At 52.2% G+C, this 56629-nt stretch carries 39 protein-coding genes, 1 tRNA gene and 2 CRISPR repeat arrays; of the genes, 3 read left to right on the forward strand and 37 right to left on the reverse strand.

Annotated features, from left to right (window positions below; translation table 11 throughout):
- Window positions 1-280 precede the first annotated feature (280 nt).
- From Q0482_RS03640 to Q0482_RS03715, 17 genes are all read right to left on the reverse strand, one after another.
- Window positions 281-1339, reverse strand: a complete 1059-nt coding sequence (locus Q0482_RS03640; RefSeq protein ID WP_299143503.1) for a tetratricopeptide repeat protein — start codon at window positions 1337-1339, stop codon at window positions 281-283.
- 75 nt (window positions 1340-1414) lie between these two features.
- Window positions 1415-2281: a 2-oxoacid:ferredoxin oxidoreductase subunit beta gene (locus tag Q0482_RS03645; RefSeq protein WP_299143506.1), complete on the reverse strand. Its 867-nt coding sequence runs from the start codon at window positions 2279-2281 to the stop codon at window positions 1415-1417.
- Between the two features lie 2 nt (window positions 2282-2283).
- Complete coding sequence (locus Q0482_RS03650) at window positions 2284-4032, reverse strand: 2-oxoacid:acceptor oxidoreductase subunit alpha (protein ID WP_299143508.1); 1749 nt, start codon at window positions 4030-4032, stop codon at window positions 2284-2286.
- 1028 nt (window positions 4033-5060) lie between these two features.
- A complete protein-coding gene (locus Q0482_RS10000) occupies window positions 5061-5132 on the reverse strand; it encodes a putative holin-like toxin (protein WP_366517982.1) in 72 nt (23 codons plus the stop codon).
- Window positions 5133-5348: 216 nt separating this feature from the next.
- Window positions 5349-5855, reverse strand: coding sequence for a pyridoxamine 5'-phosphate oxidase family protein (locus tag Q0482_RS03655; RefSeq protein ID WP_299143511.1), 507 nt, complete (start codon window positions 5853-5855; stop codon window positions 5349-5351).
- Window positions 5856-6382: 527 nt separating this feature from the next.
- Window positions 6383-7726: an MATE family efflux transporter gene (locus Q0482_RS03660; RefSeq protein WP_299143514.1), complete on the reverse strand. Its 1344-nt coding sequence runs from the start codon at window positions 7724-7726 to the stop codon at window positions 6383-6385.
- A gap of 201 nt (window positions 7727-7927) precedes the next feature.
- Window positions 7928-8263: a carboxymuconolactone decarboxylase family protein gene (locus Q0482_RS03665; RefSeq protein ID WP_299143517.1), complete on the reverse strand. Its 336-nt coding sequence runs from the start codon at window positions 8261-8263 to the stop codon at window positions 7928-7930.
- On the reverse strand, window positions 8260-8685 hold the full coding sequence (locus Q0482_RS03670; RefSeq protein WP_299143521.1) for a cupin domain-containing protein: 426 nt from the start codon (window positions 8683-8685) through the stop codon (window positions 8260-8262). Before Q0482_RS03670 ends, Q0482_RS03665 begins: the two co-directional genes overlap by 4 nt.
- A gap of 14 nt (window positions 8686-8699) precedes the next feature.
- Window positions 8700-9293, reverse strand: coding sequence for a flavodoxin (locus Q0482_RS03675; protein ID WP_299143524.1), 594 nt, complete (start codon window positions 9291-9293; stop codon window positions 8700-8702).
- A 65-nt stretch (window positions 9294-9358) separates the two neighbouring features.
- Entirely contained in the window at window positions 9359-9571 is a 213-nt protein-coding gene (locus Q0482_RS03680) for a hypothetical protein (protein WP_299143526.1), read from the reverse strand.
- Between the two features lie 633 nt (window positions 9572-10204).
- The gene (locus Q0482_RS03685; RefSeq protein WP_299143529.1) at window positions 10205-11980 is read right to left on the reverse strand and encodes a diguanylate cyclase; all 1776 of its coding nucleotides are present in this window, start codon (window positions 11978-11980) and stop codon (window positions 10205-10207) included.
- A gap of 148 nt (window positions 11981-12128) precedes the next feature.
- A tRNA-Gly gene (locus tag Q0482_RS03690) sits at window positions 12129-12202 on the reverse strand.
- Between the two features lie 654 nt (window positions 12203-12856).
- Window positions 12857-13690, reverse strand: coding sequence for a pyruvate, water dikinase regulatory protein (locus Q0482_RS03695; RefSeq protein ID WP_299143532.1), 834 nt, complete (start codon window positions 13688-13690; stop codon window positions 12857-12859).
- A gap of 15 nt (window positions 13691-13705) precedes the next feature.
- Entirely contained in the window at window positions 13706-14338 is a 633-nt protein-coding gene (locus Q0482_RS03700) for a helix-turn-helix transcriptional regulator (protein ID WP_291055081.1), read from the reverse strand.
- 106 nt (window positions 14339-14444) lie between these two features.
- The gene (gene ppsA / locus Q0482_RS03705; RefSeq protein ID WP_299143599.1) at window positions 14445-16844 is read right to left on the reverse strand and encodes a phosphoenolpyruvate synthase; all 2400 of its coding nucleotides are present in this window, start codon (window positions 16842-16844) and stop codon (window positions 14445-14447) included.
- A gap of 1080 nt (window positions 16845-17924) precedes the next feature.
- The gene (locus Q0482_RS03710; protein ID WP_296981699.1) at window positions 17925-18368 is read right to left on the reverse strand and encodes a universal stress protein; all 444 of its coding nucleotides are present in this window, start codon (window positions 18366-18368) and stop codon (window positions 17925-17927) included.
- Window positions 18369-18427: 59 nt separating this feature from the next.
- Window positions 18428-18856: a universal stress protein gene (locus tag Q0482_RS03715; RefSeq protein WP_299143536.1), complete on the reverse strand. Its 429-nt coding sequence runs from the start codon at window positions 18854-18856 to the stop codon at window positions 18428-18430.
- Between the two features lie 909 nt (window positions 18857-19765).
- On the opposite strand from Q0482_RS03715, the gene Q0482_RS03720 reads away from it, so the two are divergent.
- A complete protein-coding gene (locus tag Q0482_RS03720) occupies window positions 19766-20401 on the forward strand; it encodes a nitroreductase family protein (protein WP_299143538.1) in 636 nt (211 codons plus the stop codon).
- A 771-nt stretch (window positions 20402-21172) separates the two neighbouring features.
- On the opposite strand, the gene Q0482_RS10005 is transcribed toward Q0482_RS03720, so the two are convergent.
- Complete coding sequence (locus tag Q0482_RS10005; RefSeq protein ID WP_363316337.1) at window positions 21173-21259, reverse strand: putative holin-like toxin; 87 nt, start codon at window positions 21257-21259, stop codon at window positions 21173-21175.
- A 1046-nt stretch (window positions 21260-22305) separates the two neighbouring features.
- On the opposite strand from Q0482_RS10005, the gene Q0482_RS03725 reads away from it, so the two are divergent.
- Entirely contained in the window at window positions 22306-22545 is a 240-nt protein-coding gene (locus Q0482_RS03725) for a hypothetical protein (protein WP_299143541.1), read from the forward strand.
- 79 nt (window positions 22546-22624) lie between these two features.
- A CRISPR array of direct repeats spans window positions 22625-28237; the repeat unit is 28 nt; unit sequence TTTCTAAACTGCCTATGCGGCAGTGAAC.
- A gap of 133 nt (window positions 28238-28370) precedes the next feature.
- Here Q0482_RS03725 and cas6f read toward each other — a convergent pair.
- Genes cas6f through cas1f form a run of 6 tightly spaced genes read right to left on the reverse strand, consistent with a single transcriptional unit; the run spans window position 28371 to window position 36319 of the window.
- Window positions 28371-28949, reverse strand: a complete 579-nt coding sequence (cas6f, locus tag Q0482_RS03730) for a type I-F CRISPR-associated endoribonuclease Cas6/Csy4 (protein WP_299143544.1) — start codon at window positions 28947-28949, stop codon at window positions 28371-28373.
- Window positions 28949-29974: a type I-F CRISPR-associated protein Csy3 gene (csy3, locus tag Q0482_RS03735; RefSeq protein ID WP_299143547.1), complete on the reverse strand. Its 1026-nt coding sequence runs from the start codon at window positions 29972-29974 to the stop codon at window positions 28949-28951. The genes cas6f and csy3 overlap by 1 nt, the downstream gene beginning before the upstream one ends.
- 10 nt (window positions 29975-29984) lie before the next feature.
- Window positions 29985-30875, reverse strand: coding sequence for a type I-F CRISPR-associated protein Csy2 (gene csy2 / locus Q0482_RS03740; RefSeq protein ID WP_299143550.1), 891 nt, complete (start codon window positions 30873-30875; stop codon window positions 29985-29987).
- Window positions 30872-32035, reverse strand: coding sequence for a type I-F CRISPR-associated protein Csy1 (locus tag Q0482_RS03745; protein ID WP_299143555.1), 1164 nt, complete (start codon window positions 32033-32035; stop codon window positions 30872-30874). The genes csy2 and Q0482_RS03745 overlap by 4 nt, the downstream gene beginning before the upstream one ends.
- Window positions 32019-35363 carry a type I-F CRISPR-associated helicase Cas3f gene (gene cas3f / locus Q0482_RS03750; protein ID WP_299143558.1) on the reverse strand — a complete coding sequence of 1115 codons (3345 nt, stop codon included), beginning with the start codon at window positions 35361-35363 and terminating at the stop codon, window positions 32019-32021. The genes Q0482_RS03745 and cas3f overlap by 17 nt, the downstream gene beginning before the upstream one ends.
- Complete coding sequence (gene cas1f / locus Q0482_RS03755; protein WP_299143561.1) at window positions 35360-36319, reverse strand: type I-F CRISPR-associated endonuclease Cas1f; 960 nt, start codon at window positions 36317-36319, stop codon at window positions 35360-35362. The genes cas3f and cas1f overlap by 4 nt, the downstream gene beginning before the upstream one ends.
- A 173-nt stretch (window positions 36320-36492) precedes the next feature.
- Window positions 36493-37721: a CRISPR direct-repeat array (repeat unit 28 nt; unit sequence TTTCTAAACTGCCTATGCGGCAGTGAAC).
- Window positions 37722-38585: 864 nt separating this feature from the next.
- On the opposite strand from cas1f, the gene Q0482_RS03760 reads away from it, so the two are divergent.
- Window positions 38586-39503 carry an alpha/beta hydrolase domain-containing protein gene (locus tag Q0482_RS03760; protein WP_299143564.1) on the forward strand — a complete coding sequence of 306 codons (918 nt, stop codon included), beginning with the start codon at window positions 38586-38588 and terminating at the stop codon, window positions 39501-39503.
- A 502-nt stretch (window positions 39504-40005) separates the two neighbouring features.
- Here Q0482_RS03760 and Q0482_RS03765 read toward each other — a convergent pair.
- From Q0482_RS03765 to Q0482_RS03825, 13 genes are all read right to left on the reverse strand, one after another.
- The gene (locus Q0482_RS03765; protein ID WP_299143566.1) at window positions 40006-41364 is read right to left on the reverse strand and encodes an aminotransferase class III-fold pyridoxal phosphate-dependent enzyme; all 1359 of its coding nucleotides are present in this window, start codon (window positions 41362-41364) and stop codon (window positions 40006-40008) included.
- 924 nt (window positions 41365-42288) lie between these two features.
- Window positions 42289-43272: a hydrogenase expression/formation protein HypE gene (gene hypE, locus Q0482_RS03770; RefSeq protein WP_299143568.1), complete on the reverse strand. Its 984-nt coding sequence runs from the start codon at window positions 43270-43272 to the stop codon at window positions 42289-42291.
- Window position 43273: 1 nt separating this feature from the next.
- A complete protein-coding gene (hypD, locus tag Q0482_RS03775; protein WP_299143571.1) occupies window positions 43274-44308 on the reverse strand; it encodes a hydrogenase formation protein HypD in 1035 nt (344 codons plus the stop codon).
- Entirely contained in the window at window positions 44305-44526 is a 222-nt protein-coding gene (locus Q0482_RS03780; protein ID WP_299143574.1) for a HypC/HybG/HupF family hydrogenase formation chaperone, read from the reverse strand. The genes hypD and Q0482_RS03780 overlap by 4 nt, the downstream gene beginning before the upstream one ends.
- A gap of 9 nt (window positions 44527-44535) precedes the next feature.
- On the reverse strand, window positions 44536-46758 hold the full coding sequence (gene hypF, locus Q0482_RS03785) for a carbamoyltransferase HypF (RefSeq protein ID WP_299143577.1): 2223 nt from the start codon (window positions 46756-46758) through the stop codon (window positions 44536-44538).
- Between the two features lie 1603 nt (window positions 46759-48361).
- Window positions 48362-49012: a hydrogenase nickel incorporation protein HypB gene (gene hypB, locus Q0482_RS03790; protein ID WP_299143580.1), complete on the reverse strand. Its 651-nt coding sequence runs from the start codon at window positions 49010-49012 to the stop codon at window positions 48362-48364.
- Window positions 49013-49366, reverse strand: a complete 354-nt coding sequence (locus Q0482_RS03795) for a hydrogenase maturation nickel metallochaperone HypA (protein ID WP_299143583.1) — start codon at window positions 49364-49366, stop codon at window positions 49013-49015.
- Window positions 49350-51143, reverse strand: coding sequence for a 4Fe-4S binding protein (locus tag Q0482_RS03800; RefSeq protein ID WP_299143586.1), 1794 nt, complete (start codon window positions 51141-51143; stop codon window positions 49350-49352). The genes Q0482_RS03795 and Q0482_RS03800 overlap by 17 nt, the downstream gene beginning before the upstream one ends.
- A gap of 11 nt (window positions 51144-51154) precedes the next feature.
- Complete coding sequence (locus tag Q0482_RS03805; protein WP_299143589.1) at window positions 51155-52240, reverse strand: nickel-dependent hydrogenase large subunit; 1086 nt, start codon at window positions 52238-52240, stop codon at window positions 51155-51157.
- Between the two features lie 6 nt (window positions 52241-52246).
- A complete protein-coding gene (locus tag Q0482_RS03810; RefSeq protein ID WP_299143592.1) occupies window positions 52247-52684 on the reverse strand; it encodes a hydrogenase in 438 nt (145 codons plus the stop codon).
- A complete protein-coding gene (nuoB, locus tag Q0482_RS03815; RefSeq protein ID WP_299143593.1) occupies window positions 52665-53177 on the reverse strand; it encodes an NADH-quinone oxidoreductase subunit NuoB in 513 nt (170 codons plus the stop codon). Before nuoB ends, Q0482_RS03810 begins: the two co-directional genes overlap by 20 nt.
- Window positions 53178-53189: 12 nt before the next feature.
- Window positions 53190-54065 (reverse strand): complex I subunit 1 family protein, encoded by an 876-nt coding sequence (locus Q0482_RS03820; RefSeq protein ID WP_299143595.1) that lies wholly within the window; start codon window positions 54063-54065, stop codon window positions 53190-53192.
- A complete protein-coding gene (locus tag Q0482_RS03825) occupies window positions 54058-55965 on the reverse strand; it encodes a proton-conducting transporter membrane subunit (RefSeq protein ID WP_299143597.1) in 1908 nt (635 codons plus the stop codon). The genes Q0482_RS03820 and Q0482_RS03825 overlap by 8 nt, the downstream gene beginning before the upstream one ends.
- Between the last annotated feature and the right edge of the window lie 664 nt (window positions 55966-56629).

Genomic DNA, 56629 nt, shown 5'->3' on the forward strand with positions numbered 1-56629 from the left:
TATGTCTCATCTCTCCCTGTAACAACCCCTTCCACCACTATCGTGGTCCCCCTCCGCCCCGGTGGGAAGCGTCTCACTTGGTTCTCAGGTCGCTTTGTTCCCCTACGAACCAAGTTCGCTTGCCACCTGCAAGCAGGGGGAGGCAAGTTTAAGGTGCATAGTGGTCCCCCCCTTCCCCTGCAGGCAGGAGGCAAGTTTTTTGGTTTCCTTTTACAGGCATGACATAACATCATATTTCCCACGCAAAAAGACCGGCCCGGGGCCGGTCTTTTTTGACGCTTTATCTCAGTTCGTAGTTATAGTCTTCTTTGAGGATGTGGATGGCGCCCAGGTCGCCTTTCATGGCTGCTTTGATGAGCCACTGCATGGCGGCTTTTTCGTCTTTTTCTACGCCTTCGCCGCTGGAGAGGGCATAGCCGTAGTGGGCCATGCCGAAGGGGTCTCCTTTTTCGGCGGCTTTTTTGTAGAGTTTCACTGCCTCTTCGATGTCTTCGTCCACGCCGATGCCTGCTTCGTAGCAGAGGCCCAGGGCGGACCAGGCTGCGGGAATTTCATTTCTGGCGGCCCGTTTGTAGCATTCGAAGGCTTTGGCTGCGTGGTCTTTGCCGGTGCTGTGAGTAAAGGCGAGGCCCAGGCGGAGGAAGGCTTCTTTGTCTCCCAGGGTTTCGGCTTCTTCTGCCATGTGCCAGGCTTTTCCGGGGTCTGTGCTGCCGGCGGCGCCGGTGATGTATTCTCCGCAGGCCACGGAGAGGAAGCCCCGGAGGGTCATGTCACCGTCGGGGTCGCCGGCGTCTCTTCCTTTCCGTATCCACATTTCGGCGGCGGAGAGGTCTTTCTGGGTGCTGGTGCCCTGGGCATAGAACATGCCTGTCATGAGCATGGCACCGCTGTCGCCGCGTTCTGCGGCGAGGAGGTAGTAGCGGAAGGCTTTGTCGTAGTTGACTTTGCCCATGATGCCTTCGTCGTAGATTTTTCCCAGAAGGGAGGCGGCTTCGGCGCTGCCGTCGTCGGAGCAGTGCTCCAGCATTCTCCTGGCTTTTCTCGGGTTCGGTTTGTTCCCGTTAATGCCGCGGAGGTAGAGTTTACCCAGCTCTAGGCCTGCGTCTTCGATGCCGTATTCTACGCTGATTTTGTAGCAGTTTTCCGCTTTGTTTTCGTCTTTGTCCACGCCGTCGCCTTTTTCCCATTGGCGGCCCAGGACGTAGATTTCATAGGCTGCTTCTCTGGCGCCCATATTGGCTGCCTTTCTGAAGTATGCTACTGCCTCGTCCATATCCCCCATATGAAGGCAGTCCTGCCCCATGGAGTAGTAATATTCCATCATTCGATCAGATGCCATAATAGTCCTGCTCCTTTTTGGCGGCCAAGTCAGCCGCCGGAAATCTCTTCAGAAAGGCTGGCCCTTTCATGAAGATTATCTGAATTCTTTGCAGAGGTCTTCGAAGAGTGCTTCGGAGGGCTTTTCTACGTGGTCAATGAGCCGTACGTCTTTGGATGGAACGATGTCTCCGAAGGGGACGCCGTCCTTTTCTTCGTAGATGACGCCGGTGACAAGGCTGTCTGTTTCCGCCAGGAGGTGGAAGGCTTCGGCTTTGCTGGTGGGGTCATAGTTTTCGCGAAGGTCGGAAATCTTTTTCAGGTGTTCGTTGTACCACTGGACGGTGTTCATGTGGTTGAAGGTGACGCAGGGGGTGAAGATGTTCACGTAGGAGAATCCTTTGTGGTCCACTGCTTTTTCGATGATGTCCACCAGGTTCCTGCCGTCGATGGCGTAGGCCTGGGCCACGAAGGTGGCGCCGGCGGCAATGGCCATGGCGGGAACTGCCAGCGGGGTCAGTGGGTTTCCATCGGGGGTTGTCTTGGTGACGAAGCCCTTGGAAGAAGCCGGTGATGTCTGTCCTTTGGTGAGTCCATAGACCTGGTTGTCGAAGACCAGGTAGGTGATGTCCATATTTCTCTTCATAGCATGCATGGCGTGGCCGAGGCCGATGGCGTAGGAGTCGCCGTCGCCGGAGCATACGATGAGGTGGGTGTCTTTGTTGGCGCATTTGATGCCCTGAGCGAAGGGAAGAGCCCTGCCGTGGGTGGTGTGGGCGCCGTAGCAGTACTGGTAGCCGCCGATACGGGAGGAGCAGCCGATGCCGGAAATCAGGGTAATGTCTTCATTGGCCCATCCTTTTTTGGCGCAGACGGCGGAAATAGCGTTCTGGATGCCGTAGTCGCCGCAGCCGGGGCACCAGTTCGGTACGATTGTATTTTTATAGTCTCTCGGTGAAGCCATAATCAGAAGACCTCCTTGGCTTTGTTCACAATGGTAGAAGTGGTAAATGGTGTGCCGTCGTACTGGAGGAGCGACAGCAGTTTGTCATGGCAGTCGAAGTGGATGGCGAAGAGTTCGCGGAGCTGGGCTGTCAGGTCTTCTTCTACGATGAGAACTTTCTTGGCGCCTTCGATGTAGGGACGGAGGGCTTCTGTGGGGAACGGAGAAAGGAGACGGAGCTGGAGGTGGTTGACTTTCTTTCCTTCTGCTTCCAGTTCTTCCACCGCTTCTTCCAGGGCTCCGTTGGTGGAGGTAATGCCTACGAGGAGAAGGTCGGTGTCCGTTTCTTCATGGGTCACATAGAATGGTTTCATAGCATTGGGTACGGCTGCAAATTTCCGGTGCCGTTTTTCCATTTCCATGACGCGGTCGGCCTGGCCTTCAGCGGGCTTGCCGAATACGTTGTGTTCCAGGCCGGTGGAGAGAAACATGCCGTTCTTCACGCCGGGGATGGTTCTCGGGGAAATGCCGTCTTCGCTGTCTTCAAAGCGGTGGAAGTAGGCTTTTTTCTTTGTATCCAGTTCCGGAAGGCCGTCGGTTAAAAGTTTGCCGCGGTTAATGCCCACGCGGTTCAGGTCGAAAGCCGGTACGGACTGTTTGCACATGCCGAACTGGAGGTCAGAGAGGACGATGACGGGGGTCTGGAATTCTTCGGCCAGGTTGAAGGCTTCCTGGGTGATGTAGTAGCAGTCTTCAATGGAGGAAGCAGCCAGCACGATTTTTTCCGCATCGCCATGGCCGGAGGCAATGGCGTAGCGGATGTCGCTCTGTTCTACTTTCGTAGCCATGCCGGTGGATGGGCCTGCACGCATGACATCGATGATGACCACCGGGATTTCAGCCATGGCTGCCATGGAAATGGATTCAGCCATAAGGGAGAGCCCGGGGCCGGAGGTGGCGGTGAAGGCGCGCACCCCTGCATAGCCGGCGCCCATGGCCATCATGCAGGAGGACAGTTCATCTTCCGTCTGCACCACGGTGCCGTGGATTTTATGAACCACTTTAATCATGTATTCCATGATTTCAGAGGCCGGGGTAATGGGGTAGGAAGCCATGAAGCGGGAGCCGGCGGAAATAGCGCCCAAAGCGGCGGCTTCGTTGCCCAGAAGATAGAGCTGGTCTTTCTTCGGCGGAGTCGCCAGATGGCCCAGTTCCACGCCGTGCATGGCAGCAATGGCGGTGTCATAGCCTTCCTTGAAAATTTCCTTGTTCTTGGTAATGATTTCTTCGCCCTTCTTAGCGAAACGGTCTGCAATGAAGCCGTAGAAGGGATTTTCCGGGAATCCTAAAACGCCGGCGCTCATGCCCAGGGCTGCAATGTTCTTCATCTGCAGGCTGCCGTATTTCTTTGCCAGTTCCGTAATCGGAAGGGCCAGCATAATGCGGCCGCTGTGGGCTTCAAACTTCGGATGGAAAGCGTCATCGGCAATGATGACGCCCCCTTCCGGCACTTCTTTGCCGTGGAGATCAATGGTCTCCTGGTCCAGGGCTACCAGGCAGTCTACATGCTCGCCGATGGTAGCCACTTCCTTCGTGGCAATGCGAAGGGCAATGGTAGTATGGCCGCCTTTAATGCGGGATGCAAAAAGGCGCTGGCTGAACAGGGAATACCCTTCCTGCGCCAGTACACGGCCCAGAATCTCGCCGCAGGACTCTACGCCCTGCCCCTGCTGGCCGCCCATTTTCCAGATAAAATCACGTTTCGTTTCCACTCCATCTGCCTCCTTGGTGATGAATTACGGGAAATGTAAAAAGTAAGAAATATATATAGGTGAATCGCTTTTACACATACTCACACATTTTTATTATACCACCTTGGAGCTGTGAAATCTTGGGAAAATATTAATATTGATAAGTGGTGGGGCTTCGCCTCAGTGGGGAAAAGGTTCTTAAGATGGACCGGCCTTACGGCCGGAGGGTTCGGAAGTTTGACAGCCCTTACGGGGCTGAGGGTGGTGGATTGCCCTGCGGGCAATGAAGTTTTATATGCCGCTTCGCGGGACTTCTCCTCCCTATTCAGGGGCAGAATAAGCCGTGCTCCACTTAGCGCCACATTTGAAAGCACTGCTTCGCGGAGCTTTATTGTCCCACCGCCTGCGGGGTGGCAAAGGAACTGGATTCGTAGGGAGCCGAAGGTGCGTATTCTGCATAGAATACGCAAGGCCGGATAAGTAGGCGCCTAGCCTGCCCATAAAGGCGCCTACCTTTGGCTATCCGGCCCGATGTCTGAGAATCCAGTGACATGCTTCCCTTTGGGGGAAGGTGGTGCCGCAGGCACCAAAGGGGGAAAGCACCGGTATGGCTTGCAGCATTTATGTCTCATCTCTCCATGTACCATTCCGCCGAATTGGCCACCGCAGGTGGCCACCCCCTATCCGGCTGCGCCGGACTTACCCAAAGGGAAGCGTCTCACTTGGTTCTCAGGTCGCTACCGCTCCCCTACGAACCAAGTTCGCTTGCCACCCCTATTCAGGGGGCAGAATAAACCGCTCTACGCTTTCCTTCTGTGTCATATGCAGCACACTGTCCGGCGTCCATAGTGCCCGAAATGTGCGAAGTCAAAAAAAACAAAGCCCCTTTTCATTTGCAGTGCTTTGTTTTCTCTTGCTTTCCTATGTTATAATAATGGCAGTGAGACAGCCGTTTATATGATTTCCTTGACCGGGAAACGGCTCCCTCAATAGTTAAATATTTGAAGAAAGCCTCCTCAAGCCTTGGGTAGGCTTTTTTCATGTGCTAATTACTTAGACATGATTGTGGCAATTAAAATGCCGAATCCGATCATTAATGATAATGCTTCGTAAACGTTCATTTTGCCACCCCCTCTCAGAATCGATGAAGAGGGGAAAAGCCGTCACATATAAAAAGCTACCTCACCAGTTTTATTATACTATAAAAATTTTCCCTTTCCATATCATTTACAAAGCCCGGTAATTTTTTCTTATTTACCAAATCCCCTGCCCCACAGTCAGCAGATAAAACACAATCAAAAGGACGCCCGGCGCGGGGCGTCCTTTTGATTTCTTTTTCAATTTCTTACTTTCGGGCTGTTTTTCTTGGCCTGGAATTCTTCTGCTTCCAGTTTGTACACGAGGCAGCCTTCCAGCATGTTGTTGGTGATGGTCCAGTCTTTGCCGGAGATCTGTTTCATGAAGCCGGTCATGATGTCTTTGGCTTCTTCTTTGTCCCGGATGATGGTAATGCGTCCGCTGCCGATGATGCTCATGTAGGCGGTGGTGAAGAGGGCGGGGTTTGTTTTGTGGGGTACCACGTGATCTCCTGTGTCCATTTCAAAGCCGGCTCTTCCGTCTTTTTCGATGAGTTCTTTTTTAAGGCCCGCCTTCGCTCCATGGAAGTAAAGGGTGAGTTTTCCTTCTTCATAGGTGTAGGAATAGTTGACGGGCACTATGTAAATCCTGCCTTCGTCGTAGAGGCCTAGGCGTAGGATGCCGCAGGCGTCCAGGATGGCCCGGATTTCTTTTTCATCGGTGACAAGCCGGTCTTTCCGCCGCATGGGCCGTCTTGTTATATCCATGGCCGTTTTCCTCCTTTTTTGGATTTATTATAGCACGAGGGGAAATGAAAAGATTCTTAAGATTGACCGGCCTGTCGGCCGGAGGGTTCTTAGGTTTGACAGCCCTTACGGGCTGAGGGTTGTGGTGGCCTTGGGACACGCCTTGGCAGGCGTGAGGGTTCAGAGGGTTCAGAGGGTTCAGAGGGTTCATAGGGTTCATAGGGTGTGGTGGCGCCCTGCGGGCGCAAATTTATAGGCCGCCTTTCGGCGGGCAGTTTTGACGTTTGTGTCATTTTCGATACCTACTGTTTCGGTGATTGGCCACCTGCGGTGGCCCCCCTTGCCCGCTACGCGGGACTTCTCCACGGGAAAGCGTCTCACACGATTCTCAGGTCGCTACCGCTCCCCTATGAATCGTGTTCGCTTGCCACCCCGCAAGCGGGGGCAGAACAACCCGTGCTGTGCTTTGTGACCCTTATGAGATAATAGGCTTACAGAGCTTTGTTGTTCCCCATTCAAAAAGGCGCCCCTTCTGAGGGTGCCTTTTTCTATTTCCCATCTTCTGCCATATATATTTTCCTGTAGTAGAGGAGGACGGCGGCCATGCCCAGGTCGGTGAGGAGCCAGCTTAAGGGGTAGACGGCCATGAGTGTGTCGAAGTCGGGGCTCCAGCGGAAGATGGTGGCTACGTAAATCACTCGGGAAATACAGATACCGGCGGTGACGGTGATGGCGGGGATGAGGGATTTACCGAATCCCCGAAGAAAGCCGGATATCATTTCAATGATGAGGTTCAGGACTTCGGCGCCCAGGATATATTCCAGACGGATATAGCCGTAGTCGATGACGTCCCTGTCTGTGCTGAAGAGGGAGAGAAGGGATGTGCCGAAGAGGAGGATGAGTCCGCACACAAGAATCATGGCGCCAAGGCTCTGGCCGAAGGTAATGAGGAAGATTTTCCGGCAGCGGCTGATGAGGCCGGCGCCGTAGTTCTGTCCGGTGAAGGTGGTGCAGGCCTGGCCGAAAGCATTGATGACGTAGTACGCAATGATTTCCAGGTTGAAGGCCGCCGCCGAAGCTGCCATCACTTCTTCGCCAAGGCTGTTGATGGCGGACTGGATGACGATGTTGGAGAGGCTGAAGACGGCGCCCTGAAGGCCTGCAGGCACGCCTACGGAGAGGATTTCTTTCAGCATGGACAGGTCAAGCACCGCTTCTTTCAGGGAAATATGGACGGCAAGGGAGGTATGGGAGAGAAGGGCAAGGAGCATGAGGCTGCTCAAAAGGGTGGCACAGAGGGTGGAGACTGCCACGCCGCTTACGCCCATGTCCAGTACCAGTACGAGGAAAAGGCTGGCTGCCACTTTCACCACGCCGGAGATAATAAGGCAGAGGAAGGGGGTTCTGGTATCCCCCTGGCTCCGGAAGATGGCGGAGGTAAAGTTGTAGAGGAGGATGCCCGGCAGGGCCAGGAACATGATGCGAAGGTAGGTGAGGGACAGGGGCTGTACTTCTTTCGGCACGGAAAGAATGTGCATGAGGGGCGCCGCCAGCAGTTCTCCCAGAAGGGCCATAAGGATTCCGCCGGAAAAGGCGGCAATGATGGCTGTATGAACCGCCCTTTTCACCCCTTTTCGGTCTTTCCTGCCGGTGAGCTGGGAAATCACCACATTGGCGCCCAGGGATATGCCGATGAAGAAGGTAACTACGATGCCCACCACCGGCGCATTGCTTCCTACGGCAGCCATGGCGGTCTTCCCCGCGAAGCGGCCCATGATGAGGATGTCCACTGCGTTAAAAAGCTGCTGGCAGATACCGGTGGCCGCCAGCAGGAGGGCAAAGGTCCAAGTCTTATCTGCAATGGATCCGTGCAGCATGTCCATTTTCTTCATTCTATTTCCCCTTTCACCAGAATTTCACAGGAAAGCATTATAAAGCCGGATTTCCTGTACATAAAAGGAAATCCGGCATGTCTGTATGATGAAAGAATCATACTCCTCTGTATCGGCATTTGTCAATAGATTTTAAAATCAAAATGCAATGATTGATATAGAACAAAAAGCGGCATTCTGCCCCTCTGCCGCTTTTTGCTTTTATTCTGTTACTTCATACACTTCCTTCACCAGGCGGAAGGCTGCCCAGGCCTTGGGCCAGCCGGCATAGAAGGCCACCTGGGTGATGGTGTCTGCCATTTCTCCCAGGGTGACGCTGTTGTTTCTGGCGTTCTGGATGTGGTATTTCAGGGAGGAGTCGGTAATGCCCTGGCTTACCAGGGATACCACGGTAATCATGGAGCGCTGCTTCACAGACAGGGCGTCCTGTTTGTTCCACACTTCTCCAAAGAGGATGTCATCATTGTAACGGGCAAAGTCGGGAGCTGTCTTTCCCAGTATGTCCCGGCCTGCGGTCTGTACTATTTTCTTTGTCATAATTTTTCAAATTCCTTTTCGTCCACCGGTTCCAGCCATTCGTTGGATACGCCTTCTCCGCTTTTGGAAAGGGAAATGTGCTGGAAATTGCATCCCGGAGCGGCGCCGTGCCAGTGCTTGGCTTCCGGCGGAATGGTGACCACGTCGCCGGGAAGGAGGAGCTGAGGCTCTTTCCCTTCGTACTGGAGATAGCCCCTTCCCGACTCCACGATAAGCACCTGGCTGGTGCCGTGGTGGATGTGCCAGAAGGTATGGGCGCCGTTTTCAAAGGTCACGTTGTACACAGGAATGTCCTTGTCCTCAGACAGATTGATAAGCCAGCTTCTACCGGTGAAATATTTGGCATAGGCATCGTTGGGGCTCCCTACTTCCATGACAGCGCCCCTGCCTTCCAGGGATTTTTTGATTTCTTCTGCGTTCATTTACATGTCCTTTCTTACTTTTTCATAGAACGAATCCACTGCAGTACGTCGTCCGTTTTCCCGCCGCCGGTGAAGCATTCACCGGCAAGCCAGGTGCCGGTCTTGGCTGCACGGGAGAGGTTGTCGCCGCTGTCTCCCAGGGGACTGCTGTAGGAGGTGGCAAAGGGAATCACCGTCTTGCCGTCAAAATTGTGGTGTTCGGTGAAGGTATACATGATAGCCGGCGCCTCGCCCCACCAGATGGGGTAGCCCAGATATACCACCTTGTAATCGTTCCAGTTCTCCACGTCTCCCGTATATGCAGGACGGATGGAGCTGTCTTTATGCTCCTGTGATACCCGGCTCGTGCTGTTATGGTAGTCCAGGTCCGCTTCCGTATAGGGCACCTTCGGTGTAATGGCGTAAATATCACTGCCCGTCTCTTTGGCAATGGTTTCCGCCGCCCGCTTCGTATTGCCGGTGGCGGAATAGTACACCACAATGGACTTCCCTTCCGGCACTGCCGCTGCAGGGGTGCCGGAAGAGCTTCCGGCAGAAGCGCCGCCGCAGGCGCTCATAGTTAATACGGCTGCTGCCGCAGAAATAGTCATAGCTGCTTTTTTCCACATAATAAACCTCTTGTGAAAACTATATTTCCATATCTTTCCTATATTGTAGAAAGTTAAAGTTCACTTTAGTCAAGATTTGATTTATCCTTCTTTCCGATTTCCTCATAGGTATAGGGAATGGGCAGAAGTTCCTTCTTATCTTTCCCCCTCTTTCCATATTTTTCATCGCTGCAGGAAACCGGCTGCACCGCCGCTGCGGCGCAGACCATGTGATGCTCCGCCCAGTCTCCCAGCCCCACCAGAAGCAGGAACAGAACTATAATGATTTTTGCTTTCATAGCAGCCGCCTCCCTTTTCATGTTCTTACAGATTTATTATAGGGAAAGACTTTATTCATATCCAATGCCTGCTTTTTGCAGAAATTCATGCTTTAGGAGCATGGAAAGGAGGTAACGGATAGGAAACCTCCATGGTGAGTCATCTTTCCATGTCCCATCCTGCTGATTTGGCCGACTTATACGGTCAGCCGACTAAAAGGAAGGCCTCTTATTGGGCAGGCTAGAGGCCAACTTCGGCTGACTTGGAGGTCCTATGCAGGACCTCCACAGCCACCCCTATCCGGCTGCGCCGGACTTCTCCACGGGAAAGCTCTCACACGATTCTCAGGTCGCTACCGCTCCCCTACGAATCGTGTTCGCTTGCCACCCCTATTCAGGGGGCAGAACAACCCGTACTTAGCATAGATAGAGCAACCTATGAAATTACTGCCTCACGGCGCTTTTTTATCCCCCCGCCTGCGGAGGTACCGTCAGGCACCAAAGGGGGAGCACCGCAATGACTTGCAACATTGCGTATTCATCTCTCCATGTGCCATCATTTCATAAGCCCTATCGGATTTCTCCCACGCAAAAAGGGCGCCCTATCAGGCGCCCCATTCACAAGCTCGCAGGCTCTGCCAATCCACCATCTCACTATTCCTTTTCCGTCAGTTTCAGTCTGTCTTTCCTGTTATTAAGGTATATATAGTACAGGTCTCCATAGAAGGGGTTGGTACTCTTCCTTGCCGTGTCTTCCACTTCGATGATATGGCCTTTTTTCGTCACCATGCGGTAGGTAAGGAAGTCGATATGTTCTTTGTTGTCTTTTCTGGAGAGCTGGCGCTGGAATTCCCTTTTCATAGGTTCCACGTCGCCCGGATGGATGACATTATAAATACTGCCGCCGGTGTATTTCATGAAGTCTTCATAGTCGTCGCATTCCAGGAGACTCACCATGCCATGGTTGGCAAAGAGGATTTCTTCCTTTTCCGTAGCCTTCAGTACCAGTATGCCGCCGGGGAGGTGGTCCGCCACGTCGGTGAGGTTGAAGCCGAACTGGGATCGTTTGTCGGTGAGGGAGATGGAGTTATCGAACTGCCGCCAGCCTGCTTTGCCGTTCAGTTTGGCTCCGTAGAGGGCGAAGTCGGCGCGGATGCAGAGGTCTCCGTAGGCTTCTCCCTGTTCCGGGTAGGCGGCGCAGCCCAGGGAGGCATAGAATTTCACTTCTTTATCCCCTGTTTTAAAGGTATGGGGTTTCCTGGTGAAACGGTCCATGGCACCGGTGACCTTGGTGAAGTCCTCATAGGGATGGAAGAGGACGAATTCGTCGCCGCCGTTTCTGGTGATGATGGACTTTTCGCCGAAGGTTTCTTTCATGTCCCGCACCAGGGTTTTCAGGGCTTCGTCCCCTACCCGGTGGCCGTATACGTCGTTCACCAGTTTGAAATTGTCGATGTCCAGGGCAATGACCAGGGCTTTCTTTCCCGGGTTTTCCGCCATGTAGGAAGCCACGGCGTCGTCGCCGCCTTTTCGGTTATACACGCCGGTTAAGGGGTCATGGCCGCCGCTTCGCTTCAGGGCGCCGTTTGCTTTCTTCAGGATGCCGTTTCTGCGGAAGAGGAAGGAAATAAGGATGGTGAGGGAGAGGCCGGCCAGGGTGGCGAAGAAAAGGAGCATCCAGTTCACGCCGCTCCCCTGGGGGCGAAGGACGATGGTCCACAGGTCGCCGGCAATGACCCGTTCGGCGTAGGGATTTCCCATTTCCGTCTTTCCCAGTTCCTTTACCAGGTGCGGTTTGTCATCCCATCCGTTTTTATGGTAGAGGGTATAGTCCAGGCGCTGTTTGCCCAGGTTGGAAATATTGGCACGGCTCAGCACTTTGCTCTGCTCTACGGACAGCGCAATGTATCCCCAGAACCGGGTCTGCTCTTCACTATGGATAAATACGGGCCGAAGCAGCACCATCATCTTGTAGGGAGCTCCCACGTCCACTGAATCCACCAGCACCAGCCTGTCTTCCTGCCGCGCTTCTTCCGCTGCTTTCCGGAGGCTGTTTTGAAGGAGCCAGGGAAAATCGATTTCTCTGGTATCTTCCGCCAGAAAGGCCACGGGCTTTCCATTTCTGGGAAGCAGCTGGATACTGCGGATCATGGGATCCATGGTCATCATCATGCGGGCTTCCGCCGGATCTTCCATATAGGCCTCCGGATTTTCCTGCAATTTGGATGTCATAAGACTTGTAATCACATCCCACCACTGCACCAGACCGTCAATGCCTTCCAGCCGATGGATGGCATAGGGCGTGAAAACTTCCACATCCATCTGTCCATGATTCCGGTAAAGGGCAAAATCAAGAAAGCACGTCAAAAAGAGACCGGCCAACAGGATAGGAAGACTCAGGCATTTTACCATGCTTCTGATTCTGCACATCACCATAACCGGTCCCTCGATTTCGTATCACCAAAAACACTTACTGTTTTATTATACCCTCTGTGATAAAGGTTAACAAGGGATGGCGCCAAAACTCCTATGAAAGGAAGAAAAACAAAAAGGGCCTTCTGCAAGGCCCTTTAGTGTGTGGAGCGGATGAAGGGAGTCGAACCCTCCTGTCCAGCTTGGGAAGCTGGCGTTCTACCGATGAACTACACCCGCATTGAGGTACATTTAATGATACCATATTTCATCGGGTTTTGCCAGTGGAAGTTGGAGTGGACGTTTTGCGGCCCCCGGGTGCAGAGGGGCGCGAAGGGGCGCCGCCTGTCGGCGGCAGGTTGTGTAGAAAGGTTGTGGGAAAAGGTTCTTAAGTTTGACCGGCCTGTCAGCGGTCAGGTTCTTAAGTTTGACGGGCCCTCCGGGCCCGAGGGTTGTGGATTGCCGCTGACGCGGCAATAAAATTTTATAATGCTGCCTACGGCAGCTGAATAAAACCTCTCTACCTTTATCAGTAAAATCATGCAGCACACTGCCCAGCGTCCATAGTGCCCCCGCTTGCGGGGGAAAGGTGGTGCCGCAGGCACCAAAGGGGGAAATGCCGGAATGGTAAAAGCACTTATATCTCATTTCTTCATGTACCATGATTCTGAGCCGGCCGACTTACACAGTCAGCCGACTAAAAGGAAGGCCTCTTATTGGGCAGAACAACCCGCGCTTAGCATGGAGCGACTGATGAGACTACAGCCTCACCACGCTTTGTTGTCCCCCGCCTGCGGAAGCTTCTCCATTTTTACCTATAGAGTCCCCTGCAGCCGGCTGGACAGGGACGCAAAAAAGACTGCGGGCCTTTGGGCTTCACAGTCTTTTTTTCTATCAGTATTTGTCTCCGTAGAGTTCTTTGTTTCTCTGGACAATGGACATGATGCGGCTGGCGGTTTCTTCTATGGCCTTGTTGGATACGTCGATGACCATGCAGTGGAGCTGGCGCATGACTTCTTTGGCGTAGGAGAGTTCGTCTTCAATGCGGGCAATGTCGGTGTAGTTGGCGGTGCCGGAGAAGCCCAGGGCTTTCATTCTTTCGCTCCTGATGGTGTTGAGTTTATAGGGGTCGATGATGAGGCCGATGATGCGGTAGGGCGGGATGTGGAAGATTTCTTCCGGCAGCGGCACTTCCGGAACCAGGGGAAGGTTGGCTACTTTGTACTTTTTGTGGGCCATGTACATGGACAGCGGTGTCTTGGATGTACGGGATACGCCTACCAGGACTACGTCGGCTTTGGCAAAGCCTGCGGGGTTCTTGCCGTCGTCGTATTTCACAGCGAATTCGATGGCTTCCACTTTGCGGAAATATTCTTCGTCCAGTTTGTGGATAATGCCCGGTTTCATTCTAGGCTTGGTGGTGGAAATGGATCCCACCATGTCCATCATGGGGCCAAGGATGTCCACGTAGCGCACGTTTTTGGCTTCTGCGATTTTTTCAAAGGTCTGGCGGAGTTCCGGGCTCACCAGGGTGTGGCAGACCACAGCGCCATGCTGGGCTGCTTCTTCTACCACTTTCTGGATCTGTTCCGCGTGGCGGATGAAGGGCACCCGGATGATGTCGATGTCTTCATCGAACTGGCTGATGGTGGCTTTGGCCACGCTTTCCGCCGTTTCACCCAGGGAGTCGGAGACCACATAGACTTCCGGTATTTTATTCAAGAGCATAGCCTCCTTTTATGGTTATCGTTTACCCCGTCCCAGTTCCAGGAAGAGGCGGGTAATATTGGTTTTGGAAATCCGGCCTTTGAGCTGGAATTTCTTTTCTCCGTTCACGTCTTTGAAGGTGCCTACAGGGAGGCAGTCGATTTCATAGTCGATGAGTTTCTGTGCAATGGATACCATGTCTTCATCGGGCTCTGCGTAAATCATTTTGGAGCGGGATGTCATGACCATGGAAATGGGCACTTTGGCCAGGTCTTCCCTGCCCATAGCGGATTTCAAAAGGTCTTTTCTGGATACCACGCCCAGCACGTCGTCTTCTTTCCCTACGAAGAGGGTGCCGATGTCTTCGGTGAAGAGGAGGACGGCTGCGTCATAGGCATTGGAATCGGCGTTCACAAGGACGGGACGGGACATACAGGACTCGGCGGTGCAGGAGCGGATTTCGGCTGCTGCGGGGTCTTCTCCGCCGCCCAGGTAGTAGTAGCCCAGCCGGCGTCTTGCTGCGATCACTTCTCCGGAGAGGAGGACTGCCAGGTCGCCGCGGAGGGCGCTGCGGGTGACATGAAGACGTTCTGCAATCATTTCTCCCGTAATGGGGCCGTTTTCCCGGACGATGCGGGTAATTTCCTTTTGACGGCTGGTGAGCTGCATGTTGTCTCCTTTCTTGTATGGAAAATAACAAACCGGGACTGCCTTCGCAGCCCCGGTTTGGGAAATATTCATCGGTCATTCATGGGCCGTGGCTGCCATGGGTATCTTACCAGGTGTAGTCTTCTACTTCCTTGATGCCTCTTCCGGTAGCAGCGTCCAGCATGAGTCTCTGTTCGATGCGGGCTACGTTTCTCTTGGTGGCTTTCACCATATCCGGGTTCACGGATACGTAGTCGATGCCGCTCTTCACCAGGAATTCGGTGAAGTCAGGATATACGGACGGTGCCTGGCCGCAGATGGAAACGGTCTTGCCGTCTTTGTGGGCGGTGGCGATGAGGTGGCGGACAGCTCTCTTGATGGCCAGGTTTCTTTCGTCGAAGAGGGAAGAAACGGTGTCGTTGTTGCGGTCGCAGCCCAGGATGAGCATGGTGAGGTCGTTGGAGCCGATGGAGTATCCGTCGATGTACTGGTTGAACTGGTCAGCCAGGATGATGTTGGATGGGATTTCAGCCATGAGGAAGAGTTTGAAGTCCGGGCCTCTTTCCAGTCCTTCTTCTTTCATGATGGCAGTCACCTTGGCTGCTTCTGCTACGGTGCGGCAGAACGGAATCATGCAGTTCAGGTTTTTCAGGCCGTATTCTTCACGGACTTTCTTGACAGCTTTCAGTTCGAGGCGGAAAGCGGCGGTGTACTTGGGATCATAGTAGCGGGAAGCGCCTCTCCAGCCAAGGAGGTCAGCCGGTTCAACCGGTTCGTATTTGTCGCCGCCCTTGAGGTTTCTGTATTCGCCGGATTTGAAATCGGAGAAACGGAGAACTACAGGCCGCGGAGCCAGGGCGCGGCATACTTTGGAGATGCCTTCTGCCAGCATGTCGATGACTTTTTCCGGTTTGCCCTGTTCGATGAGGTACAGCGGATGTTCATGGATGAAGGTGGTCCAGATGAATTCTTCACGCATGAGGCCGATGCCGTCGCAGGGGAGGCTTGCGTATTTGTCAGCCAGGTCCGGGTCCCCCAGGTTCATCATGACGCCGGTGCCGGTAGGTGCGAAGTATTCAGCTGCCACTACGGTGGTGCCTGCTGCGCCTGCTGCCTGCTTGGGTTCATCCTTCTTTACCAGGTCTTCTACAATACCTTCATAGACTACGCCGTTCTGGGCATCAATAGTGATGTCCTGACCGGATTTCAGTACTTTGGTAGCTTCTACGCTGCGGCTCTTGGTGCCAACCACGCAGGGGATGCCCAGTTCACGGGAAACGATGGATGCGTGGCAGGTCATGCCGCCGGCATCGGTGACAATGGCAACAGCCTTCTTCATGGCCGGTACCCAGTCCGGGGAGGTCATGGTGGTGACGAGAACTTCGCCTTCCTGGAATTCATCAATGTCCTTGGGATCTGTAATTACATGGCATTTGCCTGCTGCCATTCCCGGGCTTGCAGGAAGGCCTTTAACCAGTACCTTGTGATCAGTTGTCATTTTCACTTCTCCATTTCCAGCTTTCTTTTCTTTATTCTTCTTGGACCAAACGGTTTCCGGACGGGCCTGCAGGATCCAGATGCGGTCCTGATGGTCTACTGCCCATTCCATATCCATGTAGCAGCCATAGTGTTTTTCAATGGCTTTGGCATAGCTTGCCAGTTTCACCACCTGGTCATCGGTGAGAGCCTGGGATTTTGCTCTTTCTTCCGGTACCTTTCTTTCTTCCACATCGCCGCCGGGCTTGCGCACCAGTTCGATGGACTTTTCATTGACGATACGGGATTTGATGGTCAGGTCAGCTTTATTGACGATGAAATTATCCGGTGTAACGGTGCCCTGTACCACGTATTCGCCCAGGCCCCAGGAGCCTTCGATCATGACGCAGGAATCGTCGCCGTTGGCAATGTTCACGGTGAACATAACACCGGCTACCTTGGAGTCAGCCATCATCTGGACAGCGGCGGAAAGGGCTACATTTTCATGGTCGAAATGTTTCTTGGCACGATAGTATACAGCACGGTCGGTAAAGGTGGATGCGTAGCATTCTTTCACCTTGCGGATGACCATGTCACGGCCGGTGACATTGAGGTAGGTATCCTGCTGGCCGGCAAAGGAAGCATCAGGCAGATCTTCGGCGGTGGCGGAGGAACGGACAGCCACGTAGGGGTTTTCCTCATTCACTTTCTTAGCCAGTTCGTCGTAAGCATCGCCGATGGCCTTGGCCAGGTCTTCCGGCATTTCAGCGGAAACGATGCTTTCGCGGATCTTGGTGCAGACTTCATGGAGTTCCACGGAGTCTTCCACGTCTTTCAGGTCCTGGAGCAGTTCATGAATCTTCTTGTTCTGACCGGTGGTTTCCATGAAATAGCGGTATGCATGAGCCGTGGTAGCGTATCCGTAGGGAACGGGTACGCCGGTGGAGGTGGTCAGTTCACCCAGGGAAGAAGACTTCCCGCCAACCAGTGCTACATCCTTTCTGTGCAGTTCATCAAACCATAAAACATAAGCATTCTCTCTTGCGTCCATCATAGCCCTCCTTAAGGTATGAAGATAAGAAATATAAAAGCTTGAATTTCTTGTACACTATTTCGTATCAGCAAAATTATAGTATACCTTTATAGCGCAAAAGTCAAGGTGTTTTATGTCACTTAGACAGCCTTTTTAGAAAAACAATGATATCCTTATGGGACCGCGAAGCGGTCCCGGGTTCAGAGGGTTCAAAAGGTTCAGAGGGGTGCGCCCTTTGGGCGCGAAGGGGGCGCCGCCTGTCGGCGGCAGGTTGTGTAAAAGGGTTATGAAGGAAAGGGTTCTTAAGATGGACCGGCCCTGTGGGCCGGAAGGTTCTTAGGTTTGACAGCCCCTGCGGGGCTGAGGGTTGTGGTATCGCCCTGCCGGGCGATGGGTATAAAGTCAGCGTTACGGGATTTACCTTCCCGCCTCCCACCGTCATCCTGAACGAAGTGAAGGATCTCGGTACAAGACGTTAGTGTCTCCAGCGCTGATAAATACCAGTCGGCGGGAAGGGTTCATGGACACGCCTGCGGCATGAGGGGCGCGGCTTCGCCGTGGGTTGTGACCGCCTGCGGCGGCAGGTTGTGTAAAAGGGTTATGAAGGAAAGGGTTCAACGGATTGACCGGCCCTGTGGGCCGGAAGGTTCTTAAGTTTGACGGGCCTTTGGCCCGAGGGTTCTCAGGTTTGACAGCCCCTGCGGGGCTGAGGGTTGTGGATTGGGGCTGTGAAAAAATGTAAATCATTTTTTCACAGCCCACACTTTATATCAGCTGCCTGCGGCAGCATGCCTTTGGCAATCCCCCCTCGCCACTTCGTGGCCCTCTCCCGCCCCGGTGGGAAGCGTGTCACTGGATTCTCAGTCGTCTATCGACTCCCTGCGAATCCAGTTCCCTTGCCACCTGACAAGCAGGGGGGCGCAAGAGAGTATATGGGCGCTCGCCACCCACCCCTTAACCAGGGGTGGACAAGGGCGTTACGGGCTTACCTTTTGTGTCTCAGTGATACATAACACAGCGGTAAGCGGACAGCCGACAGCGGATAGCTGATTACTGTCTCACTGTCTCACTAATACACTAGTTCACCAGCCCACCAGCTCACTTAATCAGCAGCACCGGGCATTTCACGTGGTGCACGGTATAGTAGCTCACACTGCCCAGGAACATGGAGGAGAAGGAATTCCTTCCGCTGCTGCCCATGACGATGAGGTCCGTGCCGTCATCTTCGGCGGTAAGGGCAATCATTACCTCCGGCGAACCCAGGAGGATTTCCTGGCGCACCTTCACACCCTCCGGCACCTTTTTCATCAGCCGGCCCAGCACAGCCGCTCCCTTCTCCTTCAGCGGGCTGGTATCATCATTCTTCTCATTGAAATGGACTGTGAAATCAGGGGTGCTCATGCCTTCCCCGTTGGCCACGTAAATCACATGCACCTCTGCGTCGAAGAGTTTGGCCATTTCCATACCGTAATCGAAAGCCCGGTCCGACATTTTCGAATCGTCCACAGGAATCAGAATCTTATGTATCTCTCTGTCTATCATAAAAATCCCTTCTTTCTGCCACAGGAAATCCTCCCTGCAGCCCCGATTTCAAAAACGGACTATTTCACAATCAGTACAGGGCATTTGGCATGGTGCACCGTATAATGGCTCACACTGCCCATGACGAAAGAGGAAACGGACCCTTTGCCGCTGTTCCCCATGACGATAAGGTCGGCTCCCTCCGCCTCCGCCGTGCGGATAATGGAAGACCCCGGCACGCCGATGGAAACGATGCGGCGCACCTTCACATCCTCCGGCGCATCCTGTGCATACAGGGCAAGAATGTCCTCCCCCTTCTTCTTCACCGAAGCCGTATCCGTCTCCGCCAGACTCACCCGGTACACCGGATACATGAGGGTGTCTGCATCCACCACATACAGAAGAATGATTTCCGCTGCCGTCTTCTTGGCAAAAGCCACGGCATAAGAAAAGGCTCTCTCCGAAGCATCGGAGCCATCAATGGGAACGAGTATTTTTTTGATGTCCATAATAAGACCTCCTTCGAACTGACACTTTCCCATAATTCCTTACCTATATTATAGCAGATTTGCTGTATGCCCGGGCCGCTCTGCGGCCCGGGTTCAGAGGGTTTTTCCCTCCCCAACATATAGTCCCCCCGCCTGCGGGGGGAAGGTGGTGCCGTCAGGCACCAAAGGGGGCCGGCTCAAGGGTTCAAAGGGGCACCCTTCGGGTGCGAAAGGGCGAAAGGTTCTTAAGATTGACCGGCCTAAAGGCCGGAGGGTTCTGAAGTTTGACGGGCCTACAGCCCGAGGGTTGTGGATTGCCGCTTCGCGGCAATGAGTATAAATACCGCCTGACGGCGGTTCCATACCAACTTAGAGTATCAATGTGCCATGCAGCCTCGTCCACCCCTTCGCCACTTTGTGGCCCTCTTCACCGGTCAGCCGGACAAAAGGAAGGCCCTTTTATGGGCAGGCTAAGGGCCAACTTCGGCTGACTCGGAGACCCCTATGCAGGGTCTCCGCCTAAAGGGGACGCAAGGGCGTTCCGGGAATACCTTCCCGCCGGGCAAGTCATTCTGAGCCGCAGGCGAAGAATCTCCGTAAGCGCCGATCGTGCCTCATCTGCCGGTAACTACCGATCGGCGGGAAGCAGTTGGAGCAATCGGCAGCAGACCGATGCAGCAGGAGATTTCTCCACTCCTCTCCGCTGCGGTCGAAATGACAAAGGCGCAGGGCAGCTGTATTCCCGAATGGGTGCAGCCCTGCCGCAAACCGTCATCCCCCATCCCATCTATCGTCTATCTTCTCCCATCTAATCCCCCTAATTATGACCATCAGTCTAAAAATACTTGCTTTATCTTCCCAAATTGCATATAATTTCAATTATGCGACTTTATTTCAAACAAAAACTTATGCATTGAAAGGATTACCACAGTGATAGAAGCCATTTACAAAAGAAGAAGTGTACGTCATTTCCTTCAGAAACCCATCCCCCAGGAAGACCTGGACCAGATCCTGGAAGCAGGCATGTGGGCACCCTCTGAAAAGAACGCCCAGCCCTGGAAATTCATCGTCATCCGCGGCGCTGAACGGAAAGCCATGGTGAAACAGCTGAAAGAGGGCATCATGAAAAACCGGAAAGGCGAAGAAAATGCCATTTTCGGCAAGAAATACGAAAAATTCATTCCCTCCGCCATCTACACCGCCCGGGTACTGGAACAGGCGCCGGTCATCGTATTCGTCATGAACACCAAAGGCCTGAACTACAGAGAAGACCACCCCAAGGACGAATACCTCATGGAACTGGCAGACATCCAGTCCGTCAGCGCAGCCATCCAGAACATGTGCCTCGAAGCCACCGCCCGGGGCATCGGAAGCCTCTGGACCTGCAACGTCTTCTTCGCCTACGACGAACTGAAAGAATGGCTTCATGAAGACGGTGAAATGGCAGCAGCCATCGCCTTCGGCTACACCGACAAAGAAGTCCGCCCCCTCCCCCGGAAGCCGGTGGACCAGGTCGTGGAATACCGCGGCGACTACCCCGACGAATGGAAAGAAATGCTGAAATAAGAAAAAGCAGTGGATTCGCTCCGCTGCTTTTTGTATACATAAATTCCCCAAATGACCGCCGGCTGCCGGCCTCTACGTCATTTCGGGCGACGCTGCATATGGTTATGGATGGTCAATGCTTTTATTCTATTGAAGCTCTGCGCCCCGCAATCTCCCGCCGCGATGAGGCACTATTGCAGAATGAGATTTCTCCACATCAGCCGAAGTTGGCCTGCGTAGAACGATGGTGAGAGTCATTAGGATGCTTACCATCGTACACCCTTTGCCTCTTCGAGGCGTTCACCCATAGGGAAGCGTGTCACTGGATTTTCGGGTCGCTGTGCTCCCCTACATCCACTGCTGTCACCGACTCACTGGATTCTCAGGTCGCTTAGGCTCCCCTGCGAATTCAGTTCGCTGGTGCAACCCCAGTTTCCTTGCCACCTCAAGGGGAAACGGGAAATATAGAGAGGCTTTCCTATTGGCGGCTGACCGTTTGCGGTCGAAATGACGATGGGGCGGGGCAACTGTATTTCCGGATGTGTGCAGCCCTGACAGGGGGCTCTGACTAGTTCACTAGCTCACCAGTCAACCAGCTCACTAATAAATACCGGTCAGCGGGAAGGCGGTAACTATTGATTTGCATTAAGAACTTACTGTTGTCTTTTATCATTTCTGTGGTATAATGGGCATAGAAAGAGACAGCTGGTATCCTTGACGGGGAAATGGCTCTCTCATAATCATTTTAATTTGAAAGGAGCCTTCCTAACCATGGATGGCTTTTTTCAATTGCTACTTTTTAACAAGTGCAATGATGGCGACCACTAAGGCCGCAAAATTGATGATGACCATAAAGGCCTGATACAAATCTTGGCTCATAGTGAATCACCTCCTCTTACAGGAAGTAAGAGAAAGCCACACCAGCTGTCTCATGTAAATAGTATCATGTTATTTAAAGTCTTGGCAAATATTCCAAAAAATAAATCAATATTTTCTGAAAAGTCTTCCCGATTAGAGACGGCTTTTTATTTTTTATCAACTAACATATGAATCACCGCACCGACACGGAATGACCGGCTGCGGTCAAAATGACGATGGGGCGGGGCAGCTGTATTTCCGGATGTGTGCAGCTCCGACTAAGGAAGCGCTGATTAAATCACTGTCTGCTTTTATTCTTGAATTTTTATGTAATGCAAGGAATGGGACGACGCGAATAGCAAGCTATTTAAGGAGTTCCATGACGAAGCCGTGCATAAAAATTCTTATAAAAGCAGACTCTATGAACTAATCAGTGCTTCCCTTGGCCGCAGACAAAGAATCTTGGTAACCGTCGATAGTGCCTTGATGGCTCATAAATACCAGTCACTGGAGAAACCTTACACCAGCCCAATCCCCAATCTCCAATCCCCAGTCCCCATTTTCCACCCTCAATTCTCAAACCTCAAATCTCAAACCTCAAATCTCTTATTTTCCCATGGAAAAACGCCTTCGTCTGCGGGGAACGAAGGCGTTTCCGGAACCACGAGGTTCCTTAAATATACTGCCAGGGGAAAGGAGGGGATTCAATGCCCTGCCGCCATCACTAACGAGCTCAATTCCGGATCCAAATTTCATCTGACTATGAAAAAAGACGAATCGCTGAGGTTGTGATGCTAATACGAATCTACAAACGGGGTTTATATGCAGACAGCAGCAGGATTTCCCCTGGCAATGTGGTGGAGATAAGACCTTTCTTACCTCTGCCCTAAGTATAGCAGAAATAGCAAGAGAGTCAAATATCAAATAGTAAAGTTTCGATGTGTGCGATTGCGATAAAGTCATACTTGCGCGGCGAACGGATTAGAGTCTCAAATGTAAGAAGGGAAATGACAGATACAGGATTATGCATGATTATGATAAAATGAAATTAAAACAAGGAGGCACAAATGACAAAGAATGAACTTACAAACATTTTGAAGGAAATCTGGGACGAAAAAGATTTTATCACAGGAGTGCAGCTATGCCTTTCCAATGATGAGGAGCGGCGGATGTTAGCGGATGCTATTACAGCCGGAATCATCAGAAACGGCGGAGATATTGCCCAATACGCCTTTTGTATCAGGAAAAAGATTCCATTCGAACCGCTGGATGAAGATGACGATGATGAGGAGGAGGATCAAAAATAGATGATATTCGGATAATTTATAAAATTTATAGAAGTTTGGATAAATCAATGAACTACAAGGCACATCCCATTCACTTTAATTTCTAAACTGCCTATGCGGCAGTGAACAGGCAAAAGCACTGGAAGCGGTGGGCGTTCTTTTTCTAAACTGCCTATGCGGCAGTGAACTCCTTCGTACACCGTCACCGGGTAGATGCGAATTTCTAAACTGCCTATGCGGCAGTGAACATGCAGGATGCGGGAATTACCCCCGACATGCTTTTCTAAACTGCCTATGCGGCAGTGAACCGCACTGGCTGTTATACTGGGCGCACCATACATTTCTAAACTGCCTATGCGGCAGTGAACATCTCTGCCGATTCCGTCCGAAAGATGGAGCATTTCTAAACTGCCTATGCGGCAGTGAACGACCAGCAGAAAAAGAATGACGCATTGGCAATTTTCTAAACTGCCTATGCGGCAGTGAACCCTCAGTCATTGGCTTTGATACTGAAGCGGCGTTTCTAAACTGCCTATGCGGCAGTGAACCCGTGTACTCCCGGCCGTTGGTGGCCACCACATTTCTAAACTGCCTATGCGGCAGTGAACGCCGAGAACGATTATCTCACGGCCAGGAATAATTTCTAAACTGCCTATGCGGCAGTGAACTATCCGTCAAAGTTATCAGCCGCTTCCTCGTGTTTCTAAACTGCCTATGCGGCAGTGAACTATGATTCGGTGGATATAAACATTCTGGAAGATTTCTAAACTGCCTATGCGGCAGTGAACGAATACCAGCTCTACCAGGCATCCATACAGCATTTCTAAACTGCCTATGCGGCAGTGAACCTATCGGAGACCTGGCGGGACTACGCCAAACATTTCTAAACTGCCTATGCGGCAGTGAACGCGGCTGCACCGTCATGGCCTGCCCCATGCCATTTCTAAACTGCCTATGCGGCAGTGAACATTCCCACGGAGATAAAAGCGCACCGCCTTCATTTCTAAACTGCCTATGCGGCAGTGAACATACCGAAGTCCAGGTACGCATTAACTTTTAATTTCTAAACTGCCTATGCGGCATTGAACATATCCGTGAATGCATCTTTTGCGGAAACAGATTTCTAAACTGCCTATGCGGCAGTGAACGCTAACCCCTCTACCTATATCGGCGGCACATGTTTCTAAACTGCCTATGCGGCAGTGAACTCCCGGGCGGTTTTTGCATCGGTGCTGTCGCTTTTCTAAACTGCCTATGCGGCAGTGAACGAAATCAGAGATACTGCCCTGGAAGCTTTCCATTTCTAAACTGCCTATGCGGCAGTGAACGTTATATACAGCTTCTTCTACATCCTGTGCCATTTCTAAACTGCCTATGCGGCAGTGAACTCCGGCTTCGGCTTGCGGACATTTGCGGGGAATTTCTAAACTGCCTATGCGGCAGTGAACTCCGCCCAATATTTCCAAATCACCCTGCAACTTTTCTAAACTGCCTATGCGGCAGTGAACAGTACACCACCAAGAGAGGGGAGATTTAACATTTTCTAAACTGCCTATGCGGCAGTGAACGAGCGCCAGCTTGCAATCATTTAGCCCTAAAATTTCTAAACTGCCTATGCGGCAGTGAACATGTTCCCTTCCGGCGTGCTTCCTTCCGGGCATTTCTAAACTGCCTATGCGGCAGTGAACATTTAGCCCTAAAAGGCGGAGATTCGTCCGGATTTCTAAACTGCCTATGCGGCAGTGAACAACATTGATTTCTCCCACCAGCTCGCCGGAAACTTTCTAAACTGCCTATGCGGCAGTGAACAAACTGAAATCGCTGTTTTTCTTCTTCACAAATTTCTAAACTGCCTATGCGGCAGTGAACGTAGGCTACCTTCATGACGTCCCTAAGATTCATTTCTAAACTGCCTATGCGGCAGTGAACTCGGCAATTTCTTTTTTGCTAAACTTGCTTCTTTTCTAAACTGCCTATGCGGCAGTGAACTCATGAAGTCGTGCATATTGGCAAAGGTCGTATTTCTAAACTGCCTATGCGGCAGTGAACGATGCGCAGATAGAAGCCTGCGCACAGCTCATTTTCTAAACTGCCTATGCGGCAGTGAACATAAAACTTACCTGTCCGCCGGTTACCAGGCATTTCTAAACTGCCTATGCGGCAGTGAACTCTGATAAGGAAACCGTTAGGATGCTGATGATTTTCTAAACTGCCTATGCGGCAGTGAACAAGTGGAGCCTCTACAATTATTAAAGAACCCATTTTCTAAACTGCCTATGCGGCAGTGAACATCTACTGCGCCTCTGCCTCCGCCATGTTCAATTTCTAAACTGCCTATGCGGCAGTGAACTCGCCAGGATGTGGTGGTGGAGAGAGCCATAATTTCTAAACTGCCTATGCGGCAGTGAACGATCTGGAAGCCGACGAATTAGCTTACATCAATTTCTAAACTGCCTATGCGGCAGTGAACTTTTTTGATTTTAATTGAGAATCGTTTCAAAATTTCTAAACTGCCTATGCGGCAGTGAACGCTTTGTTTCTTTCGCTAACCATAGTGTCCTGTTTCTAAACTGCCTATGCGGCAGTGAACGGTGCGTCCTCCCCGTCTACCGTTGTCCGCATGTTTCTAAACTGCCTATGCGGCAGTGAACAATAAAAGGATATCGACCGGCGGGAAGGGAGGTTTCTAAACTGCCTATGCGGCAGTGAACAGATGATAGTGACCGCGCCGCCGCCATCGACATTTCTAAACTGCCTATGCGGCAGTGAACCCACGGAACGGTAGAACCCGAAGTCCGCGTCATTTCTAAACTGCCTATGCGGCAGTGAACACCCGCCCGGCCACCCGGTCCCTGGTGATAAATTTCTAAACTGCCTATGCGGCAGTGAACGTTTCATCAGGGTAAATTCTTAAAACGTCAGGTTTCTAAACTGCCTATGCGGCAGTGAACATCCTTCTTTTCTTCCTCTTTCTTCTCAGGCATTTCTAAACTGCCTATGCGGCAGTGAACAGCGGCGGCCAAGAAGTCAGACCGTACGATAGTTTCTAAACTGCCTATGCGGCAGTGAACAGGATCGTCTAATTATTCAGATATTCTTCTGTTTTCTAAACTGCCTATGCGGCAGTGAACGGATTCCATCGTAAAGCTGAATGGAATTATGATTTCTAAACTGCCTATGCGGCAGTGAACTCTCCTTCTCGTTGAGATTTCTCAACCTTACGTTTCTAAACTGCCTATGCGGCAGTGAACATCATGGTTTTCCTGGGTAAAGGGTTCTCCCTTTTCTAAACTGCCTATGCGGCAGTGAACTTTAATGTTGGCCTTGCCGTCGGGCACATTCTTTTCTAAACTGCCTATGCGGCAGTGAACTTTCCGGGCCGTCGTATTTATCCTTCATTATTTTTCTAAACTGCCTATGCGGCAGTGAACCGATAATCTCACCGTACCGGACCGGATTTTACTTTCTAAACTGCCTATGCGGCAGTGAACTGTACTTTTACTGATTTTTAGCGCAATGCACATTTCTAAACTGCCTATGCGGCAGTGAACTTTTTTGTCTGTGTATCCGTGATTGTTTTTAATTTCTAAACTGCCTATGCGGCAGTGAACAGAGCACAGTATTTCAGCCGTCGGCGATTGATTTTCTAAACTGCCTATGCGGCAGTGAACAGAGCACAGTGTTTCAGCCGTCGGCGATTGATTTTCTAAACTGCCTATGCGGCAGTGAACCTAAGGAGCCGCGGACATGGCAGAAGGTAACTTTTCTAAACTGCCTATGCGGCAGTGAACGTCATAAGAAACAAATCCGTTATACCAAACAATTTCTAAACTGCCTATGCGGCAGTGAACAGAAATGGAATTATCCATGAAAACGGTCGCAATTTCTAAACTGCCTATGCGGCAGTGAACATGGGTGCGCATGGCTCGCTAATTCATCAACGTTTCTAAACTGCCTATGCGGCAGTGAACGTGCTCTTCGCACGATTGCGGAGGAGGCAAAGTTTCTAAACTGCCTATGCGGCAGTGAACGGCTGGGCGAGCCAAAGGCCGGCGCCGCCGGTCTTTCTAAACTGCCTATGCGGCAGTGAACGATACATATTTAGATATGGCAAAAGAATCAATTTTCTAAACTGCCTATGCGGCAGTGAACGCCACCGTGGCATCCCAGATTGGGAAGAAGCTTTTCTAAACTGCCTATGCGGCAGTGAACAAAATGCTTATGGACGAATGGAAAACAGTGAATTTCTAAACTGCCTATGCGGCAGTGAACGTAAAACCCACAACAACAACGCTGCGTAGATATTTCTAAACTGCCTATGCGGCAGTGAACGTCGGGGTCTAGTGTTATTCCCTCATAGCATTTTTCTAAACTGCCTATGCGGCAGTGAACTGGACAGTATCCAACGGGTGGATATGACAAATTTTCTAAACTGCCTATGCGGCAGTGAACAGAGCCACAGGATTGAGGGACGGAGAGCCACATTTCTAAACTGCCTATGCGGCAGTGAACGATGTAGATGAGTCTATTTTGGTAGCTTATGATTTCTAAACTGCCTATGCGGCAGTGAACTATAGGCATATTAAAATAATGCTACTTGATGGATTTCTAAACTGCCTATGCGGCAGTGAACATCAAAGCTAACCTGCCTTGCCTGCACATCGATTTCTAAACTGCCTATGCGGCAGTGAACAAATCAAATATCCACTCTTAAAAAATCATCGATTTCTAAACTGCCTATGCGGCAGTGAACGGTGACGCTTGTTGAAGTCAATGGTCATGACTTTTCTAAACTGCCTATGCGGCAGTGAACAATACAGATCCTACGGCTCCGTAGGCATAGTTTTTCTAAACTGCCTATGCGGCAGTGAACTTGATGCACAAGTCAACAAAAACACAATACAGTTTCTAAACTGCCTATGCGGCAGTGAACCCAAACAGGGGCGGCAAGCTGGAGGCCAAATGTTTCTAAACTGCCTATGCGGCAGTGAACTTTCCTGTTCGGCCGGCGGCAGGGGGCTGTCATTTCTAAACTGCCTATGCGGCAGTGAACATCTATTGATTTTGATCCACATTCGCTTTATTTTTCTAAACTGCCTATGCGGCAGTGAACCGAGAGGGCCAATGAGGCCGGGGGAGCAGAGCTTTCTAAACTGCCTATGCGGCAGTGAACATACAGGCGACCGCTCTGCGGCAACGAATACATTTCTAAACTGCCTATGCGGCAGTGAACAGTCTTACAAGTGCCCTTTTAATCTCGGGTTTTTTCTAAACTGCCTATGCGGCAGTGAACTTTTTTCCGCCTCTACCTTTACCTCGAAAAGTTTTCTAAACTGCCTATGCGGCAGTGAACATCATCCGCCAGCTCGAACCCATTCCCCCGGATTTCTAAACTGCCTATGCGGCAGTGAACATAACGCTTTCCAGGGGGTCCACAATGTCACGTTTCTAAACTGCCTATGCGGCAGTGAACTCCATTTCCTCGCCGTCACCGTTTACGATGATTTTCTAAACTGCCTATGCGGCAGTGAACACGAATGGATGAGCGGCGGCGACACTCTTCGCTTTCTAAACTGCCTATGCGGCAGTGAACTTACTTGTACGGCCATAACCCTGCGGGTAAAATTTCTAAACTGCCTATGCGGCAGTGAACGATTTCCTCCCACGCTCCGAGGAAGACGACCGTTTCTAAACTGCCTATGCGGCAGTGAACTGAAGATGTGCAGAAAGGAGCACCGATAGATTCGTGTCTTTTTCAGGTTTTTACCAAATCAACCAATGTTTTCCGGCCAGATGAAAAGATTACGTATTTATCGATGTTTCGCCGACTGCTATTTTATCATTGGTCAAAATTCAGGCAGGGATGCAGCTCGGCTCAGGCCATAGGTACTGAAGGTTCCTCTCATCTCTTCGGCTTGGGGCGTCTTTTCTATGAACAGATTAAATTTCTGACCGCCGGACAAACTCTTCATATGGATGAAAGGTTTGCCGTAGTCTTCTTTTTTCTGTTTCATCAGGGAAAGATTTTCCTCATAGGATGTACCCGGATGCCGAGCAGAAAATCTACTGGCCTTCTGCTCCACCGATGCGTCCGGCTGATAACGGCTGAAAGATGCATATCCGGTTATCCTGTTTACCGGCACTTTTCTAATGGATGTCAAGTGAACATAATCCTTAAGCCTTTCCAGGGATCCTTCTATATCCAGTTTTTCCAGCTGCTCTCTGCTTTCAGCAAATATCCTGATTTTTACGCCCAGGCTTTTTTCTTCATACTGCGGGAAGGAGATACCGAAAGGCTGGCTGCCGGTCCGGTTTTTCCAATTTCCCAAAGCCAGGTGTATCTGCATAAAGACCTTGGACATAAGGAAAAAAGCCGGTGTTTCTCCATCCGGAATCAATGTGATTTCCTGATAGTATACATTCATCAGTCATTATCCCCTTCGCCAAAGACTCCTCCCCTTACCAGAACTGCCATGACATAGTTCTGATCATCTATGCTGTCCGGTTTATTTCCTTCTGACCATGCGTCAAAAAGGGTATAGAAATCCTTTTTCTCCTTTGGCGGTCTGTATGCAATACCGAGATTTGTAACTGCGCCATAGGGCTCTACTGCAATGGGGCCATTCCTTTTCCCATCATACTCCGGATACCAGGTATCAATGGTCCGGATGGCATTGCCCAGTTTCTGAGAATGCATAGCTGCTATGCCATTTACATGATAAAGAACTTTGCTCTTTTTGCCTTTGCCCTTATCCAAAATCAATTCTTCGCTGGGGTACACTTCCTGCCCTTTTCCTACTTTTGCAAATGCTTCTACTTCAATGAGAAGGGACGTTTTCTCTCCAGACAGTGTATCTGCAATCAGCGCAGCTAATTCATCAACAGAAGAAGCATCTTCATCAAAATCTTTCAACGAATACCGGTACCCATCAAATACCCAGTTTTTATTATATTCCGCAATATGCACCCGGATTTCCAATGCTTCTGCCCCAACCCGGTTTCTCCATAAAAAGCGGCCATTTGCCAGATTATATGCGTACCTGTGTGCCAGTTCCTTAAATCCCTGTTCTTTAATAAATTCTGTTCCCATGGAACGAATTCCTTCATAGTGGCTGGCGCTGTTGCAGGCAGAGGGGTACTGTACACCGGAAAGCACTTTCACCGTATATACCAGCTTTAACGTATCCTGATCCAAAGCCAGAGATGCACTGTCTACAGTCTGAAGATTAGGATTTTCTACCTGTGCATTTAATTTTGCCGGATCATTTTTTACCGCTTTTTTAAGCCGGTTGGAAATCGTGCCTCGAACCGATTTTTCAACCAGTTTGATTGGACTTGCATCATGGTCACGATTCTCCCAGATAGTACCATACATGTACCCATCCGATACCACCAGTTTCTTTTCAAATGCCAACACAGAAGCCTTTTTGAAATTTTTGTCAGCCATCATCTTTTCCTCCTTATTTATGATTACTGCAGAGATATAAACTATTTTTACTGTCATATTCATAATGCCACAGAATATCGTCAACATGTTCAAAACGATAGGGCATTCGGAATTCTCCCAGAGTCACCGCATTTTCTACAAATTGGTGAGGAACGGAAGTGTCTCTCTGATTTTTTACTTTTCCGAGTTTGGAGATCCCTTTGAATCCAACAGAAATAGGAACCAGCCATCCATTTCCTTTTCGGAAATAATCCCATCCGTCTATATTTCCATTTTCATCTTTCCGTGCAGTTCTAGTAATTTTAAGATAATCCAGCAGCGCCTGCAGACTGTCAGTTCCTGTTTCTGTCATCTGTCGAATGAGGTCATCCCTTTCAATCAGGACAAATCCGGGCATTAAAGCAGACAATACTTTTCTTTCTTCCTGTGGATGATCCCTGTCAGCATAGCAGAGCCTGGATTTCCTGATTTCCAGAATGTCCCCGCCGGCTATTTTCATAGATGGCAGGAGCTGCCGGACGCAGGCAAGAAATTCTTCGTCATTGTCCCCATCCAGTCCTTCCACTTCCACCAGAAGGGATATATCAAGATGGATACGCGGTTCTTCAATAAAGGGAGGCCTCTCAAAGCCTGCACCTTTCTTCCGCAGTGGATTGGCTGTTCCAATGATAGAATAATAGGAATCGCCTATTCCTTTGTATACCTGCAGGTTGCATTGATGAAACGAAATGCCCGCACGGGGAAAGCGGATATGATTCCATGTTTTCTGCTGCCTGATCTTTCTTTCCAAAGCATGCACTGCTCCCATCCAAGCTGTCACTGCCGGTACGCCTATGGTCAGGGTACTGCTCATGGCATTGGCATTATGGACTTTCATATGGCGAATCAATAAATAAGATTTCATAAGGCAGAATTCACTTCCTTTTTTAAGGCATCTTCCATCACTTCAGAAAACATCTGCATTTCTTCATCTCCCAAAGCAACTTTTTCGGAACCTTCTATTCGGCCATAGAGTCGAATGATCCATTTTCCGAACTGCTTCCCCACTTCATGGCGCCATTCATCATTTCCCCATTCCTTCTCATAGACACAGTCCAGCCAAATTTTCTGAGCTAATGAAAGGTTCCTGTATTTTCCCTCAAGACTCCAGCCCTCCTGATGCATCCGTATAATTTCTGCGGTTTCTATACAATAGTCTGCCACATTTTCTATGTGGAATCGAACTTTTGCTCGAATGTCCATATTATTTCTGTCCATTGTAAATAGTTTATGCAGCTTTTGGATAGCATCATTGCAGATACTATAAGGAATGCATTCCATAAAGATGTCATGCTTGGGAAGTCTGGTATGTTCATCGCTGATTATCGGCGGCATAGAATACAAGAGGTAAGCTTTCCCTCCGGAATTTGCATTTAACGTGCTGATATTCTGTGGCTTGGTTCCCCCAAATCCTATAACCGTTAGATTGCTTATATGGCTGGCAGATTCACCAAATACGTCTTTTTTCTTATTGTTCGTATCAAACCATCTATGATTCATCACTTTTATCCTGCTGCTCATGGTTTCCATAAGAGAAGAAGCCGGGAGCACTGTCAATAAATGATAATCATGTTCTCCTACCGGGAAATAAACCTGTCTCAGTCTGCCATCAGTTTCCAGGCTTTCCGCTTTCTTTATCCCATCCAATGCTTCATGGATCCGTTCTTGCTTTATGCCAAACTGCCCAAATTCTTCATATACATCACTTTCACCTGTCTGCAAATGCTCCAGGCAGCTTTTGCCATCCTCCATAGGTTGAAGCAGAAGCTTTGTAGATGCCATATAGGCTGCAGAGGAGTAAATCATATCTGTTTCGCATGCAGAGGAAGTTGTAGTTACAAGACCGTCCATACCTGATTGCGAATTATCATAAATAACAACCTTACTGTCCGGATTTGAAAATTTTCCGACATGCGTTGCCAGCGTGCATTTGGAGAGATTAGCCAGTACACCTTCCAGCCAGACTTCAGGCGTTTTGTTTTTCTTCTTTGCCTGTTCCTGTATATATTCACTGAGCTTTCCCAATTTCCGATTCCTCCTTTTCCATATGAAATAGTCCCAACTGATCAGAATATAGAAGTATTTTGGCATTGTTTTTAGACGCCGGAAGCGTTATTTCGCCAAAAATTTCGGAGTATCTTTTCATAAGTTCCTCTTTTGGTCCGTCCTGTCCTGCTGCCAAACTTTCAAGAAGTTTTATGTAATTCCGTTCTTCATCTGAAAGCCACAGCCTTTTCTTCATGCCAGGCGTCATACCCGTATACGGTTCAATACCATACACCTTGCTGCAGGATGTGTCTGCATCCTGCTCGCAGAGACAGACCTTTCCATCTATATACTTAGCATACAACTTCTCTTCCGGTATGTCTGCCCGCCTGAACCGGTTCATTTCCTGTGGCAGAGCTGTCATCCACCAGGCTTCGTGATTCCACCCGTTGATGCACTGCGGGCCCGTGTCGGTAAAACTGTTGAAATCAGCCATAATCTGCTGTTCCAGGTCTATCAATCTTCTACAGGGCTCCAGATGAGAAGCTTTACGAGTTCTGGGCACCGCATCAATCTTTTTCTCCATCCTCTTCCCATCTATCAGTTCTTCCATGCAATGCGTTTCCAGCACATATCTCCCATCCTCATAACCGGGCCAAATGAAAGCCCTTTTCTGTCCTTGCAGTCCCCGCAGGTTATAATCCATGACGGCTATGTTGGCGCTGGAAATATCTTCCGTCCTCTTTCTATGGCGGAGCACTCTGCCTGCCAACTGGATAATGGAACGTCCGGAAGAAGGCTCGATGACGGCCCAGTCGAAATCATGATCCCGTCCTGTTTCCTCTACCGGTGTAGCCACAAGGATAAAGATAAGATCCTCTTCTGTCTCATGATCGATATGGTTTCTCATGACCGGGTCTTCTATATCGACGACCTGCCCATTTTCCTGCTTCCGCTTCAATACGGAGTCCAGATATTTTTCCTGCTCGTGGCGGAGGAGGAGAATCTGCCGGCTGTGATATGTCATCACCCTGACCGCCGTATGATCCGGCCAGTTACATTGCATAAGATACAGGCTGAGCTCCACACAGGGATTGACATTAGCCATCCTGATGACGCCGATAGAAATATTTTTTCCTGTTTTCCGATCCACCACATGATGGTCTCTATGGAGCTGAAGAACTGCCTGCTTTATACTGCTGAAATATCCCTTTATCAGATCGGATTCATCATCATTGACTTTGCAGGGGACAAGGAATCCTCTCCTCTTGGCCGGTTCTTTCCTCAGTTTTTCTATCCTGGCTTTGATAAACCGGTCATGATTTTCCGCAAACCGGCTGTCTTCCGTATCCATGGTCTGTACATCTGTCCTGAATTCATCGCACCAGACCACAGTACCTGCTTTTTTCTCGGAGAAGAAAGCGTTCCGGCAGGCCAGCCCCGCCATATAGGATCTGTACATACCTTCTGCCAGATCCGGCGGGATGGTTGCTGAGGAGATCGCCACGTTTCTTCCATACATGCCGGCCAGATGGACGAGTCTGGCAATGGCAGTCAGATCTTCCCTGTCAAAATCATCAATTTCATCAATAACCAGATCGGATGACATAAGGCGAAGGCTGGGAAGTATATATCTGCCGCCCCGCTTTGTTTCCACTGCTCCCATCATATGGTCAATGGTGGTTACCAGCACCGGTTTGTAAAGGAAATTTTTATTCTTCTGTGCACTGTCCGGATGGTCCGGGTCAAAAAAGATATTCAAAAATTGATTCTGGCTTTCCGACTGGGTATTCACGCAGCTTAATTCCTGCTCCATGAGAGTTCCATCTTCGCCATAGATAGATGGATCCGATAATGAGCCAGGGCTTTGCTGATGAAGCTTCAGCACCGCATTAGACCCTATGATAACAGCCATTTCATCAGGAGACAGGCCAATCCGGTCCCTGTACTCGTCCCCTGTCTGCAGGGTGAGCGAGCGCAGTCCGAGGGCAAGCACATAACGCAGGGATTCGCCATCTTCCGATACAGCTTCCATGATTTTGGCATTGGCCATTGTTTTCCCGCAGCCAGTGCTGGCCATATTTATAATAAACCAGCCCCGTTTTCTTTCATCACTGTCTCTGTACTTCCTGATTTTTGCAGCCACCCTGTCCTGCCACCGAAAAGCAGGAGGGCTTGTCTTTTTAAGAGAATGCACATCATAGGCTTTTTCCATGTTCTCAGAAAAGGCCGGAAGCCTATGGGCGATTCTCAATGCCTGCTTTGTTACGCCTACAAGATGTTCTTCCAAATACTGTTTGGGCTTTCCTGATTTCCGATCCGTATTGGCCCACAATGTGCGAGCTCCCCAGCAGCTTTGATCATCTGCCCGCCGAAGAGAAGATAAGTAGTGATCTCCAAGCATCAAACCAAGTCTTGCATCATTCAAACATCTCCGCAGAACCGGCTGCAGCTCTGGTCCTGTCATCATGCCTGCCAGCCTGTCATAGCTCTCCAGGGCCCGGAGACACCATTTTTTGACCATTTTTCTCCATATCGGCGCATCATCCCAAAGAAATCCTGCCGAAAAGGTCAGACACTTCTCCAAAGCCGCCGGCTCCTGGGCTTCTTTATTTTCATAGCCCCATGTTCCGCTGATGCTTTGCAGCATATCGCCAATGTTTTTTCTCTGCCTTCCGTCATACTTGTTTCTTACCGTCTTATCCGGATCAGGCAGGCGATGATGAGAAAAGATGATCCATGTCAGAAGGCCTGCCAGCGGCGGCAGCGGAGCCAGCTTTTCCGGATCCCCTTCTGTCATCGCTTTCCTGACTTTGTCCTGATCAAATTTCCCTTCTGCCAGAAAAGCAAGCCATTTTTTATCATCATCCCAGGCATGACTGCAGCGAACGACCGCTTCCAATATCTTGCAGGATATCCATTCATGCCGGAAAGGATCTGCTGTCAGAAGTCCCCTGGCCAATTTGTCTTGGAAATAGTCAGAGGCCTTACCCCAGTCATGGAATAAAGCAGCCAGGGCAGTGAGGATGGTAACAAAAGGAAGATAGGCCCAGTCATTCTCCCAGTCTTCATGAATCATTTCCTTCGTAGTAAAATTGACCGGAACACGTCCATTTTCATCAAAAGCGTCCCTGCGTCCTACAATCCACAACAAATCATCCCGATTTCTGGAGCGGATCCAGTGACAGGCTACCGCTGTATTTCTGGATGCATTCTTTTTCAACAGCACTTTAACCGTTTCCAGTCCATCCGATGTAATCACTGTTCTCCATACATCATTTCCAATACGGTCGGCATACTGATCCAAAATGCGGCGGGTGACAAGCTGCGCCTTTTTTATGCTCTGGCTGATAAAAAGAACCATCATGAGCAATCACCTGCCTCCAGGCTCACTCGTTTGACCACATCAAACATGAAGTCAAGCACTTTATGTTCCGTAAATTTCTCAAGGCACTTCTCCCGAAACTCCTTATCCTTCCAGTCTTTGGACGCACAGATAAAGCTCCAGGGAAGAACAATGGAATCTTTAATCAAATCAGCCACATCAAAAACCAGGGCCCCTTTACGAGTTTTCCCATGCATCACAGCAAAACCGTGGGGTATCCCCAGAACCCATAAGGTACAGGCCGCCAGGCCATAGGCCAGATAATTACCATGGTCCAGGAAGATATTGGCCTTATCATCTGCTTCCCTTTTTCTGACAAAGCCGGTCATCCGCACATTGGACGCCGCATATTTATAAAGATGTTTTGTAAACTCTGCCTCTGCCAGCAATAACTCCGTCACATCATCTGCATTTTCAATTTTGGCACGATAAAAAGCCAAAGCTGCTTCCACATCTGCATCATCTGCATAAAATCCCTCATCCTGGAGTTCATCATCAAATGACCACACTTTCTCCAAAAATCGGCATCTTTCCTGCTGAAACACTTTGGCTGCTCTAAGACGTTTCGATTCATCATACCAAAAAGACATCCACCCCTGCATATAGGCAGTCGGGCGATACTCATTACCCGGGCTGAGCCATTCAATATCCGTACCGGCAAACAGCGGCGTACCACCGCCTCCGCAGAATCCCACCATTACACCGGCTCCACAGAGAATCCGCATGGCCCCCTGGGTGATGGACGTACCATTGCCCAGAAGAATTACTGTCGTATTAGCCACCGGAATATTCCAAAACAGGTTTTTATCCTTACTTTGTGTCAGATAAACAACCCGACCATCCTTCTGCATGACCCTGCATTTTTCAAGATAGTAAATATTGGCCCGCTTCGAATGAAGAATAACCTTGAAATCGGACTTGGAAAGTAAAGTATTCATAGTCTTCATCACTTTCGTTTTGAAATAAATGAATCAAATACTTATATTTTCATTTATTGTATCATTTGATAATGACAGAAGATGACATGACACAAAAAATCTAATAAAAAAATAATTTTTCTGAAATTCAAGCATAGAAGTCAGTGAATAAATCGGAAATTCCAAACTGTTGATAGCTTTGCTGCCTATGCGGCAGTGAACCTCGAGCGCCTGATGGCGCTCGGGGTATCGGATTTCTAAACTGCCTATGCGGCAGTGAACTGTTGTGTTGGTTGGTTCTGAAAAAATAGAATTTTCTAAACTGCCTATGCGGCAGTGAACATGGCTTGAAAACAACATTTTTAATGATTTGATTTCTAAACTGCCTATGCGGCAGTGAACAATGGGAAACTGTCAAGGAAAAGGCCTTAACTTTTCTAAACTGCCTATGCGGCAGTGAACAGTTATAACAGATTAACCGCTCTGAGACTATATTTCTAAACTGCCTATGCGGCAGTGAACTCATCTCCGGGGCAGCCGTGGCGACTGCCCCATTTCTAAACTGCCTATGCGGCAGTGAACTCATCAAGTGTTATCAGACCCCGACGCCTGAATTTCTAAACTGCCTATGCGGCAGTGAACAGGATGATTCAAAATGAAAAAATCTTATGCATTTTCTAAACTGCCTATGCGGCAGTGAACAGGATGATTCAAAATGAAAAAATCTTATGCATTTTCTAAACTGCCTATGCGGCAGTGAACATCCGTCAAAGATTACCCCGGGCACTTTATCCATTTCTAAACTGCCTATGCGGCAGTGAACTAATGAGGCCAGTCCTCACCAAAGAGCTCATATTTCTAAACTGCCTATGCGGCAGTGAACAAAACCGGCAAACGCCTGGACAAAGCCACAAATTTCTAAACTGCCTATGCGGCAGTGAACTCCTCCGGCAAATGGGCCAGGATGTCCTTGATTTTCTAAACTGCCTATGCGGCAGTGAACGCTTGCGTCTTGTCTACACTTGTAAGCAAGATTTTCTAAACTGCCTATGCGGCAGTGAACATTTCCATTGGAGCCTCCCCCGCCTCCGAAGATTTCTAAACTGCCTATGCGGCAGTGAACAACCCACGATTGAATCTGCGCTACTCCCTCCGTTTCTAAACTGCCTATGCGGCAGTGAACGATAAAACAACGTGGCCTTGGGCTTCCCGCAATTTCTAAACTGCCTATGCGGCAGTGAACATCATCCGCCAGCTCGAACCCATTCCCCCGGATTTCTAAACTGCCTATGCGGCAGTGAACGGTCAGCAGGAGATACACCAGCTCCCAGCGTATTTCTAAACTGCCTATGCGGCAGTGAACTCTCGGAATGCCCGCTTTTTAGCCTTTTGGTATTTCTAAACTGCCTATGCGGCAGTGAACCTGACCATTTCCCGAAAAGAAAGCTGTACTTATCGAGAGCCTGTGCTTTCTTCCTTATTTTACCAAAATATTTTTACTTCTGGCAAATCTCCGTAATTATGGGCTTCCCCGGATTCAGGAATTTTCATTGGTCATTTAATGCCCCATGAAAACCTTCACCTTCACACCTGTCACTGCTGCCCCTTCCTTTTCAGACACGCAAAAAAACTCCCTGAAATCCTGAAGCGGGCACCGAAAGCGCTTTGGACAGGGATTCTGTCTTTGAGAATTCCAGGAAGTTTCTTTATGTACTTTTCAGCCGGCTGGTGGAGAAGAGTTGATGAGGAAGGAGTTCGGCCGTCCCGCTTTCCATGGTTGCGCGCAGGCGGGACTGGCGGCCGGCCCTTCCGGGCTCTTCGCTTCTCCGGTTATATAGTGGCCGGTGGGAGGGAGGAGTATCATTGGGGCCGCCTTTGGCGGCCAACCCCTTCCGGCTCGCTGCGCTCGCCACCCACCCCTTAGACAGGGGTGGGCAAGGGCGTTACGCGCTAAACCTCCCGCCGGGCAAGTCATTCCGAACACAGGGAAGAATCTTGGTACATGCCGCCAGTCACTCATCTGCCCGTAAATACCGGTCGACAGGAAGGAGCCCCTTTTGTGCCTGCGGCACTACCTTTCCTCTAAAAAAAGACACTATGAGTGCTGTGCAATGTGCGACTTTCTCCGCAGGAGATTCTGATGCCGATCGTCTATCATTTATCGTCTATCATTTATCGTCTATCCGCTGCCTTCTATCGTCTTATACCCCTTCCCGTGCTATAATATGGCAATTGGAGGGTGCTTGCCTTCTTTATCTGACTTCATTTATCTAAGGAGATTTTACGATTGGGTAAGGTTACGAAGGCGCTGGCCGCACTGGCCCTTGGCGCTGTGACTGCGTATCTGCTCCCGCGGCGGAAGGCTTTGTCTCTGCCGGTGGGTGAGAGTTCTTATTTCTTGGAGGATCCCAGCGGTACCTGCAGGGATCCGATTCCGGTTTATTATTACAAGCCTGCTACCTGGACGGAGGATCAGCCGGTGTTTATCGCTTTCCCGGGGTATACACGGAAGGCGGAGCGGTTTGAGAAGCATCTGGAAGATCTGGCGGTGCGTTTCAATATGCTCATCGCCTGCCCGGAGTTTTCGCCGAAGAAGTACCCCGGTGCCCGGTGGTATCAGGAGGGAAATATTTCCGATGCGGAGGGGGAATCGGGCCATATCCAGCCGCGGAAGCAGTGGACGTTTGATGCCATCGACCATGTGACTGCCGCCATCCGTCGCCGGACGAGGGCGAAGGGGAAGGTCATCCTTTTCGGCCACTCCGCCGGCGGCCAGCTGATGCACCGGTATTCTCTCTTTGCCAGCCATCCTGCGGCAGATGCCATCGTCTGTGCCAATGCGGGCTGGTTTACCATGCCCGATAAAAATGTGTGCTATCCCTACGGCATCAAGAATGTGCCTCTCTCCGACAGGGATCTGGCCCGGGCTTTTTCCCGTCCGGTGATCATGCTCATGGGAGGAAATGATATTTCCAGGGAGAAGCCTTTCCGGGATACGCCGGAGGCGGATGCCCAGGGGATGAACCGCATGGAGCGGTGCAATAATTATTTCCATTTCTGCGAAGCCAAGGCGGCGGAGCTGGGTGTGCCTTTCCGCTGGAAACTGGACGTGGTGGAAGGCGCCGCCCATGAGGGGGATAAGATGGCGGAGGGCGCCATGAAGCTCTTCTGCCAGGAACCGCTGGATGAGACGGTAGGGATGTGAGGCCGCCGAAGGCGGCCTTGGACACGCCTTTGGCGTGAGGGTTGACGGCCCTGATGGGCCGAAGGTTCTTAAGGTTCTTAGGTTTGACAGCCACTGCGTGGCTGAGGGTTGTGGTATCGCCGCCTTCGGCGGCGATGAATATAAATGCCGCCGAAGGCGGCGATAAAATGGCGCCACCGGCGCCTACCTCCCCAATCGGTCGGGCGATTAAAAGGAAGGCCTCCTATTGGGCAGGCTAGAGGCCAACTTCGCCCGACTTGCGTATTCCATGCGGAATACGCACAGAGCGATACTTTATAACTACCCTGGGCGGAGCCCTCAAACTGTCCGGGAGGCGTCAGCCGGTCCCGGACAGAACCCTTGGGCCAGCGCGTCAGCGCATGGCCCATCAACCCTCGCGCCCTTAAGGGCGCGTCAACCTTCGGGAACACCGTTTCCCGCCGCATTTGACGCATAGAAAAAACGACTGCCGGAGCAGTCGTTTTTTTATGCAATAGAGGCATTACCAGCCGTGGCGGTAGTCGAAGACGCCGTCGGGGATTTCTCCTTTTTCCAGTTCTGTCAGGGATTCGTCCAGAATGGTGAAGGCTTTGTGCAGATTTTCGGAGGAGATGTTGAGGGGCGGCTGTACGCGGAGGAGGTTTTCTCCCAGGGTGATGATGATAAGTCCTTTTTCGTAGGAGCGGAAGCAGACTTTGAAGGTGCCGTCTCCGTCGGGAACGGGATTTCCTTTTTCATCTTTCTTCACGATGCCGATGGCCCAGGACATGCCGCGGCCGCGGTAGAAGGCTACGCGATCCGGGTGATTCTTCTTCAGTGTTTCCATTTCTTCTTTGATCTGGGCGCAGTTTCTCTTGTAGATGGTCTGGAATTCTTCGGTTTTGTAGTAGTCGAAGGCGGCGTTACCTGCGGCGCAGGCGATGGCGTTGCCGCCCAGGGTGAAGAGGTGGGCCGGGGCGGGGAGGCAGTCCATGATTTCGGCTCTGCCCATGAAGGCGCCCAGGGTGAGGCCGGCGCCGATGGATTTGCCCATGATAATGCCGTCGGGGATGATGCCGGGGTAGTTTTCAATGGCAAAGAAGTGGCCTGCTCTCCAGAAGCCCTGCTGTACTTCTTCATCGATGAAGAGGATGCCGTGCTTTTTGCAGAGGTCATAGAGTTTCTTCATGAAGATGGGGTGGGCGGGCAGAATGCCGGCGTCGCCCTGGATGGCTTCGATGACTACGGCTGCCACTTCGTCGGCGGGCATGTAGGTTTTGAAGGCGGTTTCAATGTCCCGCACCGCTTCTTTTTCTACGATTTCATCGGGCACATCGTCTCCGTAGAAGGGGAAATGGTAGATTTCCGGAAGGAAGGGTCCCATTTTCGCATGCATGCGGGTGGTACAGGTGGTCATGGAGGAGGAGCCGTAGGTATTTCCATGGTAGCCGTTGATGAAGGTAATGATTTTCGTCCGTCCTGTGTAGGCTCTTGCGAATTTCACGGCAGCGTCGTTGCCGTCGGAGCCGCAGTTGCCGAAGGCGATTTTGGCCTTCACGCCGCCGGGGTAGACGGAGGTGAGCTTTTCCGCATAGGAAATCATGGGCTCATTGTAGGAATAGGCAGCGGTGTACTGGGTGCATTTTTTCAGCTGGGCTTCAATGGCCTTCGTGAGGATGGGGTTGGAGCTTCCCAGGTTCAGGGAAGAGGCGCTGGTGAGAAAATCGATGTATTCATTGCCGTCGGCATCTTTCAGGATTTCCCCTTTTCCGCTTTCCACGGCAAAGGGATAGTAGGAAAGGTGCTGGCAGGGTGCTACCACCTTTTCATCTCTGGCTACAAGGTCTAAACATTTGTCAATCTTTTTCTGAATTTTATACATAGTTCCTCCTTGTATGAAATAGGGGAAAAAGGGTTTCCCCTCTCTGAAATCATCTTATTGTCAAGTGTATAGAGGGATGGCGGGGTTGTCAAGGGGCCTCAGGCGGCATCTGCTGCCTGCCGCCCGGGTTCAGAAGGTTCGGCCCCCCCTGTTGTCCCACCGCTTGCGGGGGGGAAGGTGGTACGTAGTACCAAAGGGGGGCGAAGGTTCTTAGGGTTCTCAAGCTTGACAGCCGCCTTTGGCGGCTGAGGGTTATGGTATCACCGCCTTCGGCGGTGATGAATATAAATGCCGCCTGACGGCTAACCCCTTCCGGCTCGCTGCGCTCGCCACCCACCCCTTAGACAGGGGTGGGCAAGGGCGTTACGGGATTACCTTCCCGTCTCACATGGTCATTCTGAACACAGGGAAGAATCCTGGTGCATGGCGATAGTGTCTCATCTGCCCGTAAATACCGGTCGGCGGGAAGGGCTGCTAAGCGTAGCGGAAATGGCAGTTAACAGCCAGTAGCCAGCTGAATAAGGCTTGTACCTTAGGATTCATCAGCAAGATTTATATTACAATGATTGGCCGCTGGCGCGGCCACCCCCTATCCCGCTCCGCGGGACTCCCCCCTATTCAGGGGGGAGAATAAGTCTTTCTACTCTTACCGTATTATCATAAGTTGCACTACGTATAACGCCGTTAAAAGTCCACCCTCCGCGGTAAAGGTGGTGCCGCCAGCCGCCAAAGGGGGAAATGCATTTCCACGTGCGGAGTGAGGCTGCATGGTTTTATTATAATGGCGCCCAATGATTTTTAAAGGGCGCCCACCACCGCGGCCAGCGGATAGCGGCCAGCGGATAGCTGTCCCACTGTTTCACTGTCCCACTAGTACACTAGCTCACTAGTACACTACCCCACCAGCCCACCAGCCCACTATCATCAACATATCCTCGGCAGTCCTTCTCCTCTTAAGGGCAGGAGTTTTCTTTTTCCTCCGTAGGCGGTGATGAGGTGGACGCCCTGACCTTTGGTGATACGGCCTGCCCGAGCGGCGTCTCTGCCGTAGGGGTTTTCGTGAAGGATGGCAAGGGCTTTGTCCGCTTCTTTTTCAGGAAGGACGATGATCATTTTGCCTTCGTTCCCCATGGTGAGGGGGTCGAGGCCCAGGATGCCGGAGAGTTCACGGATTTTTTCAGACACCGGGATGTGCTCTTCCATGAGTTCCATGGCTTTGCCGGAGGCTTCTGCCAGTTCGTTTGCCACGGTGGCAAGGCCTCCCCTGGTGATGTCCCGGATGGTGTGGATGGCAAGGCCTTCTTCCAGCAGGCTTTGCACCAGACCGTTTAAGGGGGCGCAGTCGCTCCGAAGGCTGCTTTTCATGTGGAGTCTTTCGGTCAATATGGTGCCGTGGTGGTCGCCCATGGTGCCGGTGAGGAGGACGGCGTCCCCTTCTTCCATGGCGGAGGCGGAGATGGTGCAACCCTTTGCTCTTTCACCGATACCGGCGGTATTGATGTAAAGGCCCCCTTTGCCTTCCACCACCTTGGTGTCCCCTGCCACGATGGAAACACCTGCTTCTCTGGCGGTTTCCGCCATGGAGGCTGCCACTTTTTCCAGTGTTTCCGTGTCCAGCCCTGTTTCCAGGATGAAGGAGGCGGTGAGGTAGAGGGGCCTGGCGCCCATGGAGGAAAGGTCGTTCACCGTGCCGCAGATGGAAAGTTTCCCTATGTCCCCGCCGGGGAAGAAGAGGGGTTCCACCACGAAGCTGTCGGAGGTGAGGACCGGATTTCCTTCCATGGCAGGCAGCACAGCACCGTCTTCCATGGCATCCAGAATGGGATTTTTGAAATATTTTGCAAAAAGTTCATGGATAAGGCGGCCTGTTTCCTCGCCGCCGGAACCATGGCGCAGTTCGATTTTCATATTAGCCTCCCCGATAGGTAATGGAGCAGGCCCCTTCGCCGGAAACCATGCAGGCTCCTACGGGATGGTCCGGTGTGCAGGCCCTGCCGAAGCAGGGGCACATGGACGGGGTCATGCGCCCGGTCAGGACGGAGGCGCAGCAGCAGCCCCTGGGCATCACATCTTCCGTAAGGCCCCGGCTGCCTGCGTCCAGTGATTCATAGGTTTTTGAAATATAGAGTCCCGAGCCCTTTATATTTCCCAGGCCCCGCCACACCGCGTCTCCCGGTGTGAAGACGTCCTTCATAAGGGCAAGGGCCCTGGGATTTCCTTCGTCCCGCACCACAGAGGGGTATTCGTTCCAGAATCCCCCCTGCTTTTTTGAGGCTTCCAGCACCAGCCTGGTAAGGGCGCGAAGAAGGAGGGCCGGGGAAAAGCCGCCTACCACCATGGGCTTTCCAGACGCTTCGCCCAGTTTCCGGAAGTCCCCGGTGCCGGTAATCACCGCCACGTGGCCGGGGCAGAGGAATCCGTCGATATGGAGGTCTCCTGCCAGGATATGCATGGCTTCCGGCATGGTTTTCAGGGCGGTCAGGAAGCGGATGTTGGGAATATTCTCATCATGCACCCGCTTGATTAAATCCGCCCACACGGGGGCGGTGGTTTCAAAGCCCACCGCCGCCAGGACGAAGGTGGTATGCCTGTCCTTTTCCGCCATGGCAAGGGCGTCTTCGGGGTTGTAGAAGAAATCCACCGCACCGCCCCGGTCCCTGGCGCCGGAAAGGGACATGCGGCTTCCCGGCACTGCCAGCAGGTCGCCGAAGGCCAGCACTTTGTGCCCTTCCTTCATGGCGTAGGACACCAGTTTGTCGATATAGGCGGTGGGGGTCACGCACACGGGACAGCCGGGGCCTGAAAGGAGGGTGATGTTCGGTGACAGGATCTGCCGGATGCCGCTCCGATACAAAGAGGATGTATGGGTGCCGCAGACCTCCATGAGCCGGAGGGGCGGCCCGTCATAGGCAGAGAGGTAATGGGCCAGTTCTTTTTCTCTCATTTCTTCCCTGTCTCCTCGATTTCTTTAAAAAGGGAAATCCAGTCACGGGCTTCCTTTTTTTCCACAATCTGGATGGCCATGCCTGCATGAACGAGCACATAATCCCCGATTTTGGCGGGCACCATGGCCAGGTTCACCGGCACTTCGGTGCCGGAAAAATCCACCATGCCATGGGTGCCTTTCATGCTGACCACTCTTCCCGGATAGGCTACACACATAGTTCCTCCTTATCCCTGCAGCCCGTACCAGGCCTGCCCCAGGGCAATGCCTCCGTCGCCGCAGGGAACCTTTTCATTACCATAGACTTTGAAATGCTCCTTTTCCAGCGCATTTCTGATTTCCGTCCATAAAATACCATTATGAAAGCAGCCGCCGGTGAGGATGACCTGTTCCACGCCCAGAAGGCGGGCGCTTTCCACCACCATTTCTTCCACGGCCCGGTGGAACCCCAGGGCTGCTTCCTCTATTTTACCATTTCCTGCCAGCTCGGAAATGAGTTCTTCCCTGTGCCAGATGAGGCGCCCTTCCTCTTCCCGAAGGGTGAGGTGCAGGGGAAGGGGCGCCCTTCTTTCCCTGAGCGCCTGCCGGGCCGCGTCTTCCAGGGCCATGGCGCACTCTCCCTTGAACCGGTTTTCCTCTTTGATATGAAGGAGGGCAGCAGCGCTGTCAAAGAGCCTCCCCATGGCGGAGTCCCTGATGCAGTTCACGCCGCCCTCAAGGGCCGCCTTCACCAGCGGCCATCGGCTGTCTTCCGAAGAGAGGCCGGCATAGGCAAGGCTGGCCAGGGCGGTCTTCCAGGCCTGTTTCATGGAAATATCACCGCCCAGAAGGGGCATGGCGTCCAGATGGCCTGCCCGCTCCATTTCATTTCCCTCCAGAAGAAGGATTTCCCCGCCCCAGATGGTGCCGTCAGTGCCATAGCCGGTGCCGTCGAAGACGAAGGCCGCCGCCTTTCCCGAGAGTCCATGCTCCGCCATAACGGAAAGGCCGTGGGCCTGATGATGCTGCACTCTCCAGAGGGGAATCCCCCGGTCCGCAGAAAGACGCTCTCCCAGGGCTGAAGAAATATAGCGGGGATGAAGGTCCGTCACAATCCGCTCGGGCCGGATGCCCAGCATATTTTCCCAGTCCTCTATCATATGAAGGAACGCATCTTCGGAAGATTCATTTTCCAAATCGCAGGGCATTTCCCCGGGATACAAACGCCCCTGGGCAGTAAGGCAGAAGGAGGGCTCCATGTCCGCTCCCATGGCCAAAAGGGCCCCCTCTTTCGCTCCCTGCAACGCAGGCTCCGGCAGAAATCCCCGGGTGCGGCGGATCATGTCCCTGTGGCTTTCTTCCGCCTTCACCACGCTGTCATCGGCAGGACGGAGGATGTCACGGTTATTGGTGAAGAGGAAATCGATTTCATGGGCCTTAAACCAGGAAAGGGCCTCCTCATCTTTATAAAGGATGGGCTCACCGCTCATATTGGCACTGGTTACCACCAGGGGGCCCCCCGCCCCTTCAGTGAGAAGGTCGTAAAAAGCAGAAGGCGGAAGGAAAATCCCCAGCCGCGGCACCCCCTCCGCCACAGCGGAGAAATGCTTCTTAGGCCGGCAGAGCACGATGGGCCGTGCAGGAGAAGTGAGGAGCTTCCTGTCCTCACCGGTAAGGAAGCAGAGGGTTTCCGCCTCTTTTAAAGAATGAACCATGAGGGCAAAGGGCTTCCCCTCCCGGTGCTTCAGGCGGCGCAGGCGGATCACCGTTTCCTCCTGATCTCCCCGGCAGACAAGATTGTACCCGCCGATGGACTTCACCATCACTATTTCCCCCGCCTTCACCAGGGCAATGGCCCTTTCCATGGCTTCCTCCCCGGTGAGGGTCTCGCCGGATTTGGAAATCATGGAAAGTTTCGGCCCACAGCGGGGACAGCAGATGGTCTCCCCATGGCAGCGGCGGTTCTTCAAATCCCTGTATTCTTTTTCACAGTCTTTGCAGAGAGGAAATTCGTCCATTGTCGTGCGGGGACGGTCATAGGGCAGGCTTTTGATTATGGTATACCGGGGCCCGCAGGCGGTGCAGGAAAGGAAGGGATAACGGAAATGGCGGTCCTTCCCCTCATGGAGCTCCCTCTCGCAGGAAGGGCAGATGGCTATATCCGCAGGAAAAAGAGGGGCCAGCGGCTCCCCGCTGCTGGATGCGGCACGGAAATCGGGGAACCTTTCCAAAGGAAGCTCCTCTTTGGACAGGCTCTCCACCTCTATGGGATAGGGCGCCTCCTGCAATGATTTTTCCAATGCGAAAAAGGACTCCCTCTCGCCGGAAGCCCTGATTTCCACCAGGCCCCCCAGGTTCTTCACCCAGCCCGTGAGGCCCGCCTTCTTCGCCGCCCGGCACACAAAAGGACGGAAACCGACTCCCTGTACCCGACCTTCTATCAGGAGACGGAATGTATGGATATGGGACATGGTTTAGCCTCCTTTGCTAAAGGGCCGCCTTTGGCGGCCCGGGTTGACGGGGCCCCTGGCCCCGAAGGTTACGCCCGCCAAAGGCGGCGGGTTGTGCAGAAGGGTTGAGGAAAAAGGTCCTTAAGATTGACACCCGCTGCGCGGGCGAAGGTTCTTAGGTTTGACAGCCACTGCGTGGCCGAGGGTTGTGGTATCACCGCCTTCGGCGGCAATGAGTATAAATGCCGCCTGACGGCTAACCCCTTCCGGCTCGCTGCGCTCGCCACCCACCCCTTAGACAGGGGTGGGCAAGGGCGTTACGGGATTACCTTCCCGTCTCACATGATCATTCTGAACACAGTGAAGAATCTTGGTGCATGACGTTAGTGTCCCATCTGTAAATAAATATCAGTCGGCGGGAATTGGCCACTATCGTGGCCAATCGAGTAGAGATTATTCATCCCTCTCACACCACCGTACGTACCGTTCGGTATACGGCGGTTCGATTCTTTGGGTAGGAATATATTCCTGCTTGTCATTTCTTCCGCTTCCTGAACATCATACTCAGCCCTCCTTTTCGTATCTTCGCCAGTTCCGCTATTTTCCGACAGGAAGTCCGCCCTGTGACTGCATTCTGCTTCAACGTATGATTGTTCCTTTCACGGTTTACTTTGACTGGAATCGTTCAGTGCTTCCCGCTTTCGCGGTACTATGACCTCTGCTGACTTCTCATGATAAATCTTTTTCAACCGTCTCCACTCGGTCCATATATACGACCTATCACTGCTTTGACGTCCATGAGACCTCCCCGGGTAAGAGTGTAATCTTTCGCCTCATCTATCCGCTTCATTTACAAAGCCTGGCCAAGACCATCGTTGGACTTCAGCATAGGGGGCTGCCTCCTCCTGCCGGACTCTGCCTTCATATAAAGTTTCTATTCGTCGGACCAAGGTTTTGCCTCCGGCTTCCTTCAGACCCCACCTCACGATGGACCCCTTGCCATTGGCTGTGTGCTTGTTATGGTCATACCGCACTAGGGACTTTCACCCATTAGATTACACCCATGCCGGGCGCACCCCCCTATCCGGCTTCGCCGGACTCCCCCCCAGAGGGGAAACGACTCACTACATTTTGCGCGTCGCTATCGCTCCTTCATCCTCTGCTGTCACTGACTCACTGGATTCTCAGGTCGCTCTGCTCCCCTACGAATCCAGTTCGCATAGTGCAAAATGTGTTCGCTGTGCATCGCTTTGCTCCAGGGGCGACATCCGCTTCGCGGTTGAGGGTTGTGGTATAGCCCGGCGGCGATGAATATAAATGCCGCCGAAGGCGGCTATAAAATGGCGCCACCGGCGCCCACCTCCCCAATCGGTCGGGCGATTAAAAGGAAGGCCTCCTATTGGGCAGGCTAGAGGCCAACTTCGCCCGACTTGCGTATTCCATGCGGAATACGCACAGAGCGATACTTTATAACTACCCTGGGCGGAGCCCTCAAACTGTCCGGGAGGCGTCAGCCGGTCCCGGACAGAACCCTTGGGCCAGCGCGTCAGCGCATGGCCCATCAACCCTCGCGCCCGTAAGGGCGCGTCAACCTTCGGGAATACTGCACAGCGCCCCGATGACACTATTTCCCGGCGGCTTCTTCAATCCATTCTGCCGCTTCTTTATACCCTTCCCCTGTCTTGCCGCTGACTTTGAAGACCGGCGCCTGTTTGTTGAGGTGGCGGAGGCCTTTCATGAAGAAGTCTTCGTCAAAGTCCAGGTAGGGCATAAGGTCGATTTTATTTAAGAGGATAATGTCCGCCTTTTCGAAGGCCAGGGGGTATTTGTAGGGCTTGTCGCTACCGTCGGCTACGCTGACGATGAGCATTTTGATGTTTTCCCCTATGTTCAGTTCCGCCGGACACACAAGATTTCCTACGTTTTCAATGAAGAGGATGCCCCCTTCTTTGAAGTCCATGGTGTGCACCGCGTTGTGCACCAGGGGGGCGTCCAGGTGGCAGGCGCCGAAGGTGTTGATCTGGGCGGCGGTGACGTTTTCTTTCCGAAGTCTTTCGGTGTCGATGTCGGACTCAATGTCTCCTTCGATAACGTATACCTTCGATTTCATATATTTCATAAGCTGTTCCAGGGAGGTGGTCTTGCCTGTTCCCGGGGCGCCCATGACATTGATGGTGTATACCTTCCTTTCCATCAGGTATTCTCTTACATGTTCGGCGATGTGATTGTTGTGGGCGTAAATGTCTTCCATTACGCCGGCTTTGACCATATGCATTTAATCAACCTCCAGGTCTACTGATTCGATGTAAAATTCCTTGCCTATTTCCGTAGGGGAGCCGTCGCCGCCGCAGTAGGGACAGGTGAAGGAGAAACGTTTCCGCTCAAAGAGGCGGCCACAGCGGTCGCATTTCATTTTGGGCTTGATGTCTTTGATGGTAAGAAGGGCGCCCTCGCAGAGGGTGCCCTCGGATATGATGTCGAAATACATTTGAATGGATTCTCCGATGAAACCGGAGTCTTCGCCCACCACCAGGTGGATGGCTTTCACGGTGCCCCCTTTTTCGCGGGCCGTTTTTTCCGCAATCCCTACGATTTCCAACGTTACAGGATACTCATGCATGGGGCTCATCCTTTGGCGGTTCTTTCTTCACCGGCCGGGCGGGGCGGCGGAGGAGTTTGCCCTGATAAGTGGATTTCATTTCCTTCTTTTCATCTGCTTCCCAGGCATCCGCCAGGGTGAGGCAGTGGGCAGGGCAGCCGTCGGCGCAGACGCCGCAGGTAATGCATTTTTCCCTATCGATGGTCCAGGTGCGGTTTTTCCGGTCGATGGAAATAGCATTCACCGGGCAGTTATGTTCGCATTTGCCGCAGAAGAGGCATTTCTCCGCGTCGATCCGGATATGGCTGTCCGGCACATTGGCTGCTTCTGCAGGGGGCGCCGTTTTTTCTGCCGGTGCTGCTTTAGCCGGTGCTTCTACCTTGACCGGTGCCGGTGCTTCTACTTTGGCGGGAGCCGGCGCAGGCGCGGGCTTCCTTCCTGCCGGTGGGCGGCGGAGGACTTTCCCCTGGTAAGTGGATTTCATTTCTTTCTTTTCATCTGCTTCCCAGGCATCCGCCAGGGTGAGGCAGTGGGCGGGGCAGCCGTCGGCGCAGACGCCGCAGGTAATGCATTTTTCCCTATCGATGGTCCAGGTGCGGTTTTTCCGGTCGATAGAAATGGCATTCGCCGGGCAGTTATGTTCGCATTTGCCACAGAAGAGGCATTTCTCCGCGTCGATCCGGATATGGGTGTCCGGCACATTGGCTGCTTCTGCAGGAGGAGCTGCTTTTTCTGCCGGTGCTTCTTTAGCCGGTGCTTCTACCTTGACCGGAGCCGGCGCTTCTACTTTGGCGGGAGCCGGCGCAGGCGCGGGCTTTCTTCCTGCCGGCGGGCGGCGGAGAACCTTGCCCTGGTAAGTGGATTTCATTTCTTTCTTTTCATCTGCTTCCCAGGCGTCCGCCAGGGTGAGGCAGTGGGCAGGGCAGCCGTCGGCGCAGACGCCGCAGGTGATGCATTTTTCCCTATCGATGGTCCAGGTGCGGTTTCTCCTGTCGATGGAAATGGCATCTGCCGGGCAGTTATGTTCGCATTTGCCGCAGAAAAGGCATTTTTCCGCTTCGATTCGGATATGGGTGTCAGGCACATTGGCTGCTTCTGCAGGGGGCGCCGTTTTTTCCGGGGCCGCCGGTGCCGGCTCTGCCTTCACGGGAGAGGGCCTTTTTCTCAAAGGAGGGCGGGAGCCCTGCATGGTGATTTCGCTGGGATTTCCCAGGTAGCAGCCCAGGGAGAGACATTTTCTCGGGCAGTTGTCGATACAGGTGCCGCAGTTCACGCAGGCTTCCAGGTTGATTCTCCAGGTGCGGGAACGGCGGTCTACGGTAATGGCGCCGGAGGGGCAGTTCCGCATGCACTGGCCGCAGAAGATACATTTCATAATGTTATTGACGATGTGGCTCCGGTCGTCCATGGCCGCTTCCTTCATGTTGATGGCAGCCACCTGGCGCTGGACCTTGGATACGCCGTCTTCCTTCTGCACTTTCAGGATGATTTCCGATTTCTTCACGTCCGGCGAAGCGGCTTCCGGGTCCATGTGGAGGCATTTCTTGGGGCACACTTCCACGCAGCCGGCGCACTGGACACAGGCGAAGGGGTTGATTTTCCAGGTGCCCGTGGCCCGGTCCACGGTAATGGCGCCGGCAGGACAGGTGCGCATGCACTGGCCGCAGAGGATGCACCGGCTGATGTCATTGATGACCCGTCCCCGGTCATGGGGTTTGAAGGTTTTCGGCTTCAAGGGATAGGAGGTGGTGACAGGAGGCTTGAAAAGATTGGCCAGGGCCTGTTTCATATAAATGAGAAAGCTCATGGGACGCCTCCTTATCTTTCGCAGCAGCTGATACAGGGATCAATGGTGAGGATGATGTTGGGCACGTCCGCCAGTTCGCAGCCCTCCAGCATTTTCACAAGGGCCGGTATGTTGGCGTTGGTAGGGGTGCGGAGACGGAACCGTTCCAGGTTCTTTGTGCCGTTGCCCTTCACGTAGTACAGGGCTTCGCCCCGGGGCTGTTCCACCCTGGTGAAATATTCGCCCACCGGCGGCAGTCCCCGCACCGGTGCTTCGATGGCCCCTTCCGGCAGGTTTTCCAGACAGCCGCAGATGATGTCGATGGACTGGGTCAGTTCCCCCAGCCGCACCTTCACCCGGGCCAGGCAGTCGCCGGCGGTTTCGGTGACGGGGCGGAAATGGAGTTTCTTGTAGAAGCCTTCGTCGTCGGCCATGCGGTAGTCCACGGGAATGCCGCTGGCCCGGGCCATGGGGCCTACGCAGCCCAAGTCGATGGCGTCGTTCATGGAAAGGACGCCTACCCCTTCCAGACGGCTCTGGATGGTATTGTCATAGAGGAAGACCATGGCCATCTGCTGGATTTCTTTGCGGAGTTCCTTCATCTTTTCCAGGATTTCCTTCCGCTGGGTGTCGTCAATGTCCCTTCTCACGCCGCCGATTTTGCAGACGGAGAAAATGACCCGGCCTCCCGTGGTTTCTTCAAAAATATCCAGTACGATTTCCCGGATGCGCCAGGCATTCATGAAAAGGCTTTCAAAGCCCATGGCGTCCGCCGCCAGACCGAACCAGAGCAGGTGGCTGTGGAGGCGGGAGAGCTCGTGCCACATGGTGCGAAGGCAGCTGGCCCGGTCGGGGATTTCTATATCCATGAGGCCTTCCACTGCTTTGGCGTAGCCCCAGCCGTGGCCGAAGGAGCAGATACCGCATACCCTTTCCGCCACATAGATGAACTGCTTGAAATCTCTTTTTTCCACCAGTTTTTCCAGTCCCCGGTGTACATAGCCGATGGAGGGCACCGCCCTTACCACCGTCTCATCTTTCAGCTCCAAATCCAGATGAATCGGTTCCGGCAGCACGGGGTGCTGGGGTCCAAAGGGGACTGTGGTTATTTCTGCCATATGAAATCAATCCTCCTTTGTATCTTTATGAACGGATGCGTCGATGCCAAGGCCGCTCCGAAGGTTCACTTTTACAGCCTTCTTCGCATGAACGGCACCGGAGAGATCATGCCAGGGGGTTTTCTGGGCCAGGTGGTAGAAATGGCCGCCGTAGTCCACTTCCGGCACGATGAAGCGGATGTCCAGACCGAAAAGGTCATGGATTTCATTTTCCCATACAAAGCCGTACCAGTACAGGCTGGTGACGCTCATGACAGAGCCGGTGAGGGGCACGATGAGGCGGAGGTGGTAAAGGAAATAGTTTTTGTCAAAGGTATAGGTGAGCTCATAGCCCTCTTCCACCCTGGTGCAGAGGATCTGCACCAGACGGCAGCCTTCCTTCTTGAAGCGGGCTGTCCTTTCCAGAAGGTCTTCGCTCCTGATTTCAATGACCTGCTGTTTCATCTTTCTCCTCCTCTCCATAGGCGCCAAAGGCCCTGGGTTTGCCTGCAGGCACGCCGTGATTTCCGGTGGCCTTCAGTTTCTTATGTTTTTCCTCAAGCACCGAAAGGCCCTTCACCACGCCGGCAATAATGGACTCCGGCCGAGCGGCGCAGCCCGGTACGTACACGTCCACAGGAATGGCCTTGTCCATGCCGCCAAGCATATTGTAACATTCCCGGAACACGCCGCCGGTGCAGGCACAGGTGCCTACGGCCACCACGACCTTCGGTTCAGGCATCTGTTCGTAAATCTGGCGCACCACCGGCAGATTCTGTGCATTCACCCCGCCGGTGACCAGGAAGATGTCCGCGTGCTTGGGGTCTCCCGTATTGACGATGCCGAACCGTTCCACGTCGTACAGCGGCGTAAGGCAGGCCAGCACTTCGATATCGCAGCCATTGCAGGAAGAGCCGTCATAATGGATGAGCCAGGGCGACTTTTTTTCAAATCCCATAACGAATCCTCCTTACTTGAAATACATGAGAAATGCCACATTAATAAATCCCGCCAGGAAAGAGAAGAGCCAGGTGGAAGCCAGCATTCTTTCCCATTTCATACGGGCGCAGCTGTTATCCACCAGGATACCCAGGAAGAACACCAGGGCGCAGACAAGAAGGCCCATGATGAAAGACGGAAGGGAAGAGTTGAAGAAGAAGAGGAGCACCATGCCCAGAAGGAACACGTCCTCATACCACTCCGCCAGCTCCACCATGCCCAGGGTGCGGCCGGAAATTTCCGTCTTCACCCCGCCGATGAGCTCCTGATGGGCTTCATGGGACATGGAAATATCGAAGGGCGATTTCCTGAACTTGATGAGAAGAATATAGCAGAAGCCCAGAAAAATGCCGGGCATGCGGAGAATATTCATGGTATCGGAAGCCATAATGTGGCCGATATTGAAACTGCCGCTGGAAAGATAAAATCCCAGGGCCGCCATGAGGAGCATGGGCTCATAGGCCATGGTCTGCACCAGTTCCCTTTCCGCCCCTACCTGGCTGTAGGGAGAGTCCGTGGCATAGGCGGCGATAATGAGGCACACACTGGCCATGGTGAGGGTAAAGACCACCAGCAGGATATCTCCCCTGGCAAAGAAGAAGGCGCCGGAGAGAAGGACGAAAAGAAGGAAACCGAACACATAGAACCCTTCCGCCTTGTTCACCGCAATGGGCTGCTTGTCCCAGAGCTTGGCGAAATCATAGAAGGGCTGCAGAAGCGGCGGACCTGCCCGCCGCTGCATGCGGGCGGAAATCTTCCGGTCAAGGCCCGCCAGAAGTCCCCCCAGAAGGGGCGCCAGCAGCAGGTACACCAGGGCGCCCATCACATTCATCATATAATCAGACATGGAACACACCTCCTGCCGCCAGGGACAGCTCCATGAGTACACAGGCCAGGCAGGCCGTGTATCCCCAGAGAGTCATCCGCCTTTCGCCAAACCAGGACTCCAGGTACCAGTTCCGAAGCTGCACCGGCACGATACGGCCGGCGGCGCCGCGGTAAGCCACATCGCTCCCCAGATTCTCGCCGGAAAGGTTCGTAATCACCTGTTTCTTCCTCCTGCTCTTGCCGAAGCGCAGCGGCAGGATGATAATGAGGAACACCATGACAGACATGATCCACAGATTGGACTGGGCAATCACATCATTAATATTTCTATACATTAAAGCCAGATAAGGGATGACCATGTACTGGGAAATCAGCGGGAAGAGAACGCACACCACCAGGGTCAGAGCCGCCAGGGTCTTCAGCGCCGTCCACTCCACTCCCAGAATGCCCTTCTCCCGGTTTTCATTGGTCGGTATATAGGTGGTAATCTTGCCCAGCCATTTCGTCCAGTAGAACAGGGTGGTAGCAGAACCATAGACCAGCGCCAGAAGCAGCAGGGGCTGCCCTGCATCTACGAAGGCCTTCATGGCCGCCCACTTGGAAATCAGCATGCCGAAGGGCGCCAGGAACATGCCGCAGATACCGATCACCATGCAGAGAGAAAGGCGGGGCATGGAATTGAAAATGCCGTCGAAGCTTTCCAGATTCCGGCTGCCCAGCTGCTGCTCCGCCGTGCCCACGGTGAGGAAAAGAAGACTCTTCGCCACCGCATGGAAAATGACGATCATGATGGCCGTCCAGGCTGCCTCATAGGAGCCGGTGCCGGCGCAGCAAACGATAAGGCCCAGATTGGAAATGGTGGAGTAAGCCAGCACCTTCTTCCCGTCGGACTGGGAAATGGCGGCGCAGGAAGCAAAGAAGAAAGTAATGCCTCCCACCAGCATGGCCATGATACCGGCGTGGTTATTGCCAAGAATCGGCGCCAGTTTGATAATGAGGAACACCCCTGCCTTTACCATGGTGGAAGAATGGAGCAGCGCCGACGTAGGCGTAGGCGCCACCATGGCCCCCAGAAGCCAGCCGGAGAACGGCATCATGGCGGACTTCGTAAATCCGCAGAACACCAGGAGTGCCACCACCGGCTCCACCGGCATGCCCTGCATGCCCATGGAAAGGAGCTGTGAAATTTCAAGGGTATAGAAATGGGATCCCAGATAGGCAATGGCCGCGGCAAAGGCAAGGCCTCCCAGAAGGTTCATCCACAGGGCCTTGAAAGAATTGTGGATGGCCTCATTGGTTCCCGAATAGCCGATGAGAAGGAAAGAACAGAGAGACGTGATTTCCCAGAAAGTGTACATGTACAGAAGATTATTGCACATGACCAGGCCAAACATGGCGGACAGGAAAAGGAACACCACGAAGAAAAAGAAAGACCGCCGATCCTTCACATCCACATGCTTCCTGTGGTACACCGCCATGTACCCCAGGGAATACACCGCAATAAGCCCGCCGATAATGCCGGCAATGAGGATCATGATGATGGAAAGATTGTCGATATTGAAATCCCATACCGACCGGGCGTAGCTTCCTGCGTGGAACTCAAAGGCCACGATGAGGAAGAACTGGGCAAGACCCAGAAGGGCCGTCAGATAGCGCTTGTACTTCACGCAGAAATAAAGCACCGTCAGCGCCGCCAGCCCGTCCACCGCCATCATCACCAGCCGCACCAGCGGCGAATCCACGCCGATTTTAAAAGGATGGCCGAAATACATAACCCCTACGGCCACAGAAAGAGCCGCCATCAGAAGCGCCGATACCCGGACCAGCGTATTCCTGACCGCCGGATTCCGGTTCACCAGAAGAACCAGCGCCGTCACCAGGGGCAGAGCGAAAAGCAATGCCGGTAAAGCCATAAACATCTTCCCTTCTCCAAGAACTGGCCTTTTATAAGTATACCTTATATGACCATATCCCACTTTATTAATATATACTTTATCGCATATGCCCCATTACTGCAAGAGATAAAATGGCGAAAGCCGCTGATATCGATTTTTTCTATAACTACCTAAAGAAGGTATGCATAAAATAGGCTGCTCCGCGGCCGGGTCCAGAGGGGGCAGGAAAAGGTTCTTAAGATTGATGGGCCTTAGGCCCAAAGGTTCTTAGGTTTGACGGCGCCTGTGGCGCCGAGGGTTGTGGTGGCGGCTGTCGCCGCAAGTAAAAAGGGGCGCGGCATCGCCGCAGGTTGTATAGAAGGGTTGTGTTCGCTTTGCTCCAGGGGGCGACATCCGCTTCGCGGTTGAGGGTTGTGGTATCGCCCCACAGGGGAAACGACTCACTGGATTTTCAGTCGTCTGCCGACTCCTTACAGCACGGCTATCACCGACTCACAATAATTTGTGCGTCGCTTTACTCCTGCAAATTATGTTCGCTGGTGTAACTCCAGTTCGCTATGCACCGCCTTCGGCGGCGATGAATATAAATGCCGCCGAAGGCAGCTATAAAATGGCGCCACCGGCGCCTACCTCTGTTAGAGCCAGGCGTAAATCGCCATTTTGAGCCGGGCGAATTTGACCAATTTCA

The sequence above is a fragment of the uncultured Dialister sp. genome (assembly GCF_937959425.1).
Lineage (GTDB): Bacteria > Bacillota > Negativicutes > Veillonellales > Dialisteraceae > Dialister.

Bases quoted from the DNA above. Each gene is read 5' to 3' on its own strand.
- Q0482_RS03680 (WP_299143526.1), bottom strand. From the start codon at position 9,571: ATGAAAGCAAAAATCATTATAGTTCTGTTCCTGCTTCTGGTGGGGCTG.
- Q0482_RS03800 (WP_299143586.1), bottom strand. From the start codon at position 51,143: ATGAGCTTTCTCATTTATATGAAACAGGCCCTGGCCAATCTTTTCAAG.
- Q0482_RS03675 (WP_299143524.1), bottom strand. From the start codon at position 9,293: ATGTGGAAAAAAGCAGCTATGACTATTTCTGCGGCAGCAGCCGTATTA.
- Q0482_RS03710 (WP_296981699.1), bottom strand. From the start codon at position 18,368: ATGATAGACAGAGAGATACATAAGATTCTGATTCCTGTGGACGATTCG.
- Q0482_RS03660 (WP_299143514.1), bottom strand. From the start codon at position 7,726: ATGAAGAAAATGGACATGCTGCACGGATCCATTGCAGATAAGACTTGG.
- Q0482_RS03645 (WP_299143506.1), bottom strand. From the start codon at position 2,281: ATGGCTTCACCGAGAGACTATAAAAATACAATCGTACCGAACTGGTGC.
- Q0482_RS03725 (WP_299143541.1), top strand. From the start codon at position 22,306: ATGACAAAGAATGAACTTACAAACATTTTGAAGGAAATCTGGGACGAA.
- cas1f (WP_299143561.1), bottom strand. From the start codon at position 36,319: ATGAATACTTTACTTTCCAAGTCCGATTTCAAGGTTATTCTTCATTCG.
- Q0482_RS03715 (WP_299143536.1), bottom strand. From the start codon at position 18,856: ATGGACATCAAAAAAATACTCGTTCCCATTGATGGCTCCGATGCTTCG.
- csy3 (WP_299143547.1), bottom strand. From the start codon at position 29,974: ATGATGGCTGACAAAAATTTCAAAAAGGCTTCTGTGTTGGCATTTGAA.
- Q0482_RS03765 (WP_299143566.1), bottom strand. From the start codon at position 41,364: ATGTATAAAATTCAGAAAAAGATTGACAAATGTTTAGACCTTGTAGCC.
- Q0482_RS03810 (WP_299143592.1), bottom strand. From the start codon at position 52,684: ATGAAACAGCAGGTCATTGAAATCAGGAGCGAAGACCTTCTGGAAAGG.
- hypF (WP_299143577.1), bottom strand. From the start codon at position 46,758: ATGTCCCATATCCATACATTCCGTCTCCTGATAGAAGGTCGGGTACAG.
- Q0482_RS03655 (WP_299143511.1), bottom strand. From the start codon at position 5,855: ATGGATATAACAAGACGGCCCATGCGGCGGAAAGACCGGCTTGTCACC.
- Q0482_RS03640 (WP_299143503.1), bottom strand. From the start codon at position 1,339: ATGGCATCTGATCGAATGATGGAATATTACTACTCCATGGGGCAGGAC.
- cas6f (WP_299143544.1), bottom strand. From the start codon at position 28,949: ATGAATGTATACTATCAGGAAATCACATTGATTCCGGATGGAGAAACA.
- Q0482_RS03795 (WP_299143583.1), bottom strand. From the start codon at position 49,366: ATGAGCCCCATGCATGAGTATCCTGTAACGTTGGAAATCGTAGGGATT.
- Q0482_RS03700 (WP_291055081.1), bottom strand. From the start codon at position 14,338: ATGCAGCTCACCAGCCGTCAAAAGGAAATTACCCGCATCGTCCGGGAA.
- ppsA (WP_299143599.1), bottom strand. From the start codon at position 16,844: ATGGACGCAAGAGAGAATGCTTATGTTTTATGGTTTGATGAACTGCAC.
- Q0482_RS03695 (WP_299143532.1), bottom strand. From the start codon at position 13,690: ATGCTCTTGAATAAAATACCGGAAGTCTATGTGGTCTCCGACTCCCTG.
- Q0482_RS03670 (WP_299143521.1), bottom strand. From the start codon at position 8,685: ATGAACGCAGAAGAAATCAAAAAATCCCTGGAAGGCAGGGGCGCTGTC.
- hypB (WP_299143580.1), bottom strand. From the start codon at position 49,012: ATGCATATGGTCAAAGCCGGCGTAATGGAAGACATTTACGCCCACAAC.
- nuoB (WP_299143593.1), bottom strand. From the start codon at position 53,177: ATGGGATTTGAAAAAAAGTCGCCCTGGCTCATCCATTATGACGGCTCT.
- Q0482_RS03665 (WP_299143517.1), bottom strand. From the start codon at position 8,263: ATGACAAAGAAAATAGTACAGACCGCAGGCCGGGACATACTGGGAAAG.
- hypD (WP_299143571.1), bottom strand. From the start codon at position 44,308: ATGAGAGAAAAAGAACTGGCCCATTACCTCTCTGCCTATGACGGGCCG.
- Q0482_RS03820 (WP_299143595.1), bottom strand. From the start codon at position 54,065: ATGTCTGATTATATGATGAATGTGATGGGCGCCCTGGTGTACCTGCTG.
- Q0482_RS10005 (WP_363316337.1), bottom strand. From the start codon at position 21,259: ATGAGCCAAGATTTGTATCAGGCCTTTATGGTCATCATCAATTTTGCG.
- Q0482_RS03805 (WP_299143589.1), bottom strand. From the start codon at position 52,240: ATGGCAGAAATAACCACAGTCCCCTTTGGACCCCAGCACCCCGTGCTG.
- Q0482_RS03685 (WP_299143529.1), bottom strand. From the start codon at position 11,980: ATGTGCAGAATCAGAAGCATGGTAAAATGCCTGAGTCTTCCTATCCTG.
- Q0482_RS03780 (WP_299143574.1), bottom strand. From the start codon at position 44,526: ATGTGTGTAGCCTATCCGGGAAGAGTGGTCAGCATGAAAGGCACCCAT.
- Q0482_RS03825 (WP_299143597.1), bottom strand. From the start codon at position 55,965: ATGTTTATGGCTTTACCGGCATTGCTTTTCGCTCTGCCCCTGGTGACG.
- csy2 (WP_299143550.1), bottom strand. From the start codon at position 30,875: ATGAAATCTTATTTATTGATTCGCCATATGAAAGTCCATAATGCCAAT.
- cas3f (WP_299143558.1), bottom strand. From the start codon at position 35,363: ATGATGGTTCTTTTTATCAGCCAGAGCATAAAAAAGGCGCAGCTTGTC.
- hypE (WP_299143568.1), bottom strand. From the start codon at position 43,272: ATGAAAATCGAACTGCGCCATGGTTCCGGCGGCGAGGAAACAGGCCGC.